Annotated in this window: 49 protein-coding genes, 1 tRNA gene and 2 pseudogenes; 17 read left to right on the top strand and 35 right to left on the bottom strand. The window is 64.9% G+C overall.

Annotated features, from left to right (window positions below):
• Nucleotides 1–323: 323 nt before the first annotated feature.
• Nucleotides 324–704: a VOC family protein gene (locus tag E3N94_RS03870; RefSeq protein ID WP_134569845.1), complete on the bottom strand. Its 381-nt coding sequence runs from the start codon at nucleotides 702–704 to the stop codon at nucleotides 324–326.
• Between the two features lie 571 nt (nucleotides 705–1,275).
• On the opposite strand from E3N94_RS03870, the gene E3N94_RS03860 reads away from it, so the two are divergent.
• The 9 genes from E3N94_RS03860 to E3N94_RS17450 all read left to right on the top strand — a co-directional run bounded on the left by E3N94_RS03860 (nucleotide 1,276) and on the right by E3N94_RS17450 (nucleotide 7,939).
• On the top strand, nucleotides 1,276–1,713 hold the full coding sequence (locus E3N94_RS03860) for a DUF1579 domain-containing protein (protein WP_134569844.1): 438 nt from the start codon (nucleotides 1,276–1,278) through the stop codon (nucleotides 1,711–1,713).
• 690 nt (nucleotides 1,714–2,403) lie between these two features.
• The gene (locus E3N94_RS03855) at nucleotides 2,404–3,036 is read left to right on the top strand and encodes a class I SAM-dependent methyltransferase (protein ID WP_198411507.1); all 633 of its coding nucleotides are present in this window, start codon (nucleotides 2,404–2,406) and stop codon (nucleotides 3,034–3,036) included.
• 160 nt (nucleotides 3,037–3,196) lie between these two features.
• A complete protein-coding gene (locus E3N94_RS03850) occupies nucleotides 3,197–3,718 on the top strand; it encodes a GNAT family N-acetyltransferase (protein ID WP_134569843.1) in 522 nt (173 codons plus the stop codon).
• A gap of 84 nt (nucleotides 3,719–3,802) precedes the next feature.
• A complete protein-coding gene (locus E3N94_RS03845) occupies nucleotides 3,803–4,273 on the top strand; it encodes a DinB family protein (RefSeq protein ID WP_241987058.1) in 471 nt (156 codons plus the stop codon).
• A gap of 235 nt (nucleotides 4,274–4,508) precedes the next feature.
• Nucleotides 4,509–4,877, top strand: a complete 369-nt coding sequence (locus tag E3N94_RS03840) for a hypothetical protein (protein WP_134569841.1) — start codon at nucleotides 4,509–4,511, stop codon at nucleotides 4,875–4,877.
• A 1,305-nt stretch (nucleotides 4,878–6,182) separates the two neighbouring features.
• On the top strand, nucleotides 6,183–6,494 hold the full coding sequence (locus E3N94_RS03835; RefSeq protein ID WP_134569840.1) for a hypothetical protein: 312 nt from the start codon (nucleotides 6,183–6,185) through the stop codon (nucleotides 6,492–6,494).
• A gap of 57 nt (nucleotides 6,495–6,551) precedes the next feature.
• Entirely contained in the window at nucleotides 6,552–6,728 is a 177-nt protein-coding gene (locus E3N94_RS16430) for a hypothetical protein (protein WP_166790057.1), read from the top strand.
• A 243-nt stretch (nucleotides 6,729–6,971) separates the two neighbouring features.
• A complete protein-coding gene (locus E3N94_RS03830) occupies nucleotides 6,972–7,571 on the top strand; it encodes a recombinase family protein (RefSeq protein WP_134569839.1) in 600 nt (199 codons plus the stop codon).
• A 245-nt stretch (nucleotides 7,572–7,816) separates the two neighbouring features.
• Nucleotides 7,817–7,939: a hypothetical protein gene (locus tag E3N94_RS17450; RefSeq protein ID WP_277870671.1), complete on the top strand. Its 123-nt coding sequence runs from the start codon at nucleotides 7,817–7,819 to the stop codon at nucleotides 7,937–7,939.
• A gap of 65 nt (nucleotides 7,940–8,004) precedes the next feature.
• Here E3N94_RS17450 and E3N94_RS03825 read toward each other — a convergent pair whose 3' ends face one another.
• From E3N94_RS03825 to E3N94_RS03800, 6 genes and pseudogenes are all read right to left on the bottom strand, one after another.
• The gene (locus tag E3N94_RS03825; protein WP_104102383.1) at nucleotides 8,005–9,768 is read right to left on the bottom strand and encodes an oleate hydratase; all 1,764 of its coding nucleotides are present in this window, start codon (nucleotides 9,766–9,768) and stop codon (nucleotides 8,005–8,007) included.
• A gap of 11 nt (nucleotides 9,769–9,779) precedes the next feature.
• The gene (locus tag E3N94_RS03820) at nucleotides 9,780–10,463 is read right to left on the bottom strand and encodes a TetR/AcrR family transcriptional regulator (RefSeq protein WP_134364718.1); all 684 of its coding nucleotides are present in this window, start codon (nucleotides 10,461–10,463) and stop codon (nucleotides 9,780–9,782) included.
• Between the two features lie 422 nt (nucleotides 10,464–10,885).
• A pseudogene (locus E3N94_RS03815) lies at nucleotides 10,886–11,956 on the bottom strand (IS110 family transposase).
• A gap of 274 nt (nucleotides 11,957–12,230) precedes the next feature.
• A complete protein-coding gene (locus E3N94_RS03810) occupies nucleotides 12,231–12,854 on the bottom strand; it encodes an Abi family protein (protein WP_198416257.1) in 624 nt (207 codons plus the stop codon).
• A 288-nt stretch (nucleotides 12,855–13,142) separates the two neighbouring features.
• Nucleotides 13,143–13,703 (bottom strand): recombinase family protein, encoded by a 561-nt coding sequence (locus E3N94_RS03805; protein WP_134569838.1) that lies wholly within the window; start codon nucleotides 13,701–13,703, stop codon nucleotides 13,143–13,145.
• 1,462 nt (nucleotides 13,704–15,165) lie between these two features.
• Nucleotides 15,166–15,255 (bottom strand) — tRNA-Ser (locus tag E3N94_RS03800).
• 131 nt (nucleotides 15,256–15,386) lie between these two features.
• Here E3N94_RS03800 and E3N94_RS03795 point away from each other — a divergent pair.
• Complete coding sequence (locus E3N94_RS03795) at nucleotides 15,387–16,298, top strand: SGNH/GDSL hydrolase family protein (protein ID WP_241973066.1); 912 nt, start codon at nucleotides 15,387–15,389, stop codon at nucleotides 16,296–16,298.
• Nucleotides 16,299–16,307: 9 nt separating this feature from the next.
• Nucleotides 16,308–17,672: a DNA repair protein RadA gene (radA, locus tag E3N94_RS03790; protein ID WP_104102393.1), complete on the top strand. Its 1,365-nt coding sequence runs from the start codon at nucleotides 16,308–16,310 to the stop codon at nucleotides 17,670–17,672.
• Between the two features lie 120 nt (nucleotides 17,673–17,792).
• On the opposite strand, the gene E3N94_RS03785 is transcribed toward radA, so the two are convergent.
• From E3N94_RS03785 to E3N94_RS03760, 6 genes are all read right to left on the bottom strand, one after another.
• Nucleotides 17,793–19,388: a GGDEF domain-containing protein gene (locus E3N94_RS03785; protein WP_134372702.1), complete on the bottom strand. Its 1,596-nt coding sequence runs from the start codon at nucleotides 19,386–19,388 to the stop codon at nucleotides 17,793–17,795.
• 156 nt (nucleotides 19,389–19,544) lie between these two features.
• Nucleotides 19,545–19,970 carry a dehydrogenase gene (locus E3N94_RS03780; protein ID WP_241987057.1) on the bottom strand — a complete coding sequence of 142 codons (426 nt, stop codon included), beginning with the start codon at nucleotides 19,968–19,970 and terminating at the stop codon, nucleotides 19,545–19,547.
• Nucleotides 19,971–20,058: 88 nt separating this feature from the next.
• Complete coding sequence (locus E3N94_RS03775) at nucleotides 20,059–20,691, bottom strand: hypothetical protein (RefSeq protein WP_134569836.1); 633 nt, start codon at nucleotides 20,689–20,691, stop codon at nucleotides 20,059–20,061.
• Nucleotides 20,692–20,830: 139 nt separating this feature from the next.
• Entirely contained in the window at nucleotides 20,831–25,591 is a 4,761-nt protein-coding gene (locus E3N94_RS03770) for an ExeM/NucH family extracellular endonuclease (protein ID WP_134569835.1), read from the bottom strand.
• A 204-nt stretch (nucleotides 25,592–25,795) separates the two neighbouring features.
• Nucleotides 25,796–26,302 (bottom strand): amino-acid N-acetyltransferase, encoded by a 507-nt coding sequence (locus E3N94_RS03765; protein ID WP_104102407.1) that lies wholly within the window; start codon nucleotides 26,300–26,302, stop codon nucleotides 25,796–25,798.
• Nucleotides 26,303–26,532: 230 nt separating this feature from the next.
• Nucleotides 26,533–29,058, bottom strand: a complete 2,526-nt coding sequence (locus E3N94_RS03760) for an ATP-dependent Clp protease ATP-binding subunit (RefSeq protein WP_104102410.1) — start codon at nucleotides 29,056–29,058, stop codon at nucleotides 26,533–26,535.
• Nucleotides 29,059–29,158: 100 nt separating this feature from the next.
• On the opposite strand from E3N94_RS03760, the gene E3N94_RS03755 reads away from it, so the two are divergent.
• Both E3N94_RS03755 and E3N94_RS17445 read left to right on the top strand, forming a co-directional pair.
• Nucleotides 29,159–29,488 (top strand): hypothetical protein, encoded by a 330-nt coding sequence (locus E3N94_RS03755; protein ID WP_134569834.1) that lies wholly within the window; start codon nucleotides 29,159–29,161, stop codon nucleotides 29,486–29,488.
• Between the two features lie 72 nt (nucleotides 29,489–29,560).
• Nucleotides 29,561–29,650 (top strand): annotated as a pseudogene (locus E3N94_RS17445) (GMC oxidoreductase); the annotation flags it as partial.
• 78 nt (nucleotides 29,651–29,728) lie between these two features.
• Here the strand turns inward: E3N94_RS17445 and E3N94_RS03745 are convergent.
• The 6 genes from E3N94_RS03745 to E3N94_RS03720 form a co-directional block, all read right to left on the bottom strand.
• A complete protein-coding gene (locus E3N94_RS03745; RefSeq protein ID WP_134343463.1) occupies nucleotides 29,729–30,871 on the bottom strand; it encodes a glutathione-independent formaldehyde dehydrogenase in 1,143 nt (380 codons plus the stop codon).
• Nucleotides 30,872–31,254: 383 nt separating this feature from the next.
• Nucleotides 31,255–32,067 (bottom strand): aldose 1-epimerase family protein, encoded by an 813-nt coding sequence (locus E3N94_RS03740; protein ID WP_277870670.1) that lies wholly within the window; start codon nucleotides 32,065–32,067, stop codon nucleotides 31,255–31,257.
• A 10-nt stretch (nucleotides 32,068–32,077) separates the two neighbouring features.
• Nucleotides 32,078–33,016, bottom strand: coding sequence for a glycoside hydrolase family 43 protein (locus E3N94_RS03735; RefSeq protein WP_104102419.1), 939 nt, complete (start codon nucleotides 33,014–33,016; stop codon nucleotides 32,078–32,080).
• Between the two features lie 54 nt (nucleotides 33,017–33,070).
• Nucleotides 33,071–33,949, bottom strand: a complete 879-nt coding sequence (locus tag E3N94_RS03730) for a carbohydrate ABC transporter permease (protein ID WP_241987055.1) — start codon at nucleotides 33,947–33,949, stop codon at nucleotides 33,071–33,073.
• On the bottom strand, nucleotides 33,946–34,959 hold the full coding sequence (locus E3N94_RS03725) for a sugar ABC transporter permease (RefSeq protein ID WP_233191485.1): 1,014 nt from the start codon (nucleotides 34,957–34,959) through the stop codon (nucleotides 33,946–33,948). Before E3N94_RS03725 ends, E3N94_RS03730 begins: the two co-directional genes overlap by 4 nt.
• Nucleotides 34,960–34,962: 3 nt before the next feature.
• Nucleotides 34,963–36,270, bottom strand: coding sequence for an ABC transporter substrate-binding protein (locus tag E3N94_RS03720; RefSeq protein WP_134569831.1), 1,308 nt, complete (start codon nucleotides 36,268–36,270; stop codon nucleotides 34,963–34,965).
• A gap of 215 nt (nucleotides 36,271–36,485) precedes the next feature.
• On the opposite strand from E3N94_RS03720, the gene E3N94_RS03715 reads away from it, so the two are divergent.
• Both E3N94_RS03715 and E3N94_RS03710 read left to right on the top strand, forming a co-directional pair.
• Nucleotides 36,486–37,499 (top strand): LacI family DNA-binding transcriptional regulator, encoded by a 1,014-nt coding sequence (locus tag E3N94_RS03715; RefSeq protein ID WP_104102425.1) that lies wholly within the window; start codon nucleotides 36,486–36,488, stop codon nucleotides 37,497–37,499.
• Nucleotides 37,496–39,433, top strand: a complete 1,938-nt coding sequence (locus E3N94_RS03710) for a sugar-binding domain-containing protein (protein WP_347232374.1) — start codon at nucleotides 37,496–37,498, stop codon at nucleotides 39,431–39,433. Before E3N94_RS03715 ends, E3N94_RS03710 begins: the two co-directional genes overlap by 4 nt.
• Before the next feature lie 657 nt (nucleotides 39,434–40,090).
• Here the strand turns inward: E3N94_RS03710 and cls are convergent.
• The 15 genes from cls to tilS all read right to left on the bottom strand — a co-directional run bounded on the left by cls (nucleotide 40,091) and on the right by tilS (nucleotide 53,870).
• Nucleotides 40,091–41,554: a cardiolipin synthase gene (gene cls, locus E3N94_RS03705; RefSeq protein WP_104102434.1), complete on the bottom strand. Its 1,464-nt coding sequence runs from the start codon at nucleotides 41,552–41,554 to the stop codon at nucleotides 40,091–40,093.
• A gap of 6 nt (nucleotides 41,555–41,560) precedes the next feature.
• A complete protein-coding gene (locus tag E3N94_RS16425; RefSeq protein WP_166784554.1) occupies nucleotides 41,561–41,737 on the bottom strand; it encodes a hypothetical protein in 177 nt (58 codons plus the stop codon).
• Between the two features lie 268 nt (nucleotides 41,738–42,005).
• On the bottom strand, nucleotides 42,006–43,541 hold the full coding sequence (lysS, locus tag E3N94_RS03700) for a lysine--tRNA ligase (RefSeq protein WP_134569830.1): 1,536 nt from the start codon (nucleotides 43,539–43,541) through the stop codon (nucleotides 42,006–42,008).
• Nucleotides 43,542–43,673: 132 nt separating this feature from the next.
• Nucleotides 43,674–44,573, bottom strand: a complete 900-nt coding sequence (gene panC / locus E3N94_RS03695; RefSeq protein ID WP_241976902.1) for a pantoate--beta-alanine ligase — start codon at nucleotides 44,571–44,573, stop codon at nucleotides 43,674–43,676.
• A gap of 32 nt (nucleotides 44,574–44,605) precedes the next feature.
• Nucleotides 44,606–45,364 carry a Rossmann-like and DUF2520 domain-containing protein gene (locus E3N94_RS03690; protein ID WP_134401785.1) on the bottom strand — a complete coding sequence of 253 codons (759 nt, stop codon included), beginning with the start codon at nucleotides 45,362–45,364 and terminating at the stop codon, nucleotides 44,606–44,608.
• Nucleotides 45,361–46,959 (bottom strand): PH domain-containing protein, encoded by a 1,599-nt coding sequence (locus tag E3N94_RS03685; RefSeq protein ID WP_134401786.1) that lies wholly within the window; start codon nucleotides 46,957–46,959, stop codon nucleotides 45,361–45,363. The genes E3N94_RS03690 and E3N94_RS03685 overlap by 4 nt, the downstream gene beginning before the upstream one ends.
• Nucleotides 46,956–47,453: a PH domain-containing protein gene (locus E3N94_RS03680; RefSeq protein ID WP_233191491.1), complete on the bottom strand. Its 498-nt coding sequence runs from the start codon at nucleotides 47,451–47,453 to the stop codon at nucleotides 46,956–46,958. Before E3N94_RS03680 ends, E3N94_RS03685 begins: the two co-directional genes overlap by 4 nt.
• Nucleotides 47,446–47,916: a DUF3180 domain-containing protein gene (locus E3N94_RS03675; protein ID WP_104102450.1), complete on the bottom strand. Its 471-nt coding sequence runs from the start codon at nucleotides 47,914–47,916 to the stop codon at nucleotides 47,446–47,448. The genes E3N94_RS03680 and E3N94_RS03675 overlap by 8 nt, the downstream gene beginning before the upstream one ends.
• Nucleotides 47,913–48,437, bottom strand: coding sequence for a 2-amino-4-hydroxy-6-hydroxymethyldihydropteridine diphosphokinase (gene folK, locus E3N94_RS03670; protein WP_104102453.1), 525 nt, complete (start codon nucleotides 48,435–48,437; stop codon nucleotides 47,913–47,915). The genes E3N94_RS03675 and folK overlap by 4 nt, the downstream gene beginning before the upstream one ends.
• Nucleotides 48,434–48,799 carry a dihydroneopterin aldolase gene (gene folB, locus E3N94_RS03665; RefSeq protein WP_104102455.1) on the bottom strand — a complete coding sequence of 122 codons (366 nt, stop codon included), beginning with the start codon at nucleotides 48,797–48,799 and terminating at the stop codon, nucleotides 48,434–48,436. The genes folK and folB overlap by 4 nt, the downstream gene beginning before the upstream one ends.
• On the bottom strand, nucleotides 48,796–49,590 hold the full coding sequence (gene folP, locus E3N94_RS03660) for a dihydropteroate synthase (RefSeq protein ID WP_134401859.1): 795 nt from the start codon (nucleotides 49,588–49,590) through the stop codon (nucleotides 48,796–48,798). Before folP ends, folB begins: the two co-directional genes overlap by 4 nt.
• Before the next feature lie 20 nt (nucleotides 49,591–49,610).
• Complete coding sequence (gene folE, locus E3N94_RS03655; RefSeq protein ID WP_134569829.1) at nucleotides 49,611–50,180, bottom strand: GTP cyclohydrolase I FolE; 570 nt, start codon at nucleotides 50,178–50,180, stop codon at nucleotides 49,611–49,613.
• Nucleotides 50,181–50,188: 8 nt separating this feature from the next.
• Nucleotides 50,189–52,198, bottom strand: a complete 2,010-nt coding sequence (ftsH, locus tag E3N94_RS03650; RefSeq protein WP_134569828.1) for an ATP-dependent zinc metalloprotease FtsH — start codon at nucleotides 52,196–52,198, stop codon at nucleotides 50,189–50,191.
• 66 nt (nucleotides 52,199–52,264) lie between these two features.
• Nucleotides 52,265–52,816 carry a hypoxanthine phosphoribosyltransferase gene (gene hpt / locus E3N94_RS03645; protein WP_104102464.1) on the bottom strand — a complete coding sequence of 184 codons (552 nt, stop codon included), beginning with the start codon at nucleotides 52,814–52,816 and terminating at the stop codon, nucleotides 52,265–52,267.
• A complete protein-coding gene (gene tilS, locus E3N94_RS03640; protein WP_134569827.1) occupies nucleotides 52,797–53,870 on the bottom strand; it encodes a tRNA lysidine(34) synthetase TilS in 1,074 nt (357 codons plus the stop codon). Before tilS ends, hpt begins: the two co-directional genes overlap by 20 nt.
• A 45-nt stretch (nucleotides 53,871–53,915) precedes the next feature.
• On the opposite strand from tilS, the gene E3N94_RS03635 reads away from it, so the two are divergent.
• Together E3N94_RS03635 and E3N94_RS03630 are read left to right on the top strand one after the other, a co-directional pair.
• The gene (locus E3N94_RS03635) at nucleotides 53,916–54,407 is read left to right on the top strand and encodes an inorganic diphosphatase (protein ID WP_104102469.1); all 492 of its coding nucleotides are present in this window, start codon (nucleotides 53,916–53,918) and stop codon (nucleotides 54,405–54,407) included.
• Nucleotides 54,408–54,615: 208 nt separating this feature from the next.
• Nucleotides 54,616–55,134, top strand: coding sequence for a DUF6671 family protein (locus E3N94_RS03630; RefSeq protein WP_134569826.1), 519 nt, complete (start codon nucleotides 54,616–54,618; stop codon nucleotides 55,132–55,134).
• 231 nt (nucleotides 55,135–55,365) lie between these two features.
• Here the strand turns inward: E3N94_RS03630 and E3N94_RS03620 are convergent.
• On the bottom strand, nucleotides 55,366–55,932 hold a 567-nt coding region (locus E3N94_RS03620), incomplete at its 5' end, for an NlpC/P60 family protein (protein ID WP_166790056.1).

Here is a 55,932-nt window from a genome sequence, read left to right as displayed (position 1 = left end):
GCGTGTACTCCTTCGGAAAAGACTTGATCGGTCTTTCCAAGAATCACGCGGTGGCCGCCTTACATCGGTGCAACACGCCCATCAGGGCCGGGTGTTACACCACGCTATTGGACGCAACCCAAATCCGGTCCAAAATCAGCGAGAGACATCTGATGTCGACACACCCAAGTGTCCCAACTCGAAGCTCACGAAGCAACGATGCCGTTCCGTAAGCTGAACCCTTCGCGGAAGACCTCAATTACTGCATGATCACGACACGTCCGTCACACCGGACTTCGAGGCAGACCCCTAGGAATCTGAGGTCGAGGTGTGACCGATGAGCATCAGAGTGGATCTAGGCGGGTCTTGAGCAGGCAGAACTCATTGCCTTCGGGGTCGGCCAGGACATGCCACTGCTCCTCCCCGGTCTGGCCGATCTCGGCCGGGCGCGCACCGAGCTTCAGAAGGCGTTCGAGCTCGGCGTCCTGATCGCGGTCGGTGGCGTTGACGTCGATGTGCAGCCGGGATTTGCCCTTTTCCGGCTCCTCCCCGCGACTGAAGATGATCGTCGGCTGCGGACCGCCAAACCCTTCGCGCGGCCCGATCTCCACCGTGCCGTCATCCTCGCGACCGAGCACGACAAAGTCCAGGACCTCGCACCAGAACCGCGCCAGCAACTCAGGGTCGCGGCAACCGAGCACGAGCTCACTGATACGAGATGCCATCTACAAAACCTGCTTTCAGCCTAGGAACTGCCGGGGAGGCCACACGCGAACCTCATGGGCTCCTAACAGTCAAAACAGTGCCTGATTTTACCGAACGAGCCGGTGCACGGACGAAATGATTTCAGCGCCGCCCCTGTCCGAGCAGCCAGGTAAGGCCGTTAGCCATGCAGTAGGGAAGCTGACAATGCTGTTGTCGAAAGTTTTTTCTCACGAATGAAGACGGAAATGTACGTCCAGCGCCACGTCAAAAACCATTTCGCTGCGCGTACCGCGGTGATGGAATATATCGAATCCTGGTAGAGCCGGCGCCGACCCCCCTTCCCACAACGGAGGACGAGAACCAGCTGCCGCGCTGGCCGCTCACCACGCCCGCAGCCAAACGGCAGCGGCGTGGAAGAAAAACACATCAGATTGTCTCAAGAACTTGACGGGCGCACCCAAACGCAACCTCTCGCAAGGGTAAGGCTCAACGGGTACGCTGACGCCTGAACCGCCGACATCCGGTCGGGCGATCCGTCACCGGCCACCTCAGCTGATTGCCCGGTTTGGCTCCCGAACGTAGGGTTGAATCATGGCTGAGCATGAAGAGTTGGCAGTTTTTCTGGGTGACTGGCATGCCGCGGGCACCTCTTATGGTGGTGACGAGCAGTCGCTGGATAATCCGCACGCGGGAGCGAGTCCGTGGAACAGCATCCACTCCGCCCGGTGGCATTCGGGCAACTACTTCATCGTGCAAGATGAGCGCGCGAACGGTCCGTTCGACACACTTAGTCTGATGGGTTGGGACGCTGAAGCCGGCCGCTATTTCGCCCGAATGATCGAGAATCATGGCTTCTCACGCGATTACACCTTGACTGTCGACGGTCGAACTTGGACGCTGACGGGCGAGCACGAGCGAGCCACCTATCGATTTGGCGAAGACGGTCGCAGCCAAGAGATCGCCTGGGAGTGGAAACCGGCTGAAGTTTGGCTACCGCTTTGCGACCGCACCGCTAATCGCATCAACTGATCGAGCGCCAACGGCTTCCCACGGTCGATAAGTCTGCCGGGCGCTGTGTCATACGGGGACCCTCATGGCACAGAGCCAAGGTCCGTGATGGCGTGAATGAGCTGTGCAGGCGAGTGCGGAAATTGTGCAGCCGAGTACGGAAATCGACAGGAGAACCCCAGCGCTCCTGGCGACCGGGCCGTCCCGGTTGCCCCGCCCGGACAAGATTCGCGCTCCGGTGTGTTTTTCGCGAGAATCGCTCGCTACTCGACTGTCTCGAAACCCTAGCGATATAAGACGTCTCACCGCCGTGATCTGAGCCTCCTCAGAATCACCGGAATCGTGCGGCGCGCCGATTCTCATAACTACGTCGCATAACCGCATGCCTGAACCGTGGTATTCGCCATTAGTTATGAGACGCCCCGGGAGCAAAAATGACGAAACTGATCGGTGTCATTTTTCGAAGTCATCTGCACAAGTGGTCGTACTCGCGCTCACACCTCGCTCCAGCCACCGACGAACCTCAATTCCCGTGAGAGGAACCCTCACCGGAACAGCTCGCGTTGACCGGTAGCCGATCGTTTAGCGTGACGAGGCAAGGGCCGCTGCTGAGGTCGCTGTATTCATATCGCCTCGGAACCTTTAGCTTGCCGCGAAGTTGTCTTCGTTGCAGGCGTCCCGGCCGGAACCACGGTAGGTCCACTCCTGACATTGATCGATCCAGACATGGCGCAGACTGGCGGCATGGATTCTCAGACGATTGCGGCGTACGACGCCGATGCCGCCACTTACGCCGATGAGTGGGAGCAGGAGCAGGACGCCCCGACAGATTTATATGCGCTGCTATCGGAGCACTTCACGCCAGGCCCGACCGCAGACGTGGGGTGCGGCAGCGGTCGCGACAGCGCATGGCTCTCGATGCACGGCTTCCCGACCACGGGATTCGATGCGTCGCAGGGACTCTTGGCCCAGGCGCGCAGGCGCCACCCCGAGGTGAATTTCGAATGCCGACTGTTGCCGGGACTCGACGGAGTCATGAACGCATCGTTCACAAACGTGCTGTGCGAGACGGTCATCATGCATCTGCCCGATGCTGAAGTCGGGCCCTCCGTCGCCCGAATGCTCAGCCTCCTCATTCCCACGGGAACGCTCTTTCTGAGTTGGCGTGTCACCCAGGGATCCAATCGGCGAGACGACGCCGGCAGACTATACGCAGCGTTTGATGGTTCGGCCGTCATGACGGCCCTCGCTGGGGTGGAAGTGCTGATGGACGAGGAAGTGGTCAGCGCGTCCTCAGGCAAGGTCGTGCGCCGAGTAATTGCCCGGGTCAGTGGAACGGTCTGATCCTCCCCGGCGACCGGCAACCGCAGCACCTCGCAGACGACGAAGGCCCAACTGCCCACGCGTCAGATCGACAGTCTCGCCACCAAACATCCGAACTCACCACCTACGTGTCATTCAGGGACCCGCTTACGGCACCCTTCGTCAAGCTACTCTCGGAGTCATGTTGAAGACATATGTTCGACAAGCGAGGGCCGACGATCTGGAACTTCTTGAAGCGATCGAGAATGAAGCTGACACGCTGTTCGCGACCGTGTTCTCGATAGCCGGCTGGCGGCCTGCTCCTTCTTATACGAAGCCATCACAGCAGAGTGGCTTCATCCTCGTAGCCAGCGACAGTCCAGGATCGGATGCGATCGGGTTTGCCCACGTCCTCGAAGTCTCTGGCAGCGGTCATCTGGAGCAGCTATCGGTCAGGCCGTCAGCGGCGCACCACGGGCATGGGCGCGCGCTCGTCGAAGCAGTCAAGAGCGAATCAAGACTGCGCGGATGCAAACGGGTCACCCTGCGAACGTTCGCGGACGTTCCATGGAACGCCCCCTTCTACTTGAGCTGTGGTTTTATCGAGCGTGGTCCCGATTCTGATTTTCTTCGAGATCTGTTAGTAGCGGAGCAACAGCGAGGACTTGGGTACGGCCGGCGTGTTCAAATGAACTTCGACCTGACTGATGAGTTGCCCCGATAACCGTTCGCCTGGCGATACGTCTCCACCCCCTGGCAAGATGAGCGAATGCGAATCGATCCTGAACCCAACTGCGCGGAACTCGTCATGCTCGTGCAGTACCTCGATTATCAGCGTGAGACGTTGCTCTCGAAGACCGACGGCCTAACCCGTGAGCAGTTGGCACAGAAGCACTCCCCCTCCGAACTCACCCTCGCGGGCCTGCTCAACCATTTGGCACTGGTGGAAGAAGACTGGATGGAGGTCCGCTTCGCTGGCCTCCCTGATCGAGAACCATGGGCCAGCGTCGACTGGGACGACGACCCAAACTGGGAGTTCCGCACTGCCGCTCTTCTCGATCCGGTGCTGTTGCGGAGTCGCTACCGCGACGCCTGTGATCGGAGCCGGGCAGTCGTGTCCAAATCGACAGGCTTGGATCAGCTGTCGGTCAAGACGCTGGGCGATGGACGCAACTTCTCGCTCCGATGGGTGCTGCTGCACCTTGTCGAGGAGACCGCCCGCCACGCCGGCCACGCCGACTTTCTGCGCGAAGCAATCGACGGCACGGTCGGTGAATAGCAAACGAAGACGTCAGAATCCCCGCTAGAGAAAACGTCATGGAACAGCATCGACCCTTTAGTCATTCGGTGACCGGCAGTTGACCAGTCGCGTTGCAGGTTCGGCTACGGGCCTTGACTCTGTAGGCCGGCGATTTCTTTCCTTCCAGTCTTCAAACGCTTACCCGGTGTCGGGCAGCACGTACTTTGTTATGGAGGGGGTACACGAAATGCAACTGCAAAGGCCGTCTTTTCCCGTGCTCCTCGCCGTGACTGCGCGGTCTTGGATCCTCGGCATTCCGTCGATGGCCCTCATGGCCCTGGCTGGGCTTCAGTTCGCGTTCATCTCACATGCGGGTGTCGGCGAATCCTGCTATCAGAACCCCGAGCTAGGCAATCTGGCTCTGCCCTCAGCTGGCTGGACCGCGGACGGTGCATTTTCGTTCTTTCCCGTTGGGGTCCGATGCTCCTATTTCACGAGCGACCACGAACTCCTCCTTGTGCATACCCAGTCGAGCGTGTGGGACTGGGGAATCACGTTCGCCGCGATCCTCGGAGTCATTGGCGTTGCGCTCTTCCTGACCGCCCGGCTCGCCACTCGGCGAACCTGGCACGCATCGCTCTAACAGAATCAGACCCGGACCGTCCCGATGGAGGCTCCGCTAACGGGCGCTCAACCCATGCTCGACACGTGTCATCTATACGTCCGATTAAGTGACAACGTGATCGTCATCTCAACGGACTCAGAAATTGTCACATAACCAGTCATCTATTCTGCGTGCTGCAAACGACGACCAAATCGTCCAATGTGACTGTTTGTGCTTTGTGGCGGCGTTCTGTGATTGCTATTTGGCGTATTGAGCTGTATGCCCGCATCGCTCCGGAGCCGGCGTCGGCGTCGGCGTCGGCGTCGGCGTCGGCGTCGGCGTCGGCGTCGGCGTCGGCGTCTTGTATCCCATGGGATACAAGACGCTGACGATGGTCCCGTCGCCCTCGTTCACCCGGTCCGATGGCTAGAGCGTGATGTGCTGACTGGATCGCCGACGGTGATCGAGAATCTCATGCGGAATCGACCAGTCAGCGGTCTCGACTGACCCACCCCAGCAAAGATACACAGACCGATCAAGCCACCAGACCGCGCGGAGGCCTGACCGGTCACGATATCCGCTTACGCGACTTGAGCGAGCGTGAACCCGAACGAGCGCATGAGAGTTATGAACGCTTCAACAATGTCGATGATCCGTCTGATGTCCGGGAGCATGGATATCACCGTCCGAAGCCATCGAAAGCGGCCCGGCCAAGCCGAAGGCGCATTTTTCTGATTCTCAGACGGTGCGCTATCGTTGTGCGCAGAGTCAGACATGTTCGTGCTTGATCCTTGGTCCAAAATGGGGTCCGTTCCTTCGTTGGTGCATGGGGTTTTGCCGGAGTCGGCGGTAACCGACTTTGTCTTACTTGCTCATAGTTCGGCCCAGACTTGCTAGCTTTCTCGCCAGCGAGTACTGGGCCACTTTTGTTCTAAGCGAAATCTGAAATCTCACGAAGTGGTTTTTAGCTTCCGCCTAAGTCCCAGTTTAGGGCCAAAAAAGAGGCCTCAATCGGGCCATGCGCTCGTCGGATAGCGGGGGTAAGCGGAAGGGTGCAGCCCCGTTGTCCAAAGGATGTGTGGGAGAGCGATCACTCAGACCTTGGTTCGAAATCGCTCAAACACGCGCCCGTCTTCATGAACGATTCGTCGGTTTTGTACCGTTCAGGGCTTCCCCATGACACAGCTCGCCAACCAGGGATGCGGGTGGCGCTACTCAAGGACACAGAGGAAAGTGCCTGGGTCGTCTTCGGTCTACGGCGTGTCGCGCATTACGGGATGGTTAACTGGCCACTCCTCCACCGGGGCGACCGGTCACGGTGCTCGTTTTAGCTAAGGTCATGGCATGGCACGTCACGAAAAAATCAAGAAAACCGTCAAGAACTACCTCGCCGGCCTTCCCGACGCCGAGGACCGAGCGGAGGCGGCCTACCAGATAAGCCAGGCCTACGCGGATCTGCTGTCCGAGCTGACTGATGCTGGCAATTCGCTCGACGGCGAGGAGGCAAACTGGGCCTGGGCGAACGACGAGGCTCTGCAAGCAACCATCCGCGCCGCCGCTCACAAACGGGACCGAGTCGCGACCATGGACCCTACGGACGCCAGTGTGAAAGAAGTCTTGGGTAACCAAGTGCTTCGCCAGCCCAAAAAGTCGTAGCTGTTCTCGTTCGTTTGGCATCGAGCAGCTACAGCCCAAACAGGTAGGAATTTCGGTATGGCCCACATCAGTGTCCTCGCCTTTGGCACCGCCATGATTTTCAGGGTTCCCGAGGATGCCGACATGAACGGATTCAGTTTCGCCGGCTTCCGGAACCGCGCCGATGCTCAACAGCAGCTCAACGTCTACCTCGAGGGTCTGGGCTACGACGTCAGCCAGTCCTATCTGTGGTGATCATGCCGGATGACGGTAGGGGTTCCGAATGAAAGCGCCGCTCTCTCCTTCAGGAGGTCCGGGCCGGCCGACTTGGAACGCATCTGAGCTCAACACGGCTACCGGACCAGGCGCCCGGTAGGGGATCGTCTACCGGCCACTCCCCCAGCTCGCCAACACGCCCGGAATGACGCGGCCGCGCCGCGTCCGGTAGACCCGTCCGAAATAGGTTCCGGTGAACGGGCCCTACGTGAGACTGCCGGCATGACGAAATTACTGATCGGCTACGCCCGGGTCTCGACGGACACCCAGGACCTCACAGCGCAGCGCAACGCACTCACTGCCCTGGGAGTCGCGCCGGCCCGCGTGTACGTCGATCAGGGCCGCTCAGGCACCAATCGGGACCGGCCCGGCCTGGCCCGAGCTTTAGCGGCGTGCCGCTCGGGCGACACCCTCGTGGTGACCAAGCTCGATCGCCTCGCCCGGTCTCTGCCCGATGCCCGGGACATATCGGCCGAGCTGGCAGCGGCCGGCGTGCGCCTGGCCCTCGGCAGCTCCGTGCACGATCCGGCCGACCCGGTAGGGCGCCTACTGTTCAACGTCCTGGCCATGGTCGCAGAGTTCGAATCAGACCTGATCCGGGCCCGAACGTGTGAGGGCATGGCGGTGGCCAGAGAAAAGGGCCGGCTACGCGGGCGTAGCCCCAAGCTCTCCCCCGCCCAAGAAAATCACCTGGTCGAATTGCACGCCGCCGGCAGCCACTCGATCGCGGAACTAGCCGAGCTATTCACGATCGGCCGCGCGACGGTCTACCGGGCCCTGGAACGCGCCACCACTTCGCGGACGCTGCCGCGCCGACCCTAGCAATGTGGGGTCATGGAAGACGGCCCAGAGTTCGCAGAAGGCTCCTATGACTTCGCCGGTAAGACCTACCGCCTAGCGGAGGTCGATTCTCAGGTGTGGCGCGTCTATGACGGTGACACATACATCGGAATCGTGACTGAGACCGATGCGACGGCAGCCGAGCCGTGGCCCCGCTACACCGAGCACAGCGCTGGTGATGAGACGGACGCCGCCTGCTCTGCGATCTCGGGGGTGCGAATGGAGCCGTGCCAAACGAACGGGGCGTTGTGGTGCTCACCCATCGCGAAGACGTCAAGGCCGACTTCCTCAGCCTTGACGGCGACCTTCACCGACGCATCGATGAGCTCGTACTCGTCGATGAGCCTTAGATCGGCCGCCGCAACGGGGCCCGGGACGTCGTGTCCCGGGCCCCGCGCATGGTTCGCCGGCTCGGTCAGGTCAGCAGGCCGGACTCCTTGAGCAGCTCCCCGATCTCGGTGTTCTTGATCTGCTTCATCAGCAGATCGCGGACCATGGCTGGGCCGGGCACCTCGATCTCCTTGCCATCACGCAGCAGGCTGGCGGCGGCGAGCAGCGTACGCACGTCGTAGGTGGAGTTGAAGACTTCCGGCACGCCTCTGTCGATGCCGAGCAGCTGGTAAGTCGCCTCCATCGCGGTGCGCACCGAGTACTCGATGGTGAAGATCGTGTCCCGGGAGGGTGTCTCGGCGAACTGGCCGAGGAACGCGAAGTTGACGGCGCCGGCCGGGACCACGTCGGGCCGGTCGCCCGCCTGCCGGGGCATGAAGAACGCCGTGACGTAGGGCATCATCACCGGCACGCAGGTGGCACTATTCGCCGCGAGCTCGGGGATGTCGGCCACGGGGACACCCATGTGGTACAGCCACTCCTGGGTGATCTCCTCGCCGGTGCACTCCTGCATCGACTTCTTCACATAGTCGCCGGGGACGTCGACCAACAGCGAGTACACCCAGACCACGATCTGGTCTTCGGGTTGCTTCTTGAAGTGCGGCTGGCGGTTGACTGTCCAGCTGAGCAGCCAGGCGGAGTCCTGGGCCGTGACGATCCCTCCGGTGACGGTCTTGCCGCCGAACGGCGAACGCTTGGCGATCTTCTCGATGTAGGCGGGGATGCGCGTGTCGAGCGTTGTGACGGTGGCCGACTGCCACTTGCTCTCCTGGATGTGTGCGCCGAACACGTCCGGGTGCCCGAATGACGGGTCTTTGGCGGCCAACCGCCGCCAGAGGTCCCAGGCCGGGGCCGGTCCCTCGTCGAGCTTCGCCGCGGTGTGCTGGTCGCCGTTGTCGGAGTTCTCGGTGAGAGAGCCGATGGTGGCGAGCACAAGGTCGTTCTCGCCGAGCTCGACGCCCCCGACGACACGCTCACGGATCCAGTGGATCGCGGTGGCTTGCTTTCGGTCGGCGGTGATCGCGAAGTCGATGTCGGTGACCTCGGTGTCGAACTGGAACGTCACTCCCTGGTCCAGCAGCCATCGGTACAGCGGCAGCACCATCGACTCGTACTGGTTGTACTTGAAGAACCGCACGTTGGCGAAGTCCGGCATGCCGCCGATGTGGTGGACGAAGCGGTGCACGTACAGCTTCATCTCCAGCGCAGAGTGCCATTCCTCGAAGGCGAACATGGTGCGCCAGTACATCCAGAAGTTGCTGGCGAAGAACTCCGTGCCGAAGACCTCGTTGATCCGCTTGTTTTCCAGCGACTCACGGGTGGCCAGGAAGAGCCCGGTGAGCTCCTTCTGCGCCTGCTTCGAGAGAGTGAAGAGGGTGCCGGTGCCGGCGTCCTTGCCCTGCTCGACGGTGGCCCGCTGCAGCGAGAAGTTCGGGTCGTCCTTGTTGAGCCAGTAGAACTCGTCGAGCACGGAGGCACCGTCGACCTCGATCGAGGGGATCGACCGGTACAGGTCCCACAGGCACTCGTAGTGGTCGTCCACCTCACGGCCGCCGCGGATCACGAAGCCCTTCTTGGGCTCATCGATCCCGTCCAGGGCCCCGCCGGGCAGCTTCAGCCGTTCCAGGATGGTGATCTTCGACCCGTCCATCTGTCCGTCGCGGATCATGAACGCCGCCGAGGCCATCGACGCCAGGCCGGCGCCGACGAACCACGCGGTCTTGTTCTCGACCCCCTCAGGCTTGCGGGGACGCGCGAACGCCTCCATAGTGCCGCTGCTGTAGTACATAGTCAGTCTCCTTAGTATGTTTCGATGGTTGATGGCAAGGTGGCGAGGAAGCCGCGCACGATCTGCGTGACCTGCCCGCGAAGCTCTTCGATGGGGTCCGCTCCGGGATGCGCGCCCGTGGACGGCCCAGCGAGCAGGAGCGCCAGCGCCGCGAAAACGGTGCGGGCGGCCCGCTGTCCCTCGCGCAGGACCGGCTCGCCATCGACCCCGGCTGACCGGGCCGCCGTGGCGAGGCGGGACGCGATCGCGTCCTCGAGCTCGCCGACAAGCGCGAGGCCCGCGGTCCGGTGCTCGTCGGTGGCCGAACCGAACAGCAGCTCGCGCTGGTAGGCGATGACGTTGGCCGGGTTGCGCGCCGAGCTCGCCAGCACGGCCTGGACGAGCACGTTCACCGATTCGACCGGGTCAGCGGCCTCGGCCGAGGCCCGCACGCCGGTGCTGATCGCGTCGCGCAGTTCGCGGTTGTAGACCATGAGTAGCAGCTCGGCCTTGGACGAGGCGTACCGGAACACCGTGCCGACAGCCACGTCGGCGCGTTCGGCGATCTCCTGCGTCCCCACCGCGTCGAACCCGCGCTCTGTGAAGAGAGCGGCCGCGGACTTGAAGATCCGCAACTGCTTGTCCTGCATGCTTCGTTCGCGGCGGCCTCGGGTAGGGCTGCGTTTCGCGTCCGGGTAATCCGGCAGACCGGCCATGACACCTCCAATGAGTTGATTCATTAAGGACTACGCTCATTTATGCGCGGGCGCAAACCCGCGCCCGACACCAGCGCTCCGGCGTCGCCCACTGAGGCCGGCGCGAGACGCTCCCCGGCCCCCGCACTCGCACACCGAACCGGAGCCCCACCCCTGCGAGGAGACGGGACAAGCACGGCGAAAGGGGGTGTGACGAGTGACCTCTCGCTATCGCAAACCCGACCACTCCTCCACACAGAGCGGTTGTCAGCGGTGCGGCTTCTCAACGAAGAAAGCTGCAGAGTTTGTCGGAGACGGTTGAGAATTGGGTTACGTCCCGTGGAGTGGTGTAGTTCCCGGTCTTGGGGCGTTGGATTAACAACGTAGGAAACCATCGTGCGATGGTCAGTGAGTACCGATCAAAGAACTCACAGAAAGACACATCACACGACCCTTCTATGGTTGAAGTCAAGCAGTAAGGGTCGCAGTGAGCGATAGATGCTGCGGGCGATGAATCGTTTGAGGCAGCGGTGGATCTCTCGCCGGGTCTTGCCTTCGGCGGTTCTTCTGTCAACGTAGCTTTTCGTCGTGGGGTCGGTGATCATGCGGCAGCGGGCAATGATGTGGAGCGCTCGGTTCAGTTGACGGTCGCCGTGGCGGTTGAGGCGATGCCGGGTCGTATTTCCCGATAATGCCGGAATTGGGCTAACGCCAGCCAACGCCGCGAAGGCGGCTTCCGAGCGCACTCTGCCTTGGTGGGAATAAGCGGTCAGGATGATAGCGGCCGTGAACGGTCCGACACCGGGGATGTCCTAGATGCCTGGAGCGAGTTCGTCGACGTGCTTTGACAGGGCCGCGTGATTCGTTTCCAACTCGCGAGTGCGCTGGTGGATCGCGGAGGCGAGCCTGCGGGCTTCAGATCGGGCGACGGCAGCGGCAGTGTCATCGCTGGAGTGATCGCGCCATGCGGCGATGATGTCGACTTGCGTGTTGGTCAGGGGTGCGCGGACGTCGAGGCCCAGGTTGATTATCCGCAGGAGCGCGTTGAGCGCGTTGCGGTCGCTGGTGCGTTGGGAATCGATACTGTGTCTCGCGACGAGCAGAACTCGAAGGGCGCTGCGAAGCCCGTCGGCGCGCGGCAGAATCAGCGCGGTCGCATCGGTGCCAAGCGCGGTGCGGGCGGCAGCCACGGCATCGATTTGGTCGGTTTTGCCGTGACTATCCCGGGCCTGCCGTTTGGGTGGTTTGACCTCGCAGACGCGGATCCCCGCGATGGTGAGAGCGCGAGTCACGGTGGCTCCGTAGGAGCCGGTGCCCTCGACAGCGGCAAGCTGCTGCCCATCCGAGCGTCGCTCAATCCATGCGATCGCGCGGGCGGTGCCAGCGTCGGTGGTGGGAAATGAAGCGGTGTCAATGACTGCGCCAGTAGCGGCAGCAACGACTGCGTAGGTGTGCGTTTTGGCGTGGGTATCCACGCCGATGACGTATTTGTGTGTGTCAGCCACGGTGCTCACGAAGTGTCTTCTTCCGGTAAATGGTTCGTTATCCGGGCCTGGGAGAATCGTCGCGAGGCAGATCTCTAATGAGTCACACCCCCGCCGGAGCGTGGGTGGACAACCTTCTATGAAGCCATAGAAACGTGTCAGGCCGGCACCGACCTAGCCCAGCGGACAGGTCGTGTGAAAGCCACCGCTTGCGCGGGACAGATGGCTCTTGAGTCACGTTGGGAAAGGCCGATACCAGCTCGCCAGCCAGCCCCAGGCCAGCTACTAACCATTAGAGATGGCTCTAGGGCCGGTCTGCCAGGATGGCGGACACCTCACTACTGGCTTTGACATGGGCAAGCACGTCGGACGAAAGCAACCGAATAACGTAGACGATTCGGCGGCGTTCGCTTTCAGAGCCACTGAGGATGTTCTCGTGGTGAGCCACTCTGTTTCGAAAATCTCGAAGAGCAGCCAAGGCGTCGTTAAGCGCGTTTCTATCGGTGCCAGCCGGGAAGGCTTTGTGGAGGTGTGGAACCCAGATGGTTTTCTCGTGAGCGTCCACGAAGAGATACGTCCAGAAACCAAACATGAGTTCGGCGACGACCTTGCCCGGCAAGGGTGGGCTTGAGGGTGCCCCGACAGCGTTGTTCCGAGCCCGTTCGACATTGCCCCGAGGGATTCTATTTACGTCGCGCGTGCGACCGGTGTCCCGGTCCTTGCGCATCACAATGGGAAACAGCGTCAAAAGCGTGGCTGGATCCGTCCAATGCGTGTCACCCGGTAGCGTCGCGGCCGCGAGCTGTCGATCGCACGCATTGCGAAGGCCGACTTCCAGATGGCTCAGGTCATGCAAAAAAGCTGCGCTTAGCCTCGCGTTCCACTCATACAGCTCGAGCGCCCGCGAGCGAGATCCACCAGCGGCCATGACATAAGTAGAGAACCGGCCGGCGCTAAGCCACTCCTCGATCCAGGGACCCACGCTCGATGTCATTGCCACAGGGCGCCCTCTGAGCTAAGATTAACACGCAAGCCCTTGATGACCGCTGCTTCATGTTACTTGGGCCAAGAATTGGGAACTCCGGTACTTCGCCTTGGCGGACCCGGAGTTCTTCATTTGACCAGCCATGAGCGGCCTATTCCACAGCGAGAGACTGCGAACTCGATCTGATCACCCCAGCCAATGGCGTGAAGATTTGCCTTAGGCAGAGAATCTTCAGACCTCGGCGCGAAGGTAGGCGTAGACAGTTTCGCGACTGATCCCAAAGTCTCGAGCCAAAGCGGCTTTCGGAACCCCCGCGGCAGCCTTCTCGCGCAATTCCGCGGCGCGCGTAGCGTCGAGCGACGGAGCGCGACCTCGGTAGACCCCGCGCGTCTTTGCCAGGGTGATGCCCTCGCGTTGACGTTCCCGGATCAGAGACCTCTCGAACTCAGCAAAGGCTCCCATAACGTTGAGAAGCAGGTTCGCCATCGCATTGTCCTCACCCGTGAAAGAGAGCTGCTCTTTCACGAACTCGACCCGGACCTTCTTCGCCGTGAGACGGCGCACGATCGAGCGGAGATCCTCCAAATTGCGGGCAAGGCGATCCATCGAGTGCACGAGAACAGTATCGCCATCCCTAACGAACTTGATCAACTCCTCCAACTCAGGCCGATTCAGATCCTTCCCCGACGCCTTGTCCTCGAACACACGGTCGACGTCGACGCCATCCAGTTGGCGAACGGTGTTCTGATCGAGAGTGCTGACTCGCACGTAGCCAACTCGTTGACCCGTCACGGGGATCTCCTGCCTCTTCTGTCAGGTTGAACTCTAAGACCCAGAAACGAGGGCTGTCAAACTATCCAGATATGACCCTATCCTGACGGCATTGAATACATACGCTTGACGTCTAGTTGGGGTGTACCCAGATTGGCATGAGGATCGCCCAACCTGAGCTTCAATCCCGGTAGCGCTCCGCTGGCGACGTTTGATTCTGTTAACGAGTCTTGAGCACATCAGAACCGGGAAATTCGCGGAGGCCCGTCTCTGGTGACTCGGGCAGCAAACCGGCAATGACTATGCAAACAACTAGCGGGGAATCACCCTTCAAATCGATCGACGCCGGCGCATATGCATCACAGATTCCAATTCTCCGGGCTCGACTTTGCGTAGTCGTCGATGCCGATCGCGGCGAAGTGCTTTTTGGCGGACTTGATCTTCGATTCGTGGTCGAGACCGCCGAGCGAGGACAAGTATGGCGCGCCTGGCGCCGCACTCCTGGGGGAGCTGTGCTGGGGACGGGCGGCGCGGGGCACCGAAGCCATTACTACGTTCAAAGGGACACACTGCCGACAGGTTGGCCAGACAGGTCACCGGAGTGGGTGGCCGCTGCGCGCGAGGAGTGGCCTCCAGATTGGAACAAGAACGACGGTACTCGCCTCTGATAGTGCGACTAAGTTCCGGTGGCTCCGGCTCCCTGCCTTAAGAGCAGTTTGTTAGCACATCATGCGTTCAGACGTGGCGGTCGTCGTGCGTCAGGCGCGAGCCCTCCGGAAAAGCACCGGCGATGTACCGCTTTTGAAAAATCGAAAACCCTGCGAATTTCCCTTAACCTCCGCGGATTTACGCGGATCTCGGGTGGACGGACCGCGTCTGCCGTTTGTACCGCCGGATCGACAATCCTAGCGACTCTGCTCGCGCCCACGATAAGTATGTGTACAGATGTGCACTCTCCTCCCAACTCCCTTGAATCTGTGCGCGCCCGGGGGGGTCCTGAACTTGAGTTGTCGCCGCGAGAATGTGTACGACCGTTGAAGCTGGATGTGCCCGCTCCCCTTGTCTCGTATGGGTCGCACCGCTTCCGGACACGTACACGTACACGTACACGTACCGGCGAGGGTGAATGTGTATGTGTGCATTTCGGAGATAGCGGCCACACAGCTTATTCCCAGACACGTCGGGCGTGTCGAGGACGCGTATCCCCCCGCGCTCACCGGCAGCGCACCGGGCTCGCCGTGACCGATGCGAGGACGTCGATTCGACTGCTCTCGAGCCGCCACAGCGCACCATGGAGATCGTCGCCAGGAAGGTGCGGGCCACCCGGCAGTCACGTGCGTCACCATCCACCGCATGCCTCAACTCGCACTTGCTCACACCCGCTCACAGATGTTCCGTTACCGCTGCGTTACCGCTGGGGAAATCCCGGCGAGAAAAAACCCCCTGAGTCCCAGTGAAACACAGGGCTGCAGAGGGTTTTCTGTGGCGGTACCGGTGGGATTTGAACCCACGGTGGAGTCTCCCCCACACAACTTTTCGAGAGTTGCACCTTCGGCCGCTCGGACACGGTACCGAGGGAGAGTTTAGTTGAAATCGGGGGCCTTGCGCGAATCGCGGCGGCGAACATCCGTGTCTGAACGGCCCTGAACGGCCCCGAACGGCCCTGAACGACGAGAACCCAGCACGAAGCGGTATTCTCACCGGGTGATCACCGTGAACCACAGGCTCCGTTCCCTTGCCCTCACTGCCGGAACCCTGGCCACAGCGGCCGGCCTCGGCGCCGCCGCCGTGGTCAATTACCGGGGCTTCCAGCGTCGCATCGCCGAGAGCTCGGTGATTCTCAATGAGACCCTGCCGGTGCACTCTCTCTGGTGGCGCGCCCGCGCGAAAGACAAGGGCGAGCTGATCTACGCCGTCATCGGAGACAGTGCCGCGCAGGGGATCGGGGCGAGTTCCCCGCACCGCGGCTATGTCGGAATCCTGACCGACCACATCCGTCTCTCCACCGGCCGCTCGGTGCGCGTGGTGAACCTGAGCGTGTCGGGCGCCACCGTCGAAATGGCTGTGCGCGACCAGCTGCCCACGTTCGCGAAGCTCACCCCGGACATCGTCACGGTCGCGATCGGCGCCAACGACATCGCCCTCTGGGACGCCGCCGTCTTCGAGGCCGGCATCCGGCAGGTCTGCGCGGCGCTGCCCCCGCACGCCCTGGTCGCCGACCTGCCCTGCTTCCACCTGCCCCGCAACGAACGGATGGTCGCCGTCGCCAACCGCATCATCCGCCAGGTGGCCGCGGAGTACCAGCTACGCGTGGTGCCGCTCCACGCCACGACGAAGCGGCTCGGGCTGCGCAGCGTCGCCACGCACGTCGCGGGCGACCTGTTCCACCCCAATAACCGCGGCTACCGGGCCTGGGCCGAGGCGTTCGTTCCGGCGCTGAGCGCTCATCTGGTGCGGGGCATCCGGCCTGCCGACCTGGCCGGGCCGAATGCCCCCAACGCGCCTGCCGGCCTGCCCTCGGCCGTGCCGGCCAGCCGGCCCTCCCCCACGCCGGAACCCGCGTCGACTCCGGTGGCGAACACTTCGGAATCGGGTGGTGTCAGCGGCCCGAGCTAGGCTCGCAGAATGGCCAGACCCGTTTCCTCCTTCCGTTGCACCGAGTGTGGCTGGACCACCCTGAAGTGGGCAGGCCGCTGCGGCGAATGCCAGCAGTGGGGCACCGTGGTGGACACCACCGAGAAGGCGAGCCTGGCCCGCGCGCTCAAGCCGGCCAGCGTCACCGGCGCGGGCGTCGCCCGCCCGATCACTCACGTCGACACCACGGCCGTCTCGCACTGGCCTACCGGCATCGCCGAGTTCGACCGGGTGCTGGGTGGCGGCATCGTGCCTGGCTCGGTCATCCTGCTCAGCGGCGAGCCCGGCGTCGGCAAGTCGACACTGCTGCTCGAGGTGGCCTCCAAGGCAGCGGCCGCCAAGTCCCGCGTGCTCTACGTCAGCGCCGAGGAATCGGTCAGCCAGGTGCGGTTGCGCGCCGAGCGCACCGGGGCGCTGCAACCCGAGCTGTACATCGCCGCCGAGACCGACCTGGCCACCATCCTCGGCCAGATCGACGCCATTCAACCCAACCTCGTCATCGTCGACTCGGTGCAGACGGTGGCCAGCTCACTCTCCGACGGCCTCGCGGGCATGCCCAGCCAGGTGCGGGAGGTGGCCTCCACGCTGATCCGGGTGGCCAAAGACCGCAACCTGCCCATCCTGCTCGTCGGGCACGTCACCAAAGACGGCTCGATCGCCGGCCCCCGCCTGCTCGAACACCTTGTCGACGTAGTGTGCCAGTTCGAGGGCGACCGGCAGAGCGCGCTGCGCTTCGTGCGGGCGCTCAAGAACCGGTTCGGCTCGACCGACGAGGTGGGCTGCTTCGAGATGACCGGCGACGGCATCGCCGAGGTGCCCGACCCGAGCGCGCTGTTCCTCAGCCGCGGCTCCACCCCCGTGTCCGGCACCTGCGTCACGGTGGCACTCGAGGGCCGCCGGGCGATGCCGGTCGAAGTGCAGGCTCTGGTGATCAAGACCCAGGCCCCGAACCCCCGCCGCGTCACCAACGGGGTGGACTCCTCACGGGTGGCGATGCTCCTCGCGGTGCTCGAGCGCCGGGCGAGCCTGTCGGGGCTTGGCAGCATGGATGTCTACGTGTCGACCGTAGGCGGCATCCGTCTCACCGAACCGGCCGCCGACCTCGCCATCGCCCTCGCCATCGCGTCCGCGTTCAAGGACAAGCCGATCGCTCAAGGGGCCGTGGCGTTCGGCGAGATCAGCCTCGCCGGCGAGGTGCGACCGGTGTCAGCGGCCAAGCTGCGCGCAGCCGAGGCCGCCCGGCTCGGCTTCACCATCCGACTCGATGCCGAGGCCGGCGCGATCGGCACCGCGGTCGCCGCGGCGATCGCGACCGGCCAGTCCGCACGGGACGCCGAGCTCGACCGCGCGTTCTAGCAGGGAACATCCGGCGCGGGCCGCCACGGATGTCCGGGCGAGCGGCAGGTTCGGGTCACCGGGGTCTCGACAAGCTCAACCACCGGGCGCTCGACCAGCGGGAAGCCCGACCCACCGTGATCATCGGGCCTCGAGCAGTTCCGCCTCCGGGGTCGACGTGGAGACGATGGCGGCGTGAACGACCCGATTGCGACCGTCGCGTTTGGCCACGTACAGACGCACATCGGCGGCGCGCAGCAGGTCCGAGCTCTGCTGGCCGTCGGCAGGCGCCAGGGCAATCCCGAGACTCGCGGTCACCGGCAGGGCGCCGGTGATCGGCGACCAGTCGTGATCAGCGATCGAGCGGCAGACCGCCTCGAAACGCCGGTGCGCCTCGGTGGCGTCAATCCCCGGCATGATCAGCAGGAATTCCTCGCCGCCCAGGCGTGCGGCGATGCCGTCGGCCGCGGATGCCGCAGCGGCGATCAGGATGCTGCCCACCTCGCGGAGCACAGTGTCGCCGACCTCATGCGACAGCGTGTCGTTGATGCGCTTGAAGTGATCGAGGTCGACCATGGCGATGGCCACGCTCGGCCCACCCTCGCGCAGGCGCATCAGCGCGGCGCTGAGGTGTTCGTCGACGAACCGGCGGTTGTGCAGCCCGGTGAGCGGATCGCGCTCAGCCAGCTCTCGGTACCGCTCGCTCTCTCGGCGGGACTCCGCGGTCTGGAACATGGCCTCGAGGATGCGCCCGCGCGACTCGTTCTCGCTCGCACCGAGCGCCTCGGACTGTTCGTGGAAGTGCCGGTACGCCTCGAACGCGGCGCGAAAATCGCCGTTGGCCGCATGGATCTCGGCCTGCTCCCTTGCCGCTTCCGTCGACCAGCGGGTGAGCCCGAACCGCTGGGACAGCTCGCGGCACCGGTCGATGACGGTCTGCGCTCGGGCCAGATTGCCCTGCGTGCGATAGATCTCGGCCAGCGTGACCAGGGCCACTGCGGACCCGTCGGGATGCAGGTTGCCCACGGCCGGGTCCATAGCCGGCAGCAGCTTCGCTTCCGCCTCGTCCAGCCGCCCCGCCGTCAGGTAGACGCGCGCGACCGTGTCGAGGGCGTACATGCCGATCTGTCGGTCGCCCACCTCGGACAGGCCGATCAGCTGTTCCACGGCCGCGAGGGCCTCGACCTGGTTGTGGGCCAGGTATTCGGTGTAGGCGAGATTGTTCAGGATGTTGTAGCGGATGATGGTCTCGGGGTCATCGATCACGAGGCGGAGGGCATCGTCGTAGCGGCGGCGCGCCTCGTCGAGGGACCCGGCCGAGCCGAGCGCGTCGGCCAGGCACTTGCGGGCGGCTGCACGCATGAGTGGAACCTCCGACTCCTCGAGCAGGTCGTTCGCGGCGACGGCGTGTTCCAGGGCCAGGGCGCGGTCGCCCACCATCTCGAACACGGAACCGAGCACGTCGTGACAGCGCGACTGCAGGGCGAGCTCACCGTGCTGCTCCGCCCAGCTCAGGATCTGTTGCACGTCAACGGCGCTCTGACTCGGGTCGCCGCGACGGATGCGCACAGCCGCGACGACAACCTGCAGCCGTCGCGCAGTCGCTCCGTGCTCCCCGTCGCCGAACTCGGCGAGCCAGGCCTCGGCATCCTGGAGGGCGACATTGCGGTCGATCCAGTACTGTCGCTCGACGCCCGCGAGGCGGGCGTCGGTCAGACCCTGTTCGGTCCCCACCACATTGACCTGCTCCCTGACAGGCTGAATGCTGACCGTGAAAAGTCCGTCGGATTCCGCTTCGGGAGCGGGCCGAACACTGTCTAGGGCCAGCCTAGCGCGGGCCGACTCCGCGGCCGGGGGTCTGGGGACCCCCAGCCTGAGGGGGTCAGTCGGGCGCTACCCGCCGGGTTCGCTTGTGCCGGTTTCTTCCTCGCCGGGCAGCGGGCCGAGGGCGCGCATCAGGTCCGCCGGTGCGGCCTGCATGACATGGGGACCGGCGACGTCGAAGAACACCATCTCGAGCACCTGCTGGTGCACGGTGAGGAATTCGCGAAGCCACTGTGCGTCACCGACCATGATCTGCGGATCGATCTCGTCGGGAACCATGCGGGCGTAGTTCTCGGCGGAGGAGAAGAGCAGCAGCATCCGGCGGTCGGTGCCTTCACGGCCGAAGACCCGCACCTGTTCCGCCTGCCCGTTGACGACCAGCTGCGGCACGATCATCACATCGTTGCGCAGGGCATAGGCCACAGCGGCCACATCCTGGGCGGCCAGAGCGGCAGCGAGGGCAGGGGAATGCGTCGGTGGAGTAGCGTCAGTCACGGCTTCCATTCAACCAGTTGGCGCGGTAGTGACACGCCGAATCCGACCCTTGGGGGCACGCCACGAGCGAACGGCGGCCGGGCCGGTATCAGGAGAGGAAGAACTGCTTCGGGTTCACCGACTCGATGCCGTCGACGCTCACGGTCAGGTTGTAGGCCGCTCCGCCGGCCGGCGCGGCATCGCGGCTGGCTTCGCCGCAGGTGTCCGGGTTCGAACGGGTGCGGTCCCAGGCGATCGCTTCGTCGGAACTCACGGGTTCACCCGGCTGCAGGCTGACGTCGGCGTCGCCTGGCTCCTGCTGGCAGTCGGTCGACGTCCAGTAGACATCCGTGCCGCTCGACACCGTGAACACCTGCGTCGCCGTGCCCGCGTTCAGCACGCACGGCACGTCGCCGATGTTGGTGACGCTGAGCGAGAGCATCGGCTGCGCCCCCGGTTCGTAGCTGACCGCGTCGGTGGTCGCTTCGATCTGCACGGATGCGGGGTCGCACGCGGCCGGGTCGGCCGCCGGGTCGGAGGCGGAGACCTCCGCTCCGGCCGCCTCGGCCGCGGGCGCCGGAGTGCTGTCGGGCACACCGGTGCCGGCGGCCGGGCGCACGATGGACGAGATGACCAGGATGAGGAGGGCGAGCACGATGAGCAGGCCGAGGCCCACCACGAGACGACGGCGCCAGTACACCTTGCTGGACTGGGGGCCGACCGGATGTTTGATCGTCGACATTACCCAAGGCTAGCGAGGTATACCGGCGCCGCCGGCAATGCTGTGCGTGTCGTGCGCGTGTCGGGCGGGAAACGCCGAACCGGCGCGGCCGACCTCGAGAGGCTCGGTTCCGCGCCGGTCCGGTTTGCTCCGGGCGGTACTACCGGCCGCGCGGCGCCTTGTCGACCCTGATCTCGGTCCAGCCGAGCACGTTATCGTTCTCGTCCTGCACGACCAGCTTGTACTTGCCCGCACGGGTGTCGGCCGGCAGGGTCGTTCTGACCTCACCCTGCGCGTTCACCAGCAGCCAGCCGCCCAGGTTCTCCACTGGCTTGGACTGCAGCGATACGGAGACGAACTCACCGGCACGCGCCACTCCGACGTCGACCGTGACCGGGGCACCCACGGCATACGTGGCCGCGTCCGTGACGATCGCGTTCTTGAGTGCCTTGGTCAGCGCCTTCGGGCTGGCGGCGACCGGTTCAGTCGTCGGCGGAACCGGCACAACGACCGTGATCGGCACCCGCACGATCGTGCCTGACTCCGTGGTGGTGAGTTCGAGCACGCTGTTCGCCGCGGCATCCTGCGGCACCGTGACGGTGACCGTCGCCGCACCCGTTGCGTCAACGGCTGCCGTTCCCAGTCCGGCACTGCTGCCGGCCCAGACCAACGACATTGCCGTGTTCTTCGGCGCGCCGAGCGAGCTCAGGTTCAGGTTGCCCACGGTGAACGTGACCGAGGCGCCGCGCTCGACCGCCACGGTCGGGACACCCGTGACACTGGCCTGGCGGGTGGCGAACGACGGCGTCAGCGGGCTCTTGGCCGTGATGTAGGAGATCCACGCGTCCCGGTCGACGAGACCGGAGTCGCGCGTGCCCGTTCCGTTCTTGAACTCCCGAAAGTTGTCGCCTCCGGTGAGCAAGAAGTTGAACGAGCCGACCCGGTAGGAGCGCGCCGGGTCGATTGCCGAGCCGTTGATCCAGATGCCCGTAATGCGGTCACCCTCGGTCCGGCTCGCGTCGAACGTGTAGTTGACGTTGTCGGAGAGGCCCAGCTGCAGGTACGGACGGCTCGGAATGTTGCCGGCCGCGTCACGCTGCCACTGCTGCTCCAGAACCGTCTTGAACTGGGCCCCGGTGAGGCTGGTCGTCCACAGGTTGTTCAGGAACGGCAGCACCGCGTTGGCCTCGGCGTAGGTGACGACGCCGTCCGGTGCGAGTAGCAGCTCGGCGCGCATGCCGCCGGGGTTGACCACGCCGATTTCGGCGCCGCCCTTGAGCGGGTCAGCCAGCGATTCGCGCAGCGAGTTGGCCACCAGGGTGCCCATCGCCGATGGTGCGGCCCGGTTCTCCGCGCACGGTGCGGTGCCACCGAGGCAGGCGCGGGTGATGTCGGCGGTGACGGAGCCGATCGGCTGGTTGCCGATGACGGCCGCCTGGGCGAGCGCGGCATCCGTGATTGTCTTCACCAAGGCGACCCGCGGGTAGGCGGCGACCAGGGTGGCGTCGGCGGTGACCGAGCGCTTGACGTTCTGGTTCTTCACGGTCGTGGTGTCACCGGAGGCAATGTCGTAGTTCAGCACGACCTGGCCGATGTTCTCACCGTAGTTGCCGGTCTGAAGCACCGGGCGGGTGATACCGGCGGGCGCACCGGGCAACTGTGCGTTCCACGCGTATTGCTTGTGCGTGTGGCCGGTGAAGATCGCGTCGACTTCGGCTGAGGTCTGCGTGACGATCACTGCGAACGCACTGTCGGTGAGGGCGAGTTCCTGCTCGAGGGTCGCGTTGTCCGGCGTTCCGGCGCTGGCACCCTCGTGGTACTCGGCGATCAGCACGTCGGCTTCGCCGTTGGCCGGGTCACCGTCGGTGAGCTGGGCCGAGACCCGGTTGACCGCGGCTACCGGGTCACCGAAGCTCAGGCTGGCGATCCCGTTCGGCGACACCAGCGCCGGGGTCTCCTTGGTGACGGCGCCGATCACACCGACCGAGACGCCGTCGACGTCGAAGATCGCATATTCCTGCATCGCCGGGGTCGTCGTTCCGAGCAGGTAGACGTTCGCGCCGAGGTAGTCGAAGTCGGCGGAGTCGGCGACGCGCCCGGTGAGGTCGGCGAAGCCCTGGTCGAACTCGTGGTTGCCCACGGCCGAGGTCTTGAGGCCGAGCGCGTTCAGCACGTCTATGGTGGGCCTGTCGCCCTGCGACGCCGAGGCGAACAGGGAGGCGCCGATGTTGTCACCGTCGGAGAGGAACAAAGTGGACGCGTCTCCGTATTCCGCGCGGAGCTGCTCGATCGTTCCGGCGAACTTCACCGTATTGCCGTCGATGCGCCCGTGGAAGTCGTTGATGTTGAGCAGGTTGATGTCGACGTCGGTGGGGCTGGCGAGGTCCAAGCCGACGATCGCCGGGTCGTGGTCCGACGAGCGGAACGCGTCGGCCACGTAGAAGTCGGTGACGTTGTTGTTGTAGCGGCTGTACTCGAGCGCAACGGACTCGACCGAGTTGATGTTCCAGACGTCCACATCGGTGACCGCGGCATTTGCCTCGGGTGACGCGAACACGTGGTCGAGCGAGCCGACGGTGCCACCGAAGGCGTAGGTGTACTCGCCGCTCTTGGCCTCCTGGCTGAGGTAGCCCGCGTCGGTGATGACCTTGATCGGGTCTTCCTGGTCGTAGGCGTTGAAGTCACCGGTGAGGAAGACGCGCGCGATGCCGGTACTGGTCTTCAGCGTGTCGGCGAACTTGACGAGCGCGGTCGCCTGGTTCACGCGGGACAGGTTCGAGGCTCCCTGGCCGTCGCCGGTGTTGGCGTCGGCGCCGGTTCCGGAACCCTTCGACTTGAAGTGGTTGACGATCGCGAGGAAGCTGCTGCCGGCGTCGCCGACCAACTGGAACGCCTGGGCGAGCGGCTGGCGGGCGTTCACGAACGCGGCGTCGTCGAAGATGGTCGATCCGCCGACGGTTTCGACCGCGGCGGTCTTGTAGATGAATGCGGTGCGGATGACATCTTCGCTGGCGGGGAGGGCGGCCGGTGAGGGTACGAACGCCCAAACCGGGCTGCCCGCGTCGGTGTTCAGGGCGGTGACGAGGTTGGCGAGGGCAAAGTCGCGGTCCTTGCCGAAGCGGGCCGAGTTCTCGATCTCTTCCAGCGTGATGACGTGGGCGTCGAGGGCGTTGATCGCCGAGACGATCTTTGCCTGCTGGCGCTCGAAGCTGACCTGGGTGGCCGCGCCGCGGGCGTCGCATCCGCTGTTGACCGTGATCGGCGTGCCGGCCCGGTCGGTGTAGTAGCTGCAGCCGGTGATCGAGTCCCCGGTGGTGGCGAAGTAGTTGAGCACGTTGAAGGTGGCCAGACGGATGTCGCCGCCCACCGATCGAGGTGCCGCGGTGCGGGTGTCGGCGAAGGTTGCGGGCTGCACGGCTGCGGCGGTCGCAGGCACCAGTTCGGTGGTCGGCTGGAACTTCCAGGCACTGTTGCGGAAGTCGAGGATGACCGGCGTCGCGAACGTGACGGCCGCGCCGATGCGCACCGGGCTGGTCGTCGAAAGGTAGGGAACGGGCTTGTCCTTGTTGATGCTGGACAAGAAGTTGGTGGTGGCGCCGTCGTCGAGGGTGACCGCGCGCGCCTTATTGCCGGCGACGGCCGCGGTGTACGCGTCCGTTCCCGGGCGGGCGGTGACGGTCGGGCCGACGAGCGGGGTGGTTCCGGCCGCGAGGCCGATCTCGCCGTACTGGTTGGTCGCGTAGTTGTTGGTGACGGTGAAGTCGCCCTGCGGGGAGACGAGCATGCCCTCGAGAGACTCACGTGCGGCATCCGTTGACGGGAGGCCGACCGTGGCCGGCACCGGGCCGACGATCCCGGCCTTGTCCAACGCGGTCACGTCGCTGAGCGCGGTGATCGTGATCTGGGTGAGGCCGAAGAACTCGCTCGCAGTGCCGGTGACGGAGACGTAGTCGCCTGCCGTGACCGGGGCGGCCAGTGCGTTCGTGTAGACGAAGAGGCCGTCGGACGCGGTGTGCGTGGTCAAGTCGACCGCGCCGCCGGTGCCGGGGGTCTGCAGGTAAAAGCCTTTGAAACCGCCCGTGGGATATGTGGCGGTGACGACGCCGGTCGTCGTGACGACCTTACCGGTCTGGGCGCCGGCATCCGTGGAGCCCTGGATCTCGTTGATCGCAAGGGCGGCGGCAGGCACGGGCGGAGTCGTCGCGGTGGGCGTCGGGGTGGGCGTCGGGGTGGGCGTCGCGGTGGGCGTCGCGGTCGGGTCGACCGGGGTCGCCGCGGCCTCGCCTGCGGCGTTCGTCGGGGTGGGAGCCGCGACGATGAAGTCGGCCGAGTTGACGTCAGTGTCGAGGCCCGTGGCGCGGGTGAGCGCGGTGGTGACGGATGCGGCGGACGCCACCGTGGTCTCGAACGTGAGCGACGTGCCGTAGCCGAGTAGGTCGATGACGCCCGGGGCATTGAGGAGGGATCCCGTGGCCGGGGCCGTCAGCTGCGCGGCCTGGCTGGCGAGGAAGAGGGTTCCGCCTCCGCCGCCGAAAGAGAAGCCGAGGGTGGCGTTGGGGGTGGGCAGCGCCGCGCCGCTGGTCGAGTTGGCCGTTCCCTGCACCAGGTAGTACCCCTTGGCGGGGATCGAGCCGCTCAGTGCAAGCGTGCCGGACGGGTTCGCCGCGCCTGTGGCCGACCGATACTGCAGCGAGGTGCCGTCGAGGGAGACGGCAGCGTCCGTGGGGTTGTAGAGCTCGACGAACTTGTTGAGGTAGGTCGCTCCCGTGCTGCCGCCGTTCAGGTAGGCCTCGTTGATCACGACCCCGGTGCCGCCGACGTCGGCGAAGGCGGGCAGGGCCACCAGGGGGCTGGCGACCAGCCCCACTCCGAGTAGAGCAGAAAAAGCCAGTTTCAGACGGCTGTTCGGTGCAGGCGACATAGTTTTCCTCAGCTATTAACGATCGACAGTGATCGCCATGCTACGGACGCGGTGTTGCCAGTGCGCTACCTGCGAAGTAACAATCAGTGAATTTGAGCGTTTCGCTCGGATGAGCAGAAATCTCCAGAACTACCCTCACCTGAGCGGCACCTGAACGGGTAGTCTCTCGCTGTCTTCTGCCCACTGCGGTCAGCTTTCAGACGGTCAGTCGAGCCGCTTGACCATCCGGGTGTTGCCGAGCGTGTTCGGCTTGACCCGGGCCAGGTCGAGGAACTCGGCGACACCCTCATCGTGCGAGCGCACGAGCTCGGCGTACACTTGCGGGTCGACCGTTTCGGAGCCCATGTCGGTGAAGCCGTGCCGGGCGAAAAATGGCACCTCGAAGGTCAGGCAGAAGAGGCGGCTGAGCCCGAGCTCGCGAGCATCCGCTTCGAGCCGGTCCATCAGCGCGTGGCCGACGCCGTGGCCGAGCCGGTCGGCGGTCACGGCGAGGGTGCGCACCTCGCCCAGGTCCTCCCACATCACGTGCAGGGCGCCGCAGCCGATCAGAGTGCCGTCGGCATCCTCGACCACCCGGAATTCCTGCACCGCCTCATAGAAGACGACGCTTTCCTTGCCGAGCAGAATGCGCTCCTGCACCAGCGGCGCCACGAGCGCCTGGATTCGGGGCACATCGGTGGTGCGTGCCCGGCGCACCAAAAACTCCTGCATTCGCTGCCCACCGATCTCTCTCGGTTCACTCACGCGAACCAACCAGCTCAGTCTAGGCAGCTGTGGGGGGAGCGAATTCGACGGAGATTTTGCCGAACCTGCCCGTTTTGAGCCCGAAACAGGCCCGCAGGAGCAAAATCTCCGCCGAATTCGTCAGGGAGTCGGGGCCGGGCGAGCACGAGACAGGGCCCGGCGGATGTTTCCGCCGGGCCCTGTCCAACGGGTTACCGCTACTCGCTGGTCACCGCGAGGTCGGGTGAGCCCGGCCCCGTGCCGATTGCGGCCGTGGTGTTGACGCCGACGGCTACGGCGGAGGCGCGCACCGTCGTGGTGAAGATGTACTCCCCACCCACGTAATCCACGTGCACGTGGTCGCCGGCGTTGAGCTCGCCCTGCAGGATCTTTTCCGACAGGCGGTCCTCCACCTCGCGCTGGATCGCACGGCGTAACGGACGGGCACCGAGTGCGGGGTCGAAGCCGACCTCGATCAAGTGCTCCTTCACGGCGAGGGTCAGGTCCACGGTCATGTCGCGGTCGAGCAGGCGCTCGCTCAAGCGCTTGATGAACAGGTCCACGATCTGGAGCAGTTCCGGCTTGGTCAGCTGCGGGAAGACGATGATCTCGTCCACGCGGTTGAGGAACTCGGGCTTGAAGTGCTTCTTCAGCTCCTCTTTCACCTTGCCGCTCATCCGGTCGTAACCGGTGGACGTGTCACCCTCGAGTTGGAAACCGACGGGCGCGCCGCTGATGTCCTTGGTGCCGAGGTTCGTGGTCATGATGATCACGGTGTTCTTGAAGTCGACGACGCGACCCTGGCCATCCGTCAATCGGCCCTCTTCAAGAATCTGCAGGAGCGAGTTGAAGATGTCAGGGTGGGCCTTCTCGATCTCGTCGAACAGCACCACGGAGAACGGCTTGCGGCGCACCTTCTCGGTGAGCTGGCCGCCCTCTTCGAAGCCGACGAACCCGGGAGGGGCGCCGAACAGTCGGGACACGGTGTGCTTCTCGCCGTACTCACTCATGTCGAGGGAGATCATGGCGGCCTCGTCGTCGAAGAGGAACTCGGCGAGCGCCTTGGCCAGCTCGGTCTTTCCGACGCCGGTGGGGCCCGCGAAGATGAACGAACCGCTCGGGCGCTTCGGGTCCTTCAGTCCGGCACGGGTGCGACGGATGGTTTTGGCGAGCGCCGAGATGGCCTCTTCCTGACCGATGACGCGCTGGTGCAGCGCCTTCTCCATGAAGACGAGCCGCGAGGACTCCTCCTCGGTGAGTTTGAAGACGGGGATGCCGGTGGCCTGGGCCAGAACCTCGGCGATCAGGCCCTCGTCGACGACGGCGGTCGTTTTGACGTCGCCCGACTTCCACTTCTTCTCGAGGCGCAAACGCTCGCCGAGGAGGTTCTTCTCCTCGTCGCGCAGGCCGGCGGCCTTCTCGAAGTCCTGCTCCTCGATGGCGGTCTCCTTGGCGGCGCGCACCACGGCGATCTTCTCGTCGAATTCGCGCAGCTCGGGCGGGCTGGACAGGATCGACAGGCGCAGGCGGGCGCCGGCCTCGTCGATCAGGTCGATGGCCTTGTCCGGCAGGAACCGGTCGGAGACGTAGCGGTCGGCCAGGTTCGCCGCGGCCACGAGAGCGCCGTCGGTGATCGAGACCTTGTGGTGCGCCTCGTACCGGTCGCGCAGCCCCTTGAGGATATTGATGGTGTGGGGCAGAGACGGCTCGGCCACCTGGATCGGCTGGAAGCGTCGCTCGAGCGCGGCATCCTTCTCGAAGTGCTTGCGGTACTCGTCGATCGTGGTGGCACCGATGGTCTGCAGCTCGCCTCGGGCAAGGAGAGGCTTCAGGATGCTGGCCGCGTCGATGGCGCCCTCAGCGGCACCGGCACCGACGAGGGTGTGGATCTCGTCGATGAAGATGATGATGTCGCCGCGGGTGCGGATCTCCTTGGTGACCTTCTTCAGCCGCTCCTCGAAGTCACCGCGATAGCGGCTTCCGGCGATGAGCGAGCCGAGGTCGAGCGAGTAGAGCTGTTTGTCTTTCAGCGTCTCGGGTACATCGCCCTTGACGATGGCCTGGGCGAGACCCTCGACGACGGCGGTCTTGCCGACTCCGGGCTCACCGATCAGAACCGGGTTGTTCTTGGACCGGCGGGACAGGATCTGCATGACCCGCTCGATCTCCTTCTCGCGCCCGATGACCGGGTCGAGTTTGTTGTCGCGGGCGGCCTGCGTGAGGTTGCGCCCGAACTGGTCGAGAATCTGGCTGCCCGCCGGACCGCTCGCCTGCTCGTTCGCGCCGACCTGCACCTGCTCCTTGCCCTGGTAACCAGAGAGGAGCTGGATGACCTGCTGGCGCACCCGGTTGAGGTCGGCGCCGAGCTTGACGAGCACCTGGGCGGCAACGCCTTCACCCTCGCGGATGAGGCCGAGCAGAATGTGCTCGGTGCCGATGTAGTTGTGGCCGAGCTGCAGTGCTTCGCGCAGGCTCAGTTCGAGAACCTTCTTGGCGCGCGGCGTGAACGGGATGTGCCCCGTCGGCTGCTGCTGGCCCTGACCGATGATGTCCTGCACCTGCTCACGCACGGCGTCGAGGGAAATACCCAGGCTCTCGAGGGCTTTGGCCGCAACTCCCTCGCCTTCGTGGATCAGGCCGAGCAGGATGTGCTCAGTACCGATGTAGTTGTGGTTGAGCATTTTGGCCTCTTCCTGGGCCAAAACAACGACGCGTCGAGCTCGGTCGGTAAATCTCTCAAACATGTGATCGCTCCCTTGGCGCCAGGGCAGTTGTGGCGCCGATACATCGAGAGTAACGAGCGAACCCTGAAATGAGTGCCTCTGTTCGCCGCAGGCGTGACGGATGTCGTCGCGCACCGGCTCCGACCTCGTCACCTTCGGCCGATTTCGGAAGGTGTGGCGGGCGATCTCGACCGCACGTGGCGGGCGATCTCGACCGCACGTGGCGGCCTCGTCGGCCGAACAGGTGGTGACCTCGGATGCGTTCGCCACCGCCTGGGAAGAGGCGCTGCGGCTCAGCCAGACGCAGGTCATCGCCGCGCTGCAGGCCGCCAGCTATGCCGACCGCATCATCCTCCTGGCCGATGGTCGCGTGGTCGATGACCGCGGCCGGTCCACCGCCGAGCAAATCAGCACCATGTTGCCGAGCATGGAAGCACGATCGGCGTGGTGAGACGACGGAGGGCCGTGATCCGGGGCACCGACAGTCCGATGACGGTCGGGCCGCTGCCCCCCGGAATTGCGGGTGCACGGAATCGTCGGACTGCGTGTCGCAGACGCCTCGATTATGCCCTCGACAATGTCCGGCAACACGGATGCCGCCGTCGTCGCCATCGCGGAACGCGCTGCTGCCCTCATCCCGGGTAGCCGTGCGGCGGCGCACGCGCGGATACCCAACGAAGGATCGGTTGGCCTACTCCGGCTTGAGGATGACTTTGGTCCAACCGTTGGTGCGTTCGCCAAAGTTCTTGTAGGCATCCGCGGCTTTGCTGAGGGGGATCTCGTGGGAAACGATCCAGGATGGCTTGGCTTTGCCCGCGGCGATCAGGTCGCGCAACTGCCGATTGTACTTCTTCACCGGGCATTGTCCGCTGCCTATGCTTTGACCCTTAAGCCACTGCAGGCCATAATCAATGGCAAGTTTGCCCTGCTTGGCGTTATCGTCGAAGCCGCCGGGATCTGCCGGAAGGAAGACTCCGACAACGCCGATTCCCCCGGTGATGCGCACGGACTGGATCAGCCGATTCAGAGTCATGGCGGGATCTTCGGTGCCCTGGGGGTCGTGGGCCTGATAACCCACGCATTCACACCCCCGGTCCGCGCCGATACCCTTGGTCTGGTCCAAAACGAACTCAACCGGGTCCATCTTCGAGTCATCAATGGCGATCGCACCGATCTGCTCGGCGAGGGCCAGCCGGTCAGGGCGTCGATCCACGACCCAAACTTTACTCGCGCCCTTGATCGTGGCGGACAGGGCGGCCATCAGTCCGACTGGACCCGCACCGTAAATCACGACCGTGTCACCGGGGATCACTCCGGCCATCTCGGTAGCGTGGTAACCGGTAGGGAAAATGTCCGACAGCATCACGTAATCGTTTTGCTTTTCTACCGCGTCTTCACCCAGGCGCAAGCAGTTGTTATCGCCGTAGGGCACACGCAGCATTTGGGCCTGCCCGCCGGGATACGGACCCATGCCAGCGAAGCCGTAGGCGGCGCCCGCGCCGACCGGGTTTGGTTGAGTGGTCATGCAGTAGTTCGTGAAACCGCGTTCGCAATTCTTGCAAAACCCGCAGGAAATATTGAATGGCAGCACGACCCGATCGCCGACCTTGACGGCGTCGACGCCGTTTCCGATCTCGATGACCTCACCCATGTTCTCGTGACCAAAGGTGCGCCCGACTTCGAAATCGGTGCGTCCCTCGTACATGTGCAAATCGGAACCGCAAATATTTGTCGCTGTGATGCGAACAAGAACGTCAGTGGGGCGTTCGATCTTGGCATCCGGAACGTCTTCAACGTTGACCGCGTTGGGGCCTTTATAAACGACTGCTTTCATTTCTTTCACTTCCTAAATTTTGACCATGATAGACGGAAGATCCGCCCTCACTTTCGGAGGTGCATTTACGGTGAATGTCCGGGCAGAGTCTCAGGCTGCGCGGAAAATGTGCATGTCTCAGATCTATCACGATCGCACATGACCCGCCACTGCGAGGATGCGACCGAATTCGGGTTGCGCATTGCCCCCTGCCAGCGTCAGGGGTACCTCGTCGACACCACGAGGTGGGCACCGAGGTGGGCACCGAGGCATTCTCTCTTACGACGGAACGGCCGCTAGCCGTTCGGCTATCGGGCGTTCAGCAACCCCCGCGTCAGAACGTATGTGAAATCGTCGGTCAAGCGCTATTGTGCCGGTTTGGTCATTCGGCGACGCGAGTCGCGTCAATTCCAGAGCGGTCTGCATAGCTGGTCGATTGCACGAACCGTCCAGGAGGCGCGCGTTGAGCCGGATGGCTCAAGAACGTTCAGGTTCATTCCAGAGTTGAACGCATCCGGCGGACAGGTCATTGGTTCAACGGCGAGTCCAATTCTGTCGATCGAGGGTACTAATTGATCAGCCGTATGCACCTGAACCCACGGGCATTCGGGACCCCAGATCATTTCCACTCCACTGCCCGCGGTCGTCGTCAATCGAAGTGTCGCCATGCCTTCATCGTCCCGGTCGAAGCCAGTGAATCCATGGTCGATGAAGGTGTCATCGATAGTCCGCGGCGTGCGGAAGTCAAACACGGCAAGATCACCAGCATCGAGATCACAGAGGTGAAGGGGTATGAGGCGGTCATGAGTCACGGTCAGGATTCGCTGGGCTGCGAGCTCCAGCGTCCAGTCGTTGACGCGGCCATCGCCGGCAACAAGGTACGGGTGCGGAGCGACGCCAAAAGGGGCGGAATTTGGACCGGCATTCACTGCCGTAACTGCCGTTCGAAGGCCACCGGCGTCAAGCGCAAAATCCACCTCCAGCGTCACCCGGTGGGGGTATCCAGGCTGCGCTTCGACGGTTGCCGCGAGGACGAGCCGATCGGCCGCCTGCCTGACCACTGCAAAGTTCAACCAGGACACGAGTCCATGGAGAGCGTGACCCCTCGACGGCTCGGTGATGCTGAGCTGTTGCTCGACACCACCGAATGTGTACTTTCCATCCACGACTCGGTTCGGCCACGGCGCCAGGATGGCGCCGCGAAAGAAAGGTCGCACCCCAATTGGGTTACTCGGGGGTCAGGACCCGAGGAATGTCGGCGTCCCATTCGGTCTCGGCAACGTGAAGTGCGCGGTACGTGTAGTCCGTGTCCCACCCGTGGAAGACGAGATAGTCCTTGCCATTCAGACCAAAGACCAGGTCTTGGCCACCAGGGCCGCGATATAGGCCCCCCGACCCTTCGGTCGAGAGGATCGGACCCGTTTCCTTCGTCCACGGGCCATCGATTGAGGCAGCCGTTGCAGCACCGACCGCATATCGGTCGTCTCCGTAAGAGTTAGCGGAGTAGAGCATCAGGAGTCCTGTACCTCGGACCACAATGGTGGGAGCCTCGATAAGGTTGCCCTCCCAATCCTCGGTTTGCTTCAGGATCCTGATGGGATCGCCCGTGATGCTGAGCCCGTCGGGAGAGAGCGTGGCCGCCTGAATCCAGGTGTCGAGGTCGCAACAGTTACCGTCATTTTTCCAGACGAGGTACAAGGCGTCGTCGATGAGCACGGTGCTTGCATCGATCGCGCCGCCTTCGTCTTCTGGACAGATGATCATGGCGTCGCTCTGAACGATGAACGGTCCGGCCGGGTCGCTGGCAGTGGCTACACCAATGCACTGCAGCGTTGGCGCAAAATTCGTCGCCGTGAAGTACATGACGAATGAATCATCGGCGAGTCTCGTCACCTCAGGCGCCCAGGTCTTTCCCGGAATAATCCAGCTTGGGAGATCCGGCAACGCGTCCGGTAACACCTCCCAATCGAGGAGATCGGTGGAGGAGGCGACCTGCACGTTGCGGTTGTTGTCGTTGGTGGCATACGCGAAATAAGTGCCGTCGACCTCCACCACGTCGGGGTCTGCGAAATTCGTGTTGAGTACCGCAGCGCCTGCTGCGGCAGACGCCGGAGGTGCCGAGTGCTCCGGAGCCGCCGTGCAGCCACTCACCGCGAAGGCGGTCATGATGGCTCCAGCCACACACGCTACCGCTGCGCGGCGAGCAGAGGTCAACACGTGCTATCCCTTCACTCCGGAGCGAGAAACGCCCTCGATGATAAAGCGCTGAAGGAAGATGAACAGCGCCAGCACGGGCACGCTCGCGACAACCGCGCCGGCCATCAAAAGGTCGTAGCGCACCGCATTTGCGGACTGAAGCGTGGACAGTCCAGCTGGCAGTGTTTGTATCTCCGGGCTGAACAAGACGTAGACGGGCCAGAGGAAGTCGTTCCAGTTGCCGAGGAAGGCGAGCAGCGCGAGTGTTGCAAGTGCGGGTTTGGCGAGCGGCAGAACCACTTGCATGAAGATGACGAATCGGTTCGCCCCATCGAGCCGGGCGGCCTCCTCTAACTCGATCGGCAGGCCGACGAAGAACTGTCGCATGAAGAACACTCCGAATGCGGACGCCGCCGTGGGAATGATGATCGCGACGAGCGAGTTGAGCCACCCCAGTTCGCTCACGATAAGGTAGTTGGGAATCACCAGGATTACCGGCGGCACCAGCAATGTCGCGACGATGATGACGAAGACGAAATTCTTGCCGCGAAACTGCATTCGTGCGAGCGGATACGCCGCCAATGACGCCGTGACGACGACGAGCGTGGCATTGAGGGCGGCTGCGACCATGCTGTTTGCGAACCATTGCAGCACCGGAGTCGCAGTCCCGGGAGCGAGGATAGACGCGAAAGCTTGTACGGAAATTGGATTGGGAATCCACGCCGGTGGAATAGTTGTTGCGTCAGCCCGGGTCTTGAAGCTGGTCACGATCATGAAGATGATCGGGCTGATGAACGCGATTGCGATCGCGCCGAGAACGACGACCCGAGTGATTGTGCCACTCCGTCGACGTGCACTGCGTGCACGGGAACCTGCACTGATCCTGGTCGTGAGAGCGTTCACGAGCGCACCTCCTTCTTGAGCTTCTTGGGCTGTTTCTCGCGAAAGATGTAGAAGACAAAAGCACTGATCGCCATGAGGAATACGGTCAGTACATAACTCATCGCTGCGGCGCTGCCCATCTGAAAGTTGCGCAGACCCGCGTCGGCGATCTGATATATGGCCGTGCGCGTTTCACGTCCGGGGCCGCCCTGAGTCATGAGATAGGACTGGCCAAACATGTTGGCGGATGCAAGAAGGGTGATGATCGTGATGAACGAGAGGATGGGCTTCAGCCCGGGGATCGTCACGTGCAGGAACTGCATCCACGGTCCGGCCCCATCAACACGTGCGGCTTCGTAGAGTTCGATCGGGATGTCCTGAAGGCCGGCAAGGTAAATGACGGCGTTGAATCCGAGCGTCCACCAGACGGTCACTCCCACGAGCGCGACCCAGGCCGCGGGCGTCGTTGTTGTCCAAGCGGTGTCATCCGGAAGTCCTAGGAGTCCCAGATAGTGGTTCACCAGTCCGATGTTGTTGTCGAGCAGGTATCGCCACAGCACCGAGATGACGGCGACGCCGAGTACGTAGGGGGCGAAGTAGATTGCTCGGAGAAAGTCCCGTCCGGGAAACTTCCTGCTCATGAGTAAGGCAACGGCGAGCGGGACGATCAGGAGCAATGGCACGCTGAGTACCGTGAAGATGCCGGTGGCCCGCATGGACCCCCAGAACGGGCCAAAAACCGTCGATCCGGGTGAGAACAAGGCGACGTAGTTGTCGAGGCCGACAAAGGGTTTGTTCGGCAACGTGTAGTCCCAGGAATGAAGACTGATCCACACCCCTAAAACTGCCGGGAGGACGACGAAGCTGCCAAACAGAAGCAGGTAGGGGGCAAGGAATAGCCAGGGGGTGGCTATCCCCTGCCGCCGAGTGCCCGCTCGCACTCCACGATTTTTCTGCGACTCCGGGTCGGAGGCCGAGGGGCGGCGCGCCCTCCCCATGGGGAGGGCGCGCTCACCGACCTTCGTCGACACTGGTCAGTCCCCGAACGAGGCTTTGTTGTCGGCCATGAGTTTCGTCGCCGTGCCGGCGGCTTTTTTGAGCGCGTCACTCGGCGTCGTCGTTCCCTGAACCCCGTCGGCGACTGCGATTTCGAGGGTCTCGGCCTGAACCCCACCGATCCCGGGAATGGGCGGCAAGAAACGCATCGAATCGATCGTTGCCGCGATTGCTTCCTGCGGCAGGCCGTCGAGGGCACCCGCATCACGCACCGACTGGCGAGCGGGGATCATGCCCGAGCCTGCCCACTCGGCGGACTGCTCGCTCATCCAGGCGATGAACACCTTCGATGCGTTGACCTTGTTCTGGTCCGCGTTTGCCTGGCGGGGAAGGAAGAAGTTATGGGAGTTGGCCCATACGGCATCCGTGTCACCAATTGTGGGGACCGGGGCGACCGCGTAAGGCAGACCGGACTCGGCGAGATCGTTGATCTGCCAGATGCCGTCCCAGGTGATCGAGGTCTCACGATTCTTGAAGGCGACGTACTGAGAGTCGATGGCGACGTCACTCGGGCTGTAACCGTCGTCCACGATGGAGCGCTGCCACTCAAGTGCCTCTACCCCGGCTGCTGAATCAAACGTTGCCCCGTCGTCACCATATGGTTCACCGTCGTTCTGCCACAGCACGGAGAGGTTCATGAGGTGGCTCGGCCACCGCGTCGGCATCCAGAATGGAGTTTCGTACCCAGCTGCTTTGAGCTTGTCGAGCGCCTCCTGGAAGGAAGCCGCGTCGGTCGGGGCCCCTTCGATCCCAGCGGCGGCGAAATGTTCGGTGTTGTAGTACATGGCCAGTGAATGCACATCGAGCGGAATGCCGTATCGGGCGTCCTTATAGACGCCGGCATTCCAGACTTCGTCGCTGAAGTCATCTGACGTGAGACCCAAGTCCTCGGCGAGATCGTCGATCGGTACTATGACGTTTCGCGCGGCATTCGACGCGAGCTGGTCCAGGTGCATCACGCCGACGTCGGGACCCTCGCCGGCGGTCACCGCTGCAGGCAGTCTCTGGTAGAAGTCGGTCCACTGCATCGTGTTCGAGACAACCGTGATGTTGTCATGCTCAGCATTGAAGTCGGACACCATCTTCTCCATGAACGGACCGTCCCCGCCGGTGAAGCCGTTCCAGTAGGACAGCTCCACTTCAGGTCCGGTGTATTCACCGGTGAAGGGCTCACTCGCTGCCTGCCCGGTTCCGCCCGCAGAGCATCCGGCCAGTACCAGCATGAGTGCGGCACCGAGAGCTGTGGCCCCAATCACTCGCCGCCCCAGGAAGTCTTTCTGCTTCATGATCGTTCGTCCTCCTCATCGAAAACATCGCTCCGCGACTCATGCGCGAAGCGGGCCGCCCATTCCCCGCACCAATCGGAGCGGCAGACGAGCGCCTTCCGTCAATGTACAGCGCTAGAAAGATGTTTGTCTAGTCTGCGAGGATCCGCGACAAACGCCGTTTCCAGCGCCTGGCCACAGTCGCCTTAGGATGGACCGGACGGGACGGGACAAACATGGCAAGGGTTCGACTAATAGACGTCGCGGAGCTCGCGGGCGTATCCATGAAGACCGTCTCAAACGTCGTTCACAACTATCCTCACGTGGCCCCGGCGCTCCGCGAGAAGGTGCAAGCGGCAATTGACCAGCTCGGCTACCGACCCAACCTTACGGCGCGGCGTCTGGCTACCGGAAGAACCGGAATGATCGCCCTGGCAATCCCCGAAATCGACCACCCGTACTTTTCGGAACTCTCCCGTCACATTGCCGAAGAAGCAACTCGACGAGGATACCGAGTCATCATCGAGCAGACCTTGAGCGATCCCGTCGCGGAACGGGCGGTACTCAGCGATCGGGAGGCTGGGCTGGTCGACGGCGTGATCTTTCACCCCGTCCGCATGGAATCGCTCGACATTGCGAAGCTCGATCCTGGCACTCCGCTGGTCTTGCTCGGCGAGGCGGCCATGCCTGTCATGACAGACCACGTGATGATCGACAACATCTCGGCCGCTCTCGATGCCACGCGGCACCTCTTAGCGAGAGGATGTCGACGCATCGCTTTTCTCGGTGTCATAGCGGCGGACATCACTGGTTCGACGAATCAGCGCCTTCTCGGCTACCAACAGGGTCTCCTGGAGGCCGGGGTCCAGCTGGATCCCGAGCTGGTATTCACGGCCTTGGAATTCACGGCTGAAGCAGGCCTTCGTTCGGTTGCCGAGGCGATTGAGCGCGGGGTGTGTTTTGACGGCGTGGTCAGCCGCGACGACCGGTTTGCGATCGGAGCATTGAAAGCCCTCCATGATTCCGGGCGATCGGTACCCGCAGATGTGGCCGTGGTCGGTTGGGACAACACCTTCCTGGCCGCGTACACGTCCCCGACACTCACCTCCGTGGCGCCGAGGAAGACCGCTATCGCCGCGGCTGCTTTCGATCTCCTCGAGGAACGAATCGCTGGATACCGGGGGGTTGGCCGCCACAGGATCGTGGGGCATTCACTCGAGGTGCGCGAGAGCGCTCCATTTGCTCCTTGACGCCTCGACCGACACTCAGACTTTACAGCGCTGTAATTTGGCGGCATGATTGCGGTATGTCGCGTTCTCTCCCGATTTCTGCCAGTGCCCAGGGTGGCGTGTATCCCCGCCCGCAACTTGTCCGCCCGAATTGGCACGATCTCGCCGGCGAGTGGGCATTCGAACACGACGATCACGACATCGGCAGAAGCGAGAAGTGGTTCGCAAACCCTGCACACCTTGGCCGGGTCATCACTGTTCCGTTTCCGCCTGAGTCGGAGATGTCAGGAATCGCCGAGCCGGGCTTCCATCCCGTTGTCTGGTATTCCCGCATCATCAGCCCCGAAGACGTGGCCGCGAGCGGACTGTCCCGCGGGCGTGACCGAGTGGTGTTGCATTTTGGGGCGGTCGACTACCGCGCATCTGTGTGGATCGATGGCCAGTTCATCGGGTCTCACGAGGGCGGCCAGACGCCATTCTCCTTTGACATCACCGAAGCTCTGTCGCCCCAAGAGGACTGCGTGCTCGTGGTTCGTGCCGAGGATGACCCCCACGACGTAGCTCAGCCGCGGGGCAAACAGGATTGGCTTGAGGATGCGCACGTCATTTGGTACCACCGCACTACGGGGATTTGGCAACCGGTCTGGCTCGAGTCTGTGCCGGATCAGCGCATCACGGCACTGCGTTGGATTCCAAACGTGCCGGCTGGGGACGTCGCGATCGAGGTGGAGCTGACGCGGCGACCGGCGCCGAGCGTGACTGTTCAGGTGGAACTGTCCATCGCGGGCGAAATTCTCGCCCGGCAGTCTTTCTTGGCCGTTGAGCCGCGATCACAGGCAACCATTCAGATTTCTCGGCAGGCGAACGGTCAGGCCTGTGAAGCTCTCCTCTGGTCACCGGAAAACCCACGACTGATTGACGCGCATGTCTCGATCATTGCTGACGACGGAAGCATTCTCGACGAGTCCTTCTCCTATTTCGGGCTTCGCAGCGTCGGTGTCGCGGGCGGCAGGTTCCTGCTCAATGACCGACCGTACTTCGTACGATCGGTGCTGGAGCAGGGCTACTGGCCGCAGTCGCACCTCGCTGCGCCCTCGGCCGAAGCTCTGCGAGCCGAAGTGGAACTCATCAAGGCCCTCGGGTTCAACGCCGCGAGAATCCATGAAAAGGTCGAGGACCCTCGATTCCTCTATTGGGCGGACCGGCTCGGCTTGCTCATTTGGGGTGAAATGGGCAGCACCTACGAGTTCTCTTCGGAGGCAGTATCGCGAGTCACCCGCGAATGGACCGAAGTAGTGCGCCGCGACCGATCGCATCCGTCAATCGTCACCTGGGTTCCCCTCAACGAGAGTTGGGGTGTTCAACAGATCGCACACGACGACGCCCAGTTGAGCTTCGCCCAGTCGCTCTACCACCTGACTCGCGCGCTCGATCCGAGCCGCCCCGTCATCTCCAATGACGGCTGGGAACACGCCATATCTGACATCCTCACAATCCACGACTATGCCGGCACGGCCGAGCAGCTCGACGCCAATTACAAGGACATCGACGCCATCCGATCCCTCGTTGCGGGTATGGGTCCGGCAGGCCGTCGCCTGCAGCTCATCCCCCGCGAGGTCGATGGCCAGTCGATCATGGTCACTGAATTCGGCGGGGTCAGCTTCGCGCCCGATGCTGCCGATGACTCGTGGGGCTACACGACAGCGACAAGCCATGAGGACTTCGAAAATCGTGTATCAGGTCTCGTGGGAAGCCTTCGGGACAACCCGATCCTCTCGGGCTTTTGTTACACCCAGCTGACGGACACAATGCAGGAGACCAACGGCCTGACCGACGCGAACCGGGAGCCCAAACTGCCGATCGCCGTCATTCGCAGCATCGTATCCGGGGAGAACGCACCCCTCCCCCGGGTGGCGCGGGTCGCTGCGTCGAGCCTGCACCCAGCCACCGGCTGAGGACGACTACGACCGGCTCCACGCACTCGGTCTCAGTGAGTGCACGCAGGTATTGAGATCGGGCGTGGAGTTGTGCCTCTGCTCGAGCTTCAGCGAGTCCGACGACGGCCGCACAGGCGGCCGTGGCGACGATGTCCAGCAGGTACCCGGAGACGGCGCTTTCGAACCGCGCGCCCCGGGTTCGGAACCAGCCAAGTCGACCGGCATAAAGCCCCTGTGCGGGAGAAAGATTTGTGCGATCACCTCGACCCGGATCTGCGTCGCCAGGTGAGCCAGGAAGAAAACCAGAGCAATCACGCCGTCAGAACGGATGCTCCGCAGCACCGTGAGCAAGAACATGAACGTGGCGAGAATGAGCGGAAGCGTACTATGCACACACGCCTCTGCACGGGCACCGGCCAAAAACACGTTTCACCCGCGCCCCCGAACGAATTCGACGGAGATTTTGGCAAAAGCGGTTAGGTTAGCTCGAAAAACCTCCCTCTTTCCCAAAATCTCCGTCGAATTGGTTCACCACCGAACCGAGCTCCTGGTCGTGCGGTCTCCGGCTCGTGAACGCCTGTTGGGCACGTCGCGCATCGTCGAGGGAGTGCCCCCTCGACCACCGCCGAATTGGGTGAGGCGAGGTGCCGGGGCTCGGAGCCGAGCCGGACGCCGCTACTGCACCGCGGAGGTCAGCCGGGCGAGATTGTCGAGCACCGTGGAGCGCAGCGGCTGCTTCATCCATTCCGCCAGGGTGAGTTCACGGCTGTCCTCCCGGTAGCCGTCTTCCACCGCCCGCAACTGCTGCACGAAGGAGCGTCCGCGCACCATCATCGATACCTCGAAGTTGAGGCTGAACGAGCGCATGTCCATGTTGCTCGACCCGATCACGGCCACCTCGTCGTCGATCGTGAAATGCTTGGCGTGCAGCACGTAGGGAGCCTTGTACAGGTAGATCTTCACGCCCGCCCGAAGCAGCTCCTCATAGTAGGAGCGCTGCGCGTGGTAGACGAGGGCCTGGTCGCCGACCTCGGAAACGAACAACTCCACCCGCAGCCCGCGCTGAGTGGCCGTCGTGATGGCGTACATGATCGACTCGTCTGGCACGAAGTACGGGCTCGTGATGATGATGCGCTCCTGTGCATAGTAGAGCAGAGCGAGGAACAGACGCAGGTTGTTCTCGCCCTCGAAGCCGGGTCCGCTGGGCACGACCTGGCAGTCCAGGGAGTGCGGCACAACCTCGGTTGACACCGGCTGGATGTCCCGGGTCAGAAGGTCGTTGGTCTCGCTGTACCAGTCGGTGATGAAAATCGCGTTGAGACCCGACACGATCGGTCCCTCGACCCGCGTCATCAGGTCTTTCCACTTCAGGCCGCGACGGATGTTCCCCGGCATGTTGTACGTGCGGTCGATGACGTTCTGCGACCCCATGTAACCGACCGTGCCGTCGATGATCAGCACCTTACGGTGGTTGCGCAGATCCGGCCGTTGCCACTTTCCCTTGAGCGGCTGCAGCGGCAGCAGGAGCTCCCACTTCACGCCGGAGTCGGTGAGCCGGCGCAGCGTCTCGCGGTAGCCGAGCTTGCGCATCGACTGGATATGATCCATCAACACGCGCACGGTCACGCCGCGCTTGACGGCGTTTTCGAGGGCGTCGAAGAATGGCGCCGTGGTCGGATCCAGGGAAAGAATGTAGAACTCGACGTGCACGAAATTGAGGGCCCGATCGATGTCCGTGACCATCTCGGCGAACGTGCCCTCATAGTCGCCGAGCAGGCGGGCCTCGTTGCCGCCGACCAGCGGCATCGCCCCCAGATTGCGGTTGAGTTCGACGACCGAGTCGAGCCAGAGCGGCCACGGATGATCGCGACGCACCTGATCGATTCCCTCGGTGCTGTCGAGGATGAACTGGTTGATCTCCTCCTGCATTTCCAGTCGCTTTTTCGGCAGGGTTCGGTAGCCGATGAGCAGGAAGAGTAAGGCGCCGATGAAGGGCAGGAAGAAGATCGTTAGCAGCCACGCCATGCCCGATGTCGGCCGACGGTTGCGAGGAACGACGACGATTGCCACCACGCGAATGGAGAAATCGACCACCAGGGCGATCACGAGGATGATGGTCGAGATGTCGATGCCGAACATTCGGTGCTACGTAACCGGTTTATCGAGCCCGAGCTTGGCGCGCTCTTCCGCCTCGATCCGGGCGTAGACCTTACGCTCCGTGCGGTCCGCCCGCACGATGGAACGCATCACGATCCAAAAGATCAGCCCGACGGCGACGGTGGGCAGGAGCGCCCAGAAAGCGCTGACCCAGAAGTTATCCATGATGTCTCCAACGATACGGGAAAACGGCGGGCGGGCGCGCGGCGTTTACGTGTTCAGCAGCCCTGCGATACCGGTTCCGATTGCGTAGATCCCGGTTCCCCCGACGCCGACCCAGATCGAGATTTCGAGCAGGGACGGACGACGACGGACGCGCGGGATCGGTTGGCCGGGCACAGGCTCGCCGGGCACAGGCTCGCCGGGCACAGGCTCGCCGGGCACAGGCTCGCCGGGCACAGGCTCGCGAGGCGGATTCGACCTCATCGGATGATCATTTCACCAGTGGGAACAGGATGGTCTCCCGGATTCCCAGCCCGGACAGCGCCATCAGCAAACGGTCGATGCCCATGCCCATGCCGCCGGTTGGCGGCATCCCGTGCTCGAGGGCCCGCAGGAATTCCTCGTCGAGGCGCATGGCCTCGGGGTCGCCGCCGGCGGCGAGGCGCGCCTGTTCGACGAAGCGCTCACGCTGCACGACCGGGTCGACGAGCTCGGAGTAGCCGGTGGCCAGCTCGAAGCCGCGCACGTACAGGTCCCACTTCTCGACCACCCCGGCCACACCGCGGTGGCCGCGCACGAGCGGGCTGGTGTCGATCGGGAAGTCCAGCACGAACGTGGGGCGGGTCAGGCCGCCCTTCACGAAGTGCTCCCACAGCTCCTCGACGTACTTGCCGTGGATGGGGTGGTCGATATCGAGCCCCTCCGTGTCGGCGAGCACCTTCAAGTCGGCGAGCGGGGTGGCCGGCGAGATCACGTAGCCCAAGGCCGCGGACAGGCTGTCGTACATGCCGATGCGGTCCCAGTCGCCGCCCAGGTCGAATTCGGTGCCGTCGGCCCAGGTCACCACGTGCGAGCCGGCGATGGCGAACGCGGCATCCTGAATCAGTTTCTGGGTGAGGTCGGCGATCGAGTTGTAGTCGCCGTAAGCCTCGTAGGCCTCCAGCATCGCGAACTCCGGCGAGTGGGTGGAGTCGGCGCCCTCGTTGCGGAAGTTGCGGTTGATCTCGTAGACCCGGTCGATGCCGCCGACCACGGCGCGCTTGAGGAACAGCTCCGGCGCGATCCGCAGGAAGAGGTCGGTGTCGAACGCATTGCTGTGGGTCGTGAACGGGCGAGCGGATGCGCCACCGTGCATGACCTGCAGCATCGGCGTCTCAATCTCGATGAAGCCCAGCTCCGTGAAGGTGCGGCGCAGGCTAGCGACGGTCTGCGAGCGCTGGATCACGCTGCGGCGGGCCTGCTCGCGAATGATCAGGTCGAGGTACCGACTGCGCACGCGGGTCTCTTCGCTGAGCGCGGTGTGCAGGTTCGGCAGCGGCAGCAGCGCCTTGGCGGCGACCTGCCACTCCGACGCCATGACGGAGAGCTCGCCGCGGCGGGAGGAGATGACCTCGCCGGAGACGAAGAGGTGGTCGCCGAGGTCGACGAGGTCTTTCCAATCGGCGAGGGATTCCTCCCCCACCGCCCCCAGGGAGATCATGGCCTGGATGCGGCTGCCGTCCCCGGACTGCAGGCTCGCGAAACAGAGCTTGCCGGTATTGCGCAGGTGCACGACGCGGCCGGCGAGGCCGACGATGACGCCGGTGACGGCATCCGCTTCGAGGTCGCCGAACTGCGCACGCACGGCGGGGATCGTGTCGGTGACGGGCACGGACACCGGGTAGGCGCCGCCGGCGGGACTGGTCGCGGCGGCGTTCAACCGGTCACGCTTGGCCAGGCGCACGACCTTCTGCTCGTTGGTCTCGGCCTCCGCCGCTGCGGCGGCCACGATTTCGGCCTCGGTCGGTGCTGGGTTCTGCTCGCTCATGCGGTTCTCCGTGGCAGGTGGCGGCCGGGCGATGCCCGGCGCTCCCGCGCGTGCTCATTGATGTGACGACGTGTTGATGAAAGGTCGGGCTGGTGAGGGTCTGGCTGGTGACGGTCGTGCGGGTGGTGCGGCCTAGGGAAGGTCCAGGGCCACGTTGTCGATCAGCCGGGTGTGACCGACCAGCGCGGCGACCAGCATGCGGGCCGGGCCGTGATGCTCGCCCCCGACCGGAAGGAAGGTCCGCGGGTCGACGACAACGAGATAGTCCAGTTTAAGCAGCGGCTGCACGTCGATCCGCGCGTGGGCGGCCTGCAGTGCGGCGCCGACCCCCTGGGCGGCGACGGATGCTGCGGCCTCGAGCCCCGCGGACAGCGCCCGGGCGGCGGCGCGCTGCGCCGGTTCGAGCGCGCGGTTGCGGCTGGAGAGGGCGAGGCCGCCGTCTTCGCGCACGATCGGGACGACCTCGATGCGGGTGCGGAAGTTGAGGTCGGCCAGCATCCGTTCGACCAGGAAGACCTGCTGCGCGTCTTTCTGGCCGAACACGGCCACGTCGGGGCCGACGATGTTGAACAGCTTCGCAACCACCGTCAGCATGCCGTCGAAATGCCCGGGGCGCGCAGCGCCCTCGAAGAGGCTGCCGACCGCGCCGGCGACAACCCGGGTGGAAGCGGCGCCGTCCGGGTACATCAGCTGGCTGGTTGGCGCGAATACGAACGGCACGCCCTCCGCGGCCAGAGCCGCGACATCGGCCTCGAGCATGCGCGGGTAGCTGCCGAGATCTTCCCCGACCCCGAATTGCAGCGGGTTGACGAAGATCGACACCACGACGATGTCGCCGAGGCTGCGGGCCCGGCGAACCAGGGTCAGGTGCCCGGCGTGCAGGGCCCCCATGGTCGGGACCAGCACGATGCGTGGTCGCCCGAGCCCGGCCTCGCCGCGCCCGGCGCGCGCGCTCTCGATGCGGCTCTGCGCGTCGGTCAGGCGGCTCCGCAGTTCCTCGATGCTGCCGATGACTGCTGGTTTGGTGAGCACGTTCACTCGTCCTCCGGTGTGTTGCGGTTGTGTCATTCGTCGAAACCGTCCTGGTCGCGGGTGTCGAGCGCGTCCAGCGTGTCGAGCTGGGAGAGGTCGAGACGGTCGGGGCTGGTTCGGGCCAGCGCGTTCTCCATGGCGGACCGCATCAGCGGCGCGATCACCGCTCCGGGGTGCTCGATGCCGATGCCGGCCAGCAGCCCGGTGGCCTGCTCCACGATCGAGGTGGAGAACGCCGTGGCGGTGTCAACGGCCTCGGCATAGGCAGCCCGGTCGGCCTCCGCGACGATCACGGGCTCGCCGCCCATCTCCACGACCAGCGCCTGCCCGATCGGCAGCACTGGCGTAGGCGCCGTCACCGCGAAGTAGCTGTCGGCGAGGCGGGCCAGGTCGATGCTGGTGCCGGTGAAGCTCATGGCCGGGTGGATGGCCAGCGGGATTGCGCCACCGGCCAGCGCCGGGGCCAGCACCGAGGTGCCATACCGGGCCGAGGTGTGCAACACAAGCTGGCCGGCCTGCCAGGTTCCGGCGGCCGCGAGCCCGCTGACGAGGCTCTCGAGCTGGGCGTCGGGCACGGCGATGATGACCAGTTCGCTGCGCTCGACGATCTCGGGAACGGTGAGGATGGGCGCGCCCGGAAGAATCGCCTCGGCCCGGTCGCGGCTGGACTGCGAGATGGCGGAGATCCCGACGATCGCGTGGCCCGCGCCGGCGAGGGCGGCGCCGAGGATGGGGCCGACCCGGCCGGCACCGATGATGCCGATTCCGAGGCGTCCGGGACGCGGCGTCATTCGATGACTCCGTTCGGTTGCTTCCAGGTGGGTTGGGCCGCGGTCGGCTGGTCCTGGATCGGCTGGTTCCAGTGGTGGCTGGTGTCGGACTGGGCCGACGAGATGGCCCCGGAGGCGATCCGGTCGAAGAAAACCAGGGCCTCTGCGGCGGCCACCACCCCGAGGTAGGCGGAGACCGGCCCGGCGACGGTGTGCAGCCGGGCGGAGGCGAGGCGCAGCATCCGGGTCACGGGGCCCTGCGAGATGGCGACGCTCTGCAACCGGGCCAGCGGCACCAGCACCAGCTCCCGCGAGATCACGCCGCGCCGGAGCAGAGCGATGCCGCCCACGACGGTGTAGCCGGTGCGGCGCCAGGAGAACGGATGCAGCCAGGCCGCCCGGCGCGGCGCGTTCGTGAAGCCGTCGTCGCCGCCCTTCGAGCGGAGGCCCCGTTCGATCAGGGCCTGCTGCTCCGCCGAGTCGAACCCGGGCAGGATCAATTCGAGCACCCGGGCGACGTCGGCGAGCGTGCCCACCGGGAGGGTTGTGGTGTTGGCCTCGCCGGCGGCACCCTGGGTGCTGGAGTGGCCGGCCGTGTTGATGCGCACCTGCCACCAGCCGAACGGGCGCCAGAGCAACGGCTGCGAGACGCCGATCGCGTGGACCCGGCCCGGCGGCAGGGTCTCGTTGCTAGTAGTGAGCAGCCCGAAGCCGATCCGCACGCCGTCGGGGGTGCCGGCGATGCTGTAGCGCAGCGACTTGATGACCCTGGTGAAATAGAAGCTGACGCTGGCGATCAGGGTGGGGATGAAGGCTACGAGCAGCCAGTCGCTGCCGCCGGCGGTCACGCCGACGATCAGGGCGATTCCGGCGAGCACGACGAAAACCGTGAAGCCGCTGAACACGACGGATCCGATCAGCCGCCCGGGCGGAATCCGCACCACCGATTCCGGCGGGGCGGCGTCGGGGTCCAGCTCGGGCGCGAAGAGATCCCGGGCCCGGTCGGCGGCGGCGGTCGCGGGAGAGAGGGGTGACGCGGGAGCGAGACCGAGACGGGAGGTCTGGGCCAGCGCGGCATCCGGGGCGGGAACGGCCTGCTGCCGCAGTCCGGACGCGAGGCGAAGGATGTCCCGTCGCAGCTGGTCGGCCAGGGTCGAACCCAGGTAGGCCAGTTGCACATTGGCGTCCTGACCGGCCACGCTGACTTCGAGCTTCGCGGCGCCGATCAGGCGAGGGATGAACGGGCGCACGATGTTGACACCCTGGATGCGGTCGAGGCGGGCCCGGCGGTTGCTGCGGAAGAGCATTCCGCTACGCACCTCGACGACCTCCCCGGTGACCCGGAAGGTGTGCATGCGCCAGGACAGGTAGAAGACCGCCAGGACCAGCACAAGCACGACCGCGACCGCGAGCAGCGCCCAGCCGACGACGCCGCGCTCGAGGATCGCGTCGATCGGGTCGCCGCCGTATCTCGGCACCCCGAAGAAGACGTCGATCAGCCGCTCGCGGAGGTTGGCGATGATGAAGCCGAGCACGGCGACGATGAAGATGCCGCCGCGCAGCAGTGGGCTGGCCGGATGCAGCCGGTGCCATTCCCCGTCGGCGAGCGTGGTCACAGCCCGGCCCGGCGACTCTCGGCCAGCTCCACGAGCCGGTCGCGCAGGCTCTCCGCGTCGGCCTCGGCGAGCCCCGGGATGAGCACCCCCGACGAGGCCGCCGCGGTCACGAATTTGAGGTCGGCCAGACCCAGCCAGCGCGCGATCGGGCCGCGCGTGATATCGACCAGCTGCATCCGCCCGTAAGGGACGGACACGAACCGGGTGAACATGATGCCCCGGCGGAAGAGCAGGTCGTCGCGTCGCAGTTGATAGCCGATGGCCCGCACCCGGCGCGGTTCGAAGGCGACACTGGCCCCGGTGATCAACACGATCGCGCCGATCACGTAGAGCGCCCACTGCACGTCGAGAAGCAGCCACACCGCCGCGGCCATGGCCGTGAGCACCAGTCCGAAGACGATCGTGCCGACCGTCTCCACCACCACATAACGCGGGGAGACGCGCTTCCACTCCTCCACGTCGGGGAGGTCCAGTCCTACAGCCGCGTCAGGCACGCACTTCTCCCTGCTCTTGATCGTCGTCATCGGGGGGAAGCGTGCAGAAGTGCTCGGCCACGAGCCCCAGGGTCAGAAGGATCCCGGCGCCTACCGCCGTCCCGATTGCAGGCCATAACGATGTTACCGCCGGCACGACCGAGCGGGTCAGGATGTAGAGCACGATTCCCAGTCCGCCGCCGAGAAGCAGCGCCCCGCTCAGCGCCGACGCCTTCGCCAGCAGCGCCACCCGGATGGCCAGGAACGGGTTGACGTGTTTCCGCACCGTGCCGCGAATGGCCTGACGGATCGGCCAGGCCAGCGCCAGGACGCCGATCCCGATCGCGATCAACGCGATCGGCAGGGTGGCCGGGGGCAGGAACATCGCCGAGCCGCCGGCCGCGGCGGCCAGCTCGAGCAGGAACACGACGACCAGGCCAGCCAGACCCAGGGCGATCAGCGCCGACGGCTGCGTACGTTTCACCGGTTGCCGCCCGCGGACGGCAGTGCGGGGTACCGCTGCACGGTGGTGTTGATCGCGCCGAGCAGCGCGCGCACCGGGCCGCGGCCCGGCAGCACTGCGGCCGGGTCGAGGTCCAACCACGGGGCCAGCACGAAGTCGCGCTCGGCGGCCCGCTGGTGCGGGATGGTCAGGCGCTCGTCGTGCAGCGAGGCCGTTCCGAAGACGATGATATCGATGTCGAGGGTACGGTCGCCCCAGCGTTCGACCCGCACCCGACCGTGGTCGTTCTCGATGGCGTTCACCGCGTCGAGCAGGGTGTGCGGGTGCCCGGTGTAACGGATGCCGACCACCAGGTTCAGATAGCGCGGTGCCTCGTCGTCGACGCCGCCGACCTTCACCGCGGCGGACTCGTAGACCGGGGAGACGCCGGTCAGCTCGAGCCCGGGCACCTGCTCCAGCGCGTCGATCGCCGCGGTGAGGGTGGCCATGCGGTCGCCGAGATTGCTGCCCAGGGCGAGCAGCGCCGGGGTCGCGTCGGTCATGCGCGCGTCCGCACGATCTGCACCGCGACATCCGTGAACGGTACGGAGATCGGTGCCTGTGGTTTGTGCACCGTCACCTGCACCGTGTCGGCGGCGTCGTGCGCCAGCACCGCAACGGCGATGCGCTCGGCGACGGTTTCGATCAGGTCGACCGGGTTGTGCCGGGCAGCATCCGTCACTTCCACGGCGAGCTCGCCGTAGTGGATGGTCTGCGTCACATCGTCGCTCGCGGCGGCACGCCGCAGGTCGAGCCAAACCGTTACGTCGATGACGAAGTCCTGTCCGTTTTCCCGCTCGAAGTCGTAGACGCCGTGGTGCGCGTTGACCCGCAGGCCGGTGAGCGTGATGGAGTCGCTTCTCATGGTCCCATTCTGGCGGAATCCGCCAGTGCCAGCACATTCAGCGCCGTTCGCGTCGCCGCGACGTCGTGCACGCGCACCGCCCAGGCGCCGGCCTGCGCGGCCAGCACGCTGACCACGGCGGTCGGCAGATCGCGTTCCAGCACGCCCGCGTCGGCCGGGAGCACCCCGGCGAGGAACCGCTTGCGAGAGGCACCGACCATGACCGGGAACCCCAGGTCGGCGAAGGCGTCCAGGTGGGCCAGCAAACGCCAGTTGTGCTCGGGCAGCTTCGAGAAGCCGAGCCCCGGGTCGAGCACGATCTTCTCCGGCGGCAGGCCAGCCGCGGTGAGCATGTCGACCCGCGCAACCAGCTCGGCCCGCACCTCGGCGACGACGTCGCCATAGACAGCGAGGTCGTCCATCTTCGGGGCATGCGCCCGCCAGTGCATGGCGACGTAGGTCAGCCCGCTGCGTGCGGCGAGGGATGCCATCAGCGGGTCCGCCAGGCCGCCGGAGACGTCGTTGATGATCTGCGCCCCGGCGGCGGCCGCGGCGGCCGCGGTGCTCGAATTGAGGGTGTCGACACTGATCGAAAGCCCCTGCCGGGCGAGTTCGCTGATCACCGGGATCACCCGGGACTGCTCCTCGGCGGGCGCGACCCGGCCGGCGCCGGGGCGCGTGGACTCGCCGCCCACGTCGATCAGGTCGGCTCCCTGGGACTGCAGGTCGAGAGCGTGGATGATCGCGGCATCCGTCGACGCCCACCGGCCGCCGTCGCTGAAGGAATCCGGTGTGACGTTGAGCACCCCCATGATCAGGGTGCGCGGCCGGGTCACCGGCCGGAGCCGATCAGGGCCATGATCTCGGCGCGCTTCACGGGTTCGGCGAGGGACCCGCGGCTGGCCATCGTGACGGTCGAGCTGGCGGTCTGGCGCGAACCACGGGCGGTCACGCAGCCGTGCACGGCGTCGAGCACGACCAGTACGCCGAGCGGTGCGAGCCCGATTTGGAGCGCCTCGGCGATCTCCTCGGTGAGGCGTTCCTGCATCTGGGGCCGGGCGGCGATCGTGTCGACGACGGCCGGTAGCTTGCCCAGACCCACGACCCGTTCGTTCGGCACGTAGGCAAGGTGGGCGATGCCGAGGAAGGGCAGCAGGTGATGTTCGCAGACGGAGCGGAAGGCGATGTCGCGCAGGAGCACCAGTTCACCCGTGTGCGGGCCCACCGGGATCGTGTCACGCAGGTGGTCGACCGGGTCCACCGCCAGCCCGGCGAAGAACTCACCGTAGGATTCGGCCACCCGGCGAGGGGTCGCCCTGAGGCCCGGACGGGCGGGATCTTCACCGATTGCGGCGAGGATCTCGGCGACCGCGGCTTCGATCCGAACCCTGTCCACTGCCACCCGGGGGCCTACGCGGTGGCAGGACGAGGGGTACGGGCCGGCGTGCGGGCCGGCGTGCGCGCGGCGGTCTCGCCAGCGGTACTGCCATCGGCGACTCCGCTATCGATGAGGGCCTTGGGGGTCGGCATCGCGATGGGCGGCAGGTCGGAGACCGGACGCTTGTCACTGGACAGCCACTGCGGCCGCGGGGGCAGCTTGACGACGCCCGTGAAGAGCCCGGACAGCGCGTGCTGGTCGAGCGTCTCGTGCTCGAGCAGCTCGGCGGCCAGTTCATCGAGGATGGCCCGGTTCGTGATCAGCACCTGGTAAGCCTCGTCGTGCGCGTCTTCAAGCAGCTGGCGCACTTCGGCGTCGACGCTTTCGGCGACCCGCTCGGAGTAGTCCCGCTGGTGGCCCATGTCGCGGCCGAGGAAAACCTCACCGGAACCCTGCCCGAGCTTGAGCGGGCCGACAGCCGAGCTCATGCCGAACTCGGTGACCATCTTGCGCGCGGTCGAGGTGGCCTTCTCGATGTCGTTCGAGGCGCCGGTGGTCGGGTCGTGGAAGATGATCTCCTCGGCCACCCGACCGCCCATTGCGTAGGCGAGCTGGTCGAGTAGTTCGTTGCGGGTGACGGAGTAGCGGTCTTCGACCGGCATAACCATCGTGTAGCCGAGGGCGCGGCCGCGGGGCAGGATCGTGATCTTGGTGACCGGGTCGGTGTTGCGCATCGCAGTCGCCACGAGCGCGTGGCCGCCCTCGTGGTACGCGGTGATCAGCTTCTCTTTGTCACGCATGACACGGCTGCGGCGCTGCGGACCGGCCATCACGCGGTCGACTGCCTCGTCGAGGGCGCGGTTGTCGATCAGCTGCGCGTTGGAACGCGCGGTGAGCAGCGCGGCCTCGTTGAGAACGTTGGCCAAATCGGCGCCGGTGAAGCCGGGCGTCTTGCGCGCCAGCACCTCGAGGTCGACGCCGGGAGCCATCGGCTTGCCCTTGGAGTGCACCTCCAGGATGCGCTTGCGACCGAGCATGTCGGGCGCGTCCACGCCGATCTGACGGTCGAAGCGACCGGGGCGTAGCAGCGCCGGGTCGAGGATGTCGGGCCGGTTGGTGGCCGCGATGAGAATGACGTTCGCCTTGACGTCGAAGCCGTCCATCTCGACCAGCAGCTGGTTGAGGGTCTGCTCGCGCTCGTCGTGCCCGCCGCCCATGCCGGCGCCGCGGTGACGGCCAACGGCGTCGATCTCATCGATGAAGATGATGGCCGGGGCGTTTTCCTTGGCCTGCTGGAACAGGTCGCGCACGCGGCTCGCGCCGACGCCGACGAACATTTCCACGAAGTCGGAGCCCGAGATCGCGTAGAACGGCACGTTGGCCTCGCCGGCCACGGCCCGGGCGAGGAGGGTCTTACCGGTTCCGGGAGGGCCGTAGAGCAGAACGCCCTTGGGGATGCGCGCCCCGACGGCCTGGAACTTCGCCGGCTCCTTGAGGAAATCTTTGATCTCCTCGAGCTCCTCGATGGCCTCGTCGGCGCCCGCGACATCCGCGAACGTCACCTGGGGGCTCTCCTTGGATACCAGCTTGGCCTTCGACTTGCCAAACTGCATCACCTTGTTGCCGCCACCCTGCATGCCGGCGAGCATGAACCAGAAGAAAGCGCCGATCAGGAGCAGGGGCAGCATGATGCCGAGCAGCGACAGGATCCAGCTGGACTTCGGCACCTCGTCGGTGAAGCCGTCGGCCGGATTGGCAGTGGTGACGGCCGTGATGACCTCTTCGCCACGCGGGGCGACGTAGTAGAACTGGACCTCGCTACCGAGGTCTTTATCCGCCTTGGTCAGGGTGAGGTCGACGCGCTGCTCGCCGTCGACGATCGTGGCCTCGGAAACCTTCCCGTCTTTCAGGAACTCCAGTCCCTGTTGGGTCGGAATCTCTTTGAATCCCGACATGGTAATGAGACTCGACCCTACCCACACAGCAACAATCGCCAGGAGAATGTAGAGGAGCGGCCCGCGCAGTAGCTTCTTGACGTTCATCGTGGTGACAGGCTACCGTGACCGCGCTGGACGAAGACCGTGTGTTCGCCTAAAGCGCTACCAGGCTCAGCTGTAGATGTGCGGGGCGAGAACGCCCACCGAGCGCAGGTTGCGGTAGCGTTCGTCGAAGTCGAGACCGTAGCCCACGACAAACTGGTTCGGAATGTCGAAACCGAGGTATTTCACGTCGATGTCGACGCGAGCGGCATCCGGCTTGCGCAGCAGGGCGCAGATTTCAACGGATTCCGGTCCGCGAGACTTCAGGTTGGACAGCAGCCACGAGAGCGTCAGACCGGAGTCGATGATGTCCTCGACGATGAGCACGTTGCGGCCGAGCAGGTCGGTGTCGAGATCCTTCAGGATGCGCACGACGCCGCTGGACTGCGTGCCGGACCCGTAGGAGCTGACCGCCATCCAGTCCATCGTGATCGGGTGCACGAGTTCGCGCGCCAGATCGGCCATGACCATGACCGCTCCTTTGAGCACGCCGACCAGCAACAGGTCCCTGCCGGCATAGTCCGCCTCGATCAGGCGGCACAGCTCTGCGAGCCGGGTGCGGATCTGCTCCTCCTCGATCAGAATCTCGGTGAGGTCGCCTTCAATGTCGCGGGGTTCCATGGGAGCGGGAGGGTCCTTTACTCGGGGCGTGTCCAGGCGCGGTCAATATCAGCCAGCCGTCCTGCCGTATAACCCTAACGCCTGGCAGGTCAAGCGGCTTCTGCCCGTGCCAGTCGGTGACCAGGCGCAGCACGGCCAGCGTGTGCACGCGTTCCAGGGACACCCCGAACTCCCGTTCGACCGAGAATCGGATGATCCGCTGGCGCACCGCGGGCGGATTCGTCTCGAGCCGGCTCGCGTCCAGCCGGATTCCGGCGCCGTCGGCAGAGTCGCTGAGCGGTTCACTCAGCTGCTCGCTGAGACCACGGGCCAGGTCGTCGAGCGCGCTCGAGTCCTCGCGCAGCTGCCCGGCCGTGCGCACGAGTGCTTCGGCCACGCCGGGCCCCAGCTCCCGCTCGAGTACGGGCAGCACGGTCTGGCGTACCCGCACCCGCTGGAAGCGGGGGTCGTCGTTGTGCGGGTCCTGCCAGGGGTGCAGGCCGGCATCCACGCAGAATTGCCGGGTCCGGGCGCGACGGATGCCCAGCAGCGGCCGCAGAATCGGCCCGCCGACCGGCTTCATTCCCTGCAGGCTTGTGGGGCCCGATCCCCGGGCAAGGCCGAGTAGCACGGTCTCGGCCTGATCGTCGAGTGTGTGCCCGAGGAGGATGTGGCTCGCGCCGGTCTCCCGCCGCGCCTGGTCGAAGGCCGCGTACCGAGCGGTGCGGGCGGAGGCCTCCGGACCGCCGGCATCCGTGCCGTGGTCGACCGTGACCCGAAGAACGATAACCGGGTCGAGGCCGAGTTCCCGCGCCTGCCCGGCCGCGGCCGCCGCGACGCCGGCCGAGCCGGCCTGCAGGGCGTGGTCGACGATGACCGCTCCGGCGCGCAGGCCCGCGCGCGGCGCCTCGAAAGCGGTGGCTGCGGCCAGGGCGAGCGAGTCGGCTCCCCCGCTGAGGCCGACCAGCACCAGGCCGCCGCCACGGGCCGGGCCGGCCTCGGTGAGCAGGGTGCGTACATGGCGGCGCACATCGGCGATCGCCGGGGTGAGCCTCGGGCGGCGTGGGGACTCCATCCAGTAACGTTATCGACAGACTGTGAACAAGGGAGAGACCAGGCCATGGCCGCATACGACGCAGTAATCGAAATCCCTCGCGGGAGCCGCAACAAGTACGAAGTCGATCATGAGACCGGGCGGGTGTACCTGGACCGGGTTCTCTACACGAGCTTCGTGTACCCGACCGACTACGGCTTCTTCGAGAACACCCTGGGACTCGACGGCGACCCGGTCGACGTCCTGGTCCTGATCGAGTTTCCCCTTTTCCCAGGGGTCGGCCTGTCGGTTCGCCCGGTCGGCGTGTTCAATATGACGGATGACGGCGGCTCAGACGCAAAGGTCATCGCGGTTCCCGCGGGCGACCCGCGCTGGGACTATATCCAGGACGTCACCGACATCCCGGAGTACACCCGCAAGGAGATCGAGCACTTCTTCGAGCACTACAAGGACCTCGAACCCGGCAAATGGGTCAAGACCGAGGGCTGGGGCGACGCCGCGGAGGCCGACCAGATCGTGCGCGACGGCCTGACGAAACTGGCGGAAGAGGGCCACTAGGACGCGTCTCCTGCAGTCCGGTGAGGATTGTCGGCAGAATCGATTCGTGACTCGTACTGCTGTGAGGGCGGGCGTGAGTGAGGTCGGGCTGCCGGGGCTCGTCCCGGGCCTGGATCACGCGCAGACCAGGGATGATCCCGCCGATGTCCAGCCATACCGGGCCCGCGTACCCGCCGGGAAGCAGTCGCCCGGCGGGACATGAACCACCTTGGGCCCGGAGATCGCCGAAGGCAGCGTCAGCACCTCGCCAGTGGCCGGAAGACGACACATCGTTAGCGCCAGCGAAGCCATCACGTTCGCGTCGGCTATCGGCTTCCTGGACCAAGGCGTGATCCTGCACGGCACACAGAAGAACCACACGGTCACCCACAAAAGCATCACCCAATTCGAGATCCTCGGCGACACCGCTGAAGCACTACTGAAACAGCACCAATCCGTTGCGATACTTCCGGACTACCGCGCCCACAAGACACCATCCCGCGCCGCAGCCATCCGAGCACTGTGCGAGAAAATGGCCCAGCGTCTCTCAACCGAGTGTCCGGCCTCCCGGGCGCCCGGGTTTGGCCACGTCAACGTCGAACACGGCCTGCCCTGCTCCTTCTGCGGATCGGCAACCCAGGCCATCACAGCCGATATCCACGGTTGCGGCCGGTGCACTCACCAGATCCGACCACCACGAAATCACGCACTGGCAGCCCCAGAATGGTGCGACTACTGCAACCAGTGAAGTGGCGACCCCACACGTGCTACCGCCTCGTTCGTCCCCGCGCTCCTCGAGCGGCGACGCCGGGTTGTCACACCCGCAAGCTGTGGCGCGGACTTGCCACTCGCCACGACAAACCCGCCCTCACTTACCGGGGCGGGGCTGTCCTGAGCGCCATCGTGGTGTGGTGACACGAATTCGCAGACACGCCCCGGATGCCCGCGCACCCGACAACCCGGTGATCCGTTTCGCCGGTCAGCCGGGTCGTCCCACGTAGGGAGCCACGTCGCCCGCAGACCAGATGCCGTGGATGCGCACGGGCGAGGACGGGTTCGGAGCCTCGAGGATTTTGCCGCCGCCCACGTAGATAGCCACATGGTAGTAGTCGCCACCCCCGCCCCAGAATACGAGGTCGCCGCGCTGAGCTTGATTGAAGGGCACCAGGCGACCCTCGTTGGCCATGGTGCGGTACTGGTTGGTGGCCGAGTGCGAGCCAATGTAGATGCCCGCCGCCGCGTAGGCGGCCTTGGTCAGCCCCGAGCAGTCCCAGACGTTCGGCCCATAGCCGCCGAGCACGTAGCGGTCGCCGAGCTGCTGGATGGCGAATGACAGCGCCGTGTCGACCGCTCCGGCGCTCGGGGCCCGGGCCGCGGTGGTCGGAGCCGCCGGGGCCGGAGTCGCAGGAGCCGCAGGAGCTGCCGGGGCCGGAGCCGCAGGAGCTGCCGCGGCAGCGGGCTGGGCCGCCTGGGCCGGGGTGACCGGCCGTGAAGCGGGCTGCTGTGCTGCGGGCTGGGGCGCGGGCTGGGCCGCCGGCTGCCGGGG

Source organism: Cryobacterium sp. Sr3, from assembly GCF_004402835.1.
Classification (GTDB): Bacteria; Actinomycetota; Actinomycetes; order Actinomycetales; family Microbacteriaceae; genus Cryobacterium; species Cryobacterium sandaracinum.
This window is presented reverse-complemented; position numbering and strand designations above follow the sequence as displayed.

Bases quoted from the DNA above. Each gene is read 5' to 3' on its own strand.
- E3N94_RS16425 (WP_166784554.1), bottom strand. From the start codon at position 41,737: ATGGATAACTTCTGGGTCAGCGCTTTCTGGGCGCTCCTGCCCACCGTC.
- E3N94_RS03870 (WP_134569845.1), bottom strand. From the start codon at position 704: ATGGCATCTCGTATCAGTGAGCTCGTGCTCGGTTGCCGCGACCCTGAG.
- E3N94_RS03860 (WP_134569844.1), top strand. From the start codon at position 1,276: ATGGCTGAGCATGAAGAGTTGGCAGTTTTTCTGGGTGACTGGCATGCC.
- E3N94_RS03715 (WP_104102425.1), top strand. From the start codon at position 36,486: ATGGCAAGGGTTCGACTAATAGACGTCGCGGAGCTCGCGGGCGTATCC.
- E3N94_RS03775 (WP_134569836.1), bottom strand. From the start codon at position 20,691: ATGTCGACGATCAAACATCCGGTCGGCCCCCAGTCCAGCAAGGTGTAC.
- lysS (WP_134569830.1), bottom strand. From the start codon at position 43,541: ATGAGCGAGCAGAACCCAGCACCGACCGAGGCCGAAATCGTGGCCGCC.
- folB (WP_104102455.1), bottom strand. From the start codon at position 48,799: ATGAGAAGCGACTCCATCACGCTCACCGGCCTGCGGGTCAACGCGCAC.
- E3N94_RS03845 (WP_241987058.1), top strand. From the start codon at position 3,803: ATGCTCGTGCAGTACCTCGATTATCAGCGTGAGACGTTGCTCTCGAAG.
- radA (WP_104102393.1), top strand. From the start codon at position 16,308: ATGGCCAGACCCGTTTCCTCCTTCCGTTGCACCGAGTGTGGCTGGACC.
- folP (WP_134401859.1), bottom strand. From the start codon at position 49,590: ATGGGGGTGCTCAACGTCACACCGGATTCCTTCAGCGACGGCGGCCGG.
- E3N94_RS03760 (WP_104102410.1), bottom strand. From the start codon at position 29,058: ATGTTTGAGAGATTTACCGACCGAGCTCGACGCGTCGTTGTTTTGGCC.
- E3N94_RS03850 (WP_134569843.1), top strand. From the start codon at position 3,197: ATGTTGAAGACATATGTTCGACAAGCGAGGGCCGACGATCTGGAACTT.
- E3N94_RS03765 (WP_104102407.1), bottom strand. From the start codon at position 26,302: ATGCAGGAGTTTTTGGTGCGCCGGGCACGCACCACCGATGTGCCCCGA.
- E3N94_RS03720 (WP_134569831.1), bottom strand. From the start codon at position 36,270: ATGAAGCAGAAAGACTTCCTGGGGCGGCGAGTGATTGGGGCCACAGCT.
- E3N94_RS16430 (WP_166790057.1), top strand. From the start codon at position 6,552: ATGGCCCACATCAGTGTCCTCGCCTTTGGCACCGCCATGATTTTCAGG.
- cls (WP_104102434.1), bottom strand. From the start codon at position 41,554: ATGTTCGGCATCGACATCTCGACCATCATCCTCGTGATCGCCCTGGTG.
- E3N94_RS03820 (WP_134364718.1), bottom strand. From the start codon at position 10,463: ATGGCCGGTCTGCCGGATTACCCGGACGCGAAACGCAGCCCTACCCGA.
- hpt (WP_104102464.1), bottom strand. From the start codon at position 52,816: ATGGAACCCCGCGACATTGAAGGCGACCTCACCGAGATTCTGATCGAG.
- E3N94_RS03830 (WP_134569839.1), top strand. From the start codon at position 6,972: ATGACGAAATTACTGATCGGCTACGCCCGGGTCTCGACGGACACCCAG.
- E3N94_RS03835 (WP_134569840.1), top strand. From the start codon at position 6,183: ATGGCACGTCACGAAAAAATCAAGAAAACCGTCAAGAACTACCTCGCC.
- tilS (WP_134569827.1), bottom strand. From the start codon at position 53,870: ATGGAGTCCCCACGCCGCCCGAGGCTCACCCCGGCGATCGCCGATGTG.
- E3N94_RS03735 (WP_104102419.1), bottom strand. From the start codon at position 33,016: ATGACCGCCTTCGCGGTGAGTGGCTGCACGGCGGCTCCGGAGCACTCG.
- E3N94_RS03755 (WP_134569834.1), top strand. From the start codon at position 29,159: ATGTCGTCGCGCACCGGCTCCGACCTCGTCACCTTCGGCCGATTTCGG.
- ftsH (WP_134569828.1), bottom strand. From the start codon at position 52,198: ATGAACGTCAAGAAGCTACTGCGCGGGCCGCTCCTCTACATTCTCCTG.
- E3N94_RS03690 (WP_134401785.1), bottom strand. From the start codon at position 45,364: ATGACGCCGCGTCCCGGACGCCTCGGAATCGGCATCATCGGTGCCGGC.
- E3N94_RS03770 (WP_134569835.1), bottom strand. From the start codon at position 25,591: ATGTCGCCTGCACCGAACAGCCGTCTGAAACTGGCTTTTTCTGCTCTA.
- folK (WP_104102453.1), bottom strand. From the start codon at position 48,437: ATGACCGACGCGACCCCGGCGCTGCTCGCCCTGGGCAGCAATCTCGGC.
- E3N94_RS03825 (WP_104102383.1), bottom strand. From the start codon at position 9,768: ATGTACTACAGCAGCGGCACTATGGAGGCGTTCGCGCGTCCCCGCAAG.
- E3N94_RS03810 (WP_198416257.1), bottom strand. From the start codon at position 12,854: ATGGCCGCTGGTGGATCTCGCTCGCGGGCGCTCGAGCTGTATGAGTGG.
- E3N94_RS03745 (WP_134343463.1), bottom strand. From the start codon at position 30,871: ATGAAAGCAGTCGTTTATAAAGGCCCCAACGCGGTCAACGTTGAAGAC.
- E3N94_RS03635 (WP_104102469.1), top strand. From the start codon at position 53,916: ATGGCCGCATACGACGCAGTAATCGAAATCCCTCGCGGGAGCCGCAAC.